This is a genomic window from Gordonia terrae, assembly GCF_051789125.1.
Lineage (GTDB): Bacteria > Actinomycetota > Actinomycetes > Mycobacteriales > Mycobacteriaceae > Gordonia > Gordonia terrae_A.
In genome coordinates, this window is sequence record NZ_CP196526.1 from 4,008,685 (window position 1) to 4,065,151 (window position 56,467).

Genomic DNA, 56,467 nt, shown 5'->3' on the forward strand with positions numbered 1-56,467 from the left:
CCGCCCGGTGTTCTCAACATCGTCACCTCGACCGACCATCAACTCGGCTCCCAGCTCAGCACCGACCCGCGCGTCGACCTGGTCTCGTTCACCGGCTCCACCGCGACGGGCAAGAAGGTGATGGCCGCCGCGTCCGAGTCGCTCAAGAAGGTGTTCCTGGAGCTCGGCGGCAAATCGGCCTTCATCGTCCTCGACGACGCCGACATCGGATCCGCCTGCGCGATGGCCGCCTTCAATGTCGTCACCCATGCCGGCCAGGGCTGCGCCATCACCACCCGTCTGGTGGTCCCGCGCAGCAAACTCGACGAGGCGATCACCGCGACCCGCGACGCGATGGCGGGACTACCCGCGGGCGACCCGACCGACGGCGGCACCATCTGCGGTCCGGTCATCTCCGCCCGCCAGCGGCAGCGCATCGAGTCCTACATCGAACTGGCCACCAGCGAGGGCGGCACCATCGAGATCGGTGGCGGGCGCCCCGCCGACAAGCCGGCCGGGTTCTTCGTGGAGCCGACCCTGATCTCGGGGCTGGACAACTCGGCACGCGTCGCGCAGGAGGAGATCTTCGGCCCGGTGCTCGTGATCATCCCCCACGACGGCGACGACGACGCGATCCGTATCGCCAACGACTCGCCGTACGGCCTGTCGGGCATGGTCTACGGGACCGACGAGGAGCGGATCAACAAGGTCGTCAACGGAGTACGCACCGGGACGATGGGCGTCAACGGCGGCATCTGGTACGCCGCCGACGTCCCGTTCGGCGGCTACAAACAGTCCGGCATCGGCCGGGAGATGGGTGTCGCCGGCTTCGAGGAGTACCTGGAGACCAAGGCCGTCGCGCGTCCGGCGTGACCCTTCGAGGCTCGTCGCTATCGCTCCTCACACCTCAGGGAGCGAATTCCACCGCTCATCGCTACCGCACCTCAAGGAGCACAAGCCACCGCATCGCTACCGCACCTCAAGGAGCACAAGCCACCGCTCATCGCTGTCGGACCTCAGGGAGCACATTCCACCGCTCCCTGAGGTGCGAGCGAAGCGAGCCACGAAGGGCCGTTACATCATCCACACAGAAAGCAGGACAATGAGTTCCAAGCGGTTCGAGAACAAGACCATCATCGTCACCGGCGCAGCCGGCGGGATCGGCGAGGCCTACGCCCGCGCGCTCGCCGCCGAGGGCGCCAACGTCGTGGTCGCCGACCTGGCCGACGAGAAGGGCAAGCAGGTCGCCGCCGACATCGGCGGGTTGTACGTCAACACCGATGTCGCCGACGAGGATTCGGCGAAGGCGCTCGCCGCGGCGACTGTCGACGCCTACGGGTCGATCGACGGACTGGTCAACAACGCCGCGATCTACGGCGGGATGAAGCTCGACTTCCTCATCACCGTGCCGTGGGATTACTACAAGAAGTTCATGAGCGTCAACCTCGACGGGGCGCTCAACGTCACCCGTGCGGTGTATCCGCACATGACCAACGGCGGCGGCGCGATCGTCAACCAGTCGTCCACCGCCGCGTGGCTCTACAGCGGCTTCTACGGCCTCGCCAAGGTCGGCGTGAACGGCCTGACCCAGCAGCTCGCGACCGAGCTCGGCGGGCAGAACATCCGCGTCAACGCGATCGCCCCGGGGCCCATCGACACCGAGGCCACCCGCACGACGACGCCGAAGGAGATGGTCGCCGACATCGTGAACCGGCTGCCGCTCAAACGTTTCGGCACGCCCGAGGACCTGGTGGGCATGTGCCTGTTCCTGCTGTCGGACGAAGCCGGGTGGATCACCGGGCAGATCTTCAACGTCGACGGCGGCCAGGTCATCCGCTCATGAGCGAATCGGCCGACCTGCAGCCGGGTCCCGTCCGTCTGGGATATGTCGGGCTCGGCAACATCGGCGGGCCGATGGCCGGCAGCCTGGCCGCCTGGGCCGGCGGGCTGACGGTCTTCGACCTGTCCGCCGACGCCATCGCGAAGGTCGTCGAGAAGGGCGCGGCCGCTGCGGATTCGCTCACCGACCTCGCCTCGACGACCGACATCATCGGCATCTGCGTGCTCGACGACGACCAGGTCCGGACCGTCGTGAGCGGGCCCGACGGACTGCTCTCGACGGCCCGCCCCGGCACCATCATCACCGTGCACTCCACCATCGGTCCGGACACGGCCGCCGATCTCGCCGAGCAGTGCGCGGCACGGGAGGTCACCCTGCTCGACGCCCCGATCTCCGGTGGCGCCATGGGAGCGGCCTCGGGACGGCTGGCGATCATGGTCGGCGGGCCCCGCGCCGCCTACGAGAAGCTCAAGGAACCGTTCGCCCTGACCGCGGACATGCTCGTACACGCAGGGCCTGAGGTCGGCGCGGGAACCCGGATGAAGCTGGCCCGCAACCTGCTCCACTTCATCTCCTTCACCGCCACCACCGAGGCGGCGCGTCTCGCCGAGGCCGCGGGCCTCGACATCACCAAGCTCGGCAAGGTCGTCCGCCATTCCGACGCCGTCACCGGCGGCGCCGGCGCGATCATGCTGCGGGAGACCACCGCTGCCGTCGACGCCGACGATCCGTGGTACGGAATCCTCACCGGCGTTCGTACACTGGGCGAGAAGGATCTGTCGCTCGCTCTCGCGCTCGGGAACGAGCTCGGCGTCGACCTGCCACTGGGGCAGATCGCACTGCGCGACCTGGCCGCCGGTCTCGGCGTCCCTCACCCGCAAGGAGAATCCGCATGACCCGATCCAACATCTCCGACGACGCGCCCGGCGAGGTGCGCAAGCGTGCCCTCGAGAAGATGTCGGAGGTCTACGGCTGGGACGTCAGCGACGGTCCCGGCGACTATTTCGCCCACACCGCCGATCAGGTGTTCGGGAACGTCTGGGCCCGTGAGGGTCTGACCAATCGGGACCGCAGGCTGATCCTGCTCGGCGCACTGGCGGCGAGCAACAACATCGATGTCGCCGAGATCCAGGCCGGGGCCGCGCTCGGCAACGGCGAGCTCACGCCGGAGCAGCTCGAGGAGATCAGCCTCTTCCTCTGCTACTACGTCGGATGGCCGCAGGGCACCAAGATGCACTTCATGTTCGGTGAGGTGATCAAGAAGTTCCGGAAGAACAAGTGATGACGACCATCGGATTCCGGCCGCTTCATGGTGGCAACGGTTGCTCGCTGCTGAGCGCCTCGCCGTTGCCCGACCTGGCCGCGGCCGGATACACCGAGGCCGAGTACGCCGCGTCGGGCACCGCCGAGAAGCTCGTCGGCGACTCGCTCGCTCCTCCCGCGGACTTCACCACCCGGATCGTCGTGCGCCGGCCCGGTGAGGCGTCGTCGTTCAGCGGTTGCGTCGTCGTCGAGTGGCTCAACGTCAGCAGCGGCAGCGACGCCGCACCCGAGTACTCCTACCTCGCCGCCGAGATCGTGCGGGCGGGACACGCCTGGGTGGGTGTCTCGGCGCAGTACGTCGGGGTCGAGGGGGGTGCGGGTTCGGTCGGTGTGGCAACCGGTGACCCGCAGAGCCTCGCCGCCAAGGACCCGGAACGCTATGCCGGGCTGCACCATCCCGGTGACGCGTACTGCTACGACATCTTCAGCTCGATGGGCCGTGCCGTACGCGTGACGTCGGCATCGGACCATCCGTTGTCCGGGCTCGACGTGCGCACCGTACTGGCTGTCGGCGAGTCGCAGTCGGCAATGGCCCTCACCACCTACGTCAACACGGTGGGCGCGGTGGCGGGCATCTTCGACGGCTACCTCATCCACAGTCGCGCCGCGGCGGGGCTCCCCGCAGGCGAGGTGCGCACCGGAATCGACGTGTCGGTCGTCTTCGGGTGCGAACCGACGACCCTGCGCACCGATCTCGACTCGCCGATCTTCGTGGTACAGACCGAGACCGAGGTGTTGACCAACTTCCGGTATCACGTGGTGCGCCAGCCCGACACGGACCGCCTCCGGGTGTGGGAGATCGCGGGTGCCTCGCACGCCGATCTCCATCAGATCGGCGATTTCGAGGAGTTCCTCGGCTGCCCCGATCCGGTCAACCGCGGTCAGCAGCGGTTCGTTCTGCGTGCCGCACTCCGGCATCTGCAGTCCTGGGTCGCCGGTGGCGATCCGCCCCCGGTCGCAGAACCACTCGTCCTGCGGACCGTCGACGGTGCCGAGCCCGCTTTCGACCTCGACGACATCGGGAATGTCCGCGGCGGCGTCCGCACGCCGTGTGTCGACGCCCCCACCCAGGTGTTGAGCGGTGTTGTCGCGAAGCCGATCTCACGCATCTGCCTGCTTTTCGGTTCGACCACACCCGTTGCTGGTGACACGCTCGCCGCGAGATACGGGACACGCGAGGAATACGAGAAGATCTACCGGGACGCATGCGATGCCGCGATCGCGGCCGGGTTCGTCGTCGGCGAGGACCGCGACGAACTCCTCGCCGACGCCAACCCGGAGCTCATTCCCGGCTGACCCGCAGTCGATTCCGGCCACGGCCATTCGTCCGCGGTCACAGCCCGCCGGCCACAAGTGCCCCAAGGCGCCGATTGGCGCTCTCCGAATCAGCCTGAATCCAATGGTGCCGGCAGTGTCGCGACCGAAGTAGCGTCCCAGAAGTCCTGCCCAGCCCCTCTTCCAGGCGGATTTCATGACACTCGAACTCTCGGCGCCTCCCGGTGCCTCCGCCGGTCCGACCGTGCCCGGTGCCACGGCGACCGTCCCGGTCGGTGCGGAACCCGCACGTGCGGCACGGCGCCCGCGCCGGTGGCCGGTCTCGCGCCACACGCTGACGCGGACCCTGCGTCAGTCCATCGGCCTGGTCCTCGTTGTCGCCATCTGGCAGCTCGGCGCGCGCGGATGGCTCGGCGCCACCACACCGGCGCCCACCGAAGTCGTCTCGGCGGGTTGGGAACTCATCCGGACCGGCGAGATCTGGACCCACCTGGCCGCGTCCGGACGACGCGTCGCCATCGGACTGGCGGTCGGGATCGCGATCGGCGCGATCCTGGGCGCCGCGGCAGGCCTGTTCAAGGTCGCCGAGGACCTGGTCAACGCGCCGGTCCAGGTGCTGCGCATGATGCCGGCGGTCGCGCTCGTCCCGGTTTTCATCATCTGGTTCGGCATCGGCGACTCCTTCAAGATCGCGCTCATCATCGTGGCCCCGATCTTCCCCATCTACCTGAACTTCCTCGCCGGCATCCGCGGGGTGGACCAGAAGCTCATCGAAGCGGCCGAATCGCTGGAACTGACCCGATTCGAGCTCGTCCGGTACGTGGTGCTGCCCGGCGCGCTCCCCCAGATCTTCGTCGGCCTCCGTCAGGCCCTGGGCATCGGCTGGCTCGTGCTCGTCGTCGCGGAGATGCAGACGACCCCGGTCGGACTGGGCTTCCTCATGAACGACGCCAAGGAATACCTCCGCACCGACCAGATCTTCCTCGTCCTCGTCATCTACGCGATCCTGGGACTGATCACCGATGTCGCGGTGCGGATGCTCGAGCGACGTTTCCTGTCGTGGCGCAACGGATTCGAAGGCAGGTGACGATGTCCACGACAGACGCCAGCGGGGTCCGGGTCACCGGTGCCTCACGCGAGTTCGACGGCCGACTGGTACTCGACAACGTCGACCTCACCATCCGCCGGGGCGAGTTCGTCGCCCTCCTCGGCGCCAGCGGTTCCGGCAAGAGCACACTGTTGCGCGGAATCGGCGGCCTCGATCGAGGATTCACCGGAACGATCGAGGCACCCGACGCGAAGGCGATCGTGTTCCAGGAGCACCGGCTCATGCCGTGGATGTCGGTGTGGCGCAACGTCGCGCTGGGTCTGCGAGGCGGCGACACGCAGGCGCGCGCACTGCAGGCGCTCGACGAGGTCGGGCTCGCGGGCAAGTCCGGCGCGTGGCCGTCGACACTGTCCGGGGGCGAGGCCCAGCGCACCGCCCTGGCGCGTGCGCTCGTCCGGCAACCCGACCTCCTCCTGCTCGACGAACCCTTCGGCGCCCTCGACGCGCTCACCCGGATCAATGCGCAGAAACTCGTCGCCCGCCTCTGGGAAGCCCATCGACCGGCCACACTTCTCGTGACCCATGACGTCGAGGAGGCCCTTCTCCTCGCCGATCGCGCTCTCATCCTCCGGTCGGGACACATCGCCGAAGAGATCGTCGTCGACCTGCCCCGACCCCGCCGGGTCACCGACCCGGCCTTCATCGCCCTCCGCTCGCAGTTGCTCGCCGGACTCGGGGTCGGCGACAACGAATCAGCCGATCCCGCAACGGAAACCCAGGAGTTCACCCATGTCTGATGCCTTGACCCTGTCCACCGATGTGTTGGTGATCGGCGGAGGACCGGCGGCCACGTGGGCCGCGATCCACGCACGTGACACCGGGGCCGAGGTGATCCTCGTCGACAAGGGCTACTGCGGCGCATCGGGCACCACCGCGCCCGCCGGAACCGGCGTCTGGTACGTCGCGCCCGACCCCGAACAACGCTCGGCCGCCAAGGCCAGCCGCGAGGCACTCGGTGGTCATCTGGCCGATCACGCCTGGATGGACCGGGTTCTCGACCAGACCTATGCCAACATGCACCGCCTCGGCACGGAAGGACGCTACCCGTTCCCCGTCGACGAGCAGACCGGCCAACCGATCCGCACCGGCGTCCAGGGACCCGAGTACATGCGGCGCATGCGGGCCTGGGTCCAGCGTCGTGGTGTCCGGATCCTCGACCACTCACCTGTTCTGGAGCTGCTCACCGATGCCGACGGCGCGGTGCGGGGCGCCGCCGGGTATCAGCGGCAGGCTGACCGCGACTATCGGATCGCGGCGGGCGCGGTGGTACTCGCCACCGGCGGATGTGCGTTCCTGTCGAAGGCCCTGGGCACCAATGTGGACACCGGCGACGGTGCCCTGATGGCCGCGGAGGTGGGGGCCTCGTTCTCGGGGATGGAGTTCGCCAACGCCTACGCGATCGTGCCCAAGGGTTCCACGGTCACCAAGACGGCCTACTACGGCTACGCCACCTTCTTCCACGCCGACGGCCGTGTGGTGGAGGGCGCCGGATCGACGAAGGGCCGGTCGGTGATCGCTCGGACCCTCCTCCACGAAAAGGTTTTTGCGCAGCTCGATCGCGCCGACGAGACCGTCGCGGCACAGATGCGACTGGGCCAGCCCAACTTCTTCCTCCAGTTCGATCGCCGCGGCATCAACCCGTTCACCGAGCGTTTCGAGGTCGACCTCCTCGCCGAGGGAACGGTACGGGGGACCGGCGGGATCGACGTCGTCGACGATGACTGCTGGACCGGCATCCCGGGGCTGTACGCCGCGGGTGACGCATCGACCAGGGAACGCATATGCGGCGGTTTCACCGGCGGTGGCAGCCACAATTCGGCGTGGGCGATGTCGTCCGGCAGCTTCGCCGGTGCGGCCGCCGCTCGTGCGGCCCGCGACGCCGGGGGCGCCGACATCGCGCGGCGACTCACCGGAGCCGGGACCGTCGGCCTGGGCACCGGATCGGCATCGGTCACCCCGGACGAGATCGTCGCCGCGGCACAGCACGAACTGATCCCGTTCGAGAAGAACTATCTGCGGCACGGCGATCGGATGACCCCGGCGTTGCACGCCCTGGACGCGATCTGGGACACCGTCACCGGCCCGGGGTACGGCGCGCGCACACCTGCGGGGCGTATCCGCGCACGCGAGGCCGCGGCCATCACCGCGGTGGGACGCTGGATCTATCGTTCCGCCCTCGCGCGCACCGAGACCCGCGGCATGAGCAAACGCGCCGACCACCCCGAACTCGATCCCGCACTGCAGACCCACGTCCGCACCGGCGGTCTCGACGATGTGTGGGTGTCGCTGCCGCGCACCACGACCCACGTCGATGATCCCGTATCACAGCACTTCGCGACCCGGATCCCGGCATGATCGAACTCGTCGTCGCATCGGCGTGCATCGCCTGCGACAAATGCGTGCACGCCTGTCCGACCAACGTGTTCGACACCGGCCCCGACGGGATTCCGGTGATCGCTCGGCAGTCGGACTGTCAGACATGTTTCATGTGCGAGGCGTACTGCCCCACCGACGCCCTGTATGTGAGTCCGGAGTCCTCACCGGTCGACGACGAGGCGGCACTGCCGGTGTCGCTCATCGGGAGCTACCGGGAGCGCCTCGGCTGGGGCAAGGGCCGCGCGCCCGGAACCCTCACCGCGGTGGGACCACCCATCCCGCACGGTCCTCCCCCGCCACGCCTGGCCGACCGAATCGCCGAACACGCCGCCGACTGACGAGCACCCACCATCGTCCGACCTCCATCGAGAAGCAGAGAAACCATGGTCACCACCCACCCATTCCGCTCGTCCGTGCGTCGGGTCCGACGCACGATCGCGCTACTGGCGGCCTGCGCCGCAGTCCTGGCGGTCGCAGCGTGCGGATCCGACAACACCTCGTCGGCACAGCGCGATGTCATCGACACCCTCCGCATCGGCGTCATCGGCTCCTCCAACGTCATATCCGGTCCGGTCGGGTTCGCGCACAGTCGAGGTGAACTCCTGGAGGCCTTCGCCCCACTCGGCGTCAACAAGGTCGAGATCTTCAGCTTCCCGAACGGGCCCGACCTGAACCAGGCACTCATCGGTGGTCGCCTGGACGTCGCGAACTACGGCGACACCCCCGCGCTCGTCGCCCGCGGCTCGGGCCTTCAAACGCGGCTCCTCACCATCAACCAGTTCAACAACGACGCGGGCGTCGTCGCCAAGGACCCGTCGATCAAGACCCTGGCCGACCTCGCGGGCAAGAAGATCGGCGTGCCCAAGGGGTCCTACATCGACCGATATCTGCAGGGCGCACTGGCCGAACAAGGCATCTCGGCGACGCTGATCCACCTGTATCCGGCCGATCAGGAGGGTCCGCTCAACTCGGGCGAGATCGACGGCGCGGCACTGCCTGGCGTCATCCCGTCGGTGGCACTGCAGACGTTCGAGGGCAAGGGTTTCCACCTGGTGGACTCGGTCTACCGGGACCATCCGGGTCTGGCCGGCACGAGCGTGACCGTGAGCAGTGAGCAGTTCCTTCAGAAGAACCCGGAGTTCGCGTCGACCTGGCGGCAGCTGCACGCCGCGTCCGTCCGGTACGCCAAGGCGCACTGGGATGACTACCTGGCCTTCGAGCTCGGGAACTCCAGGGCGCCCGAGGCGGCGGTCCGTGCCGCCGCGAACCCCCAGGGGTTCTCCGAGGAGCCGTTCCCGGCCCCGGCGCTCGAACTGCTCACCGGCACCAAGGCCTTCCTCGTCGAGCAGGGCAGCATCAAGAGCGACTTCGAGTTGGACAGCTGGTTGCAGCGTCCCGCTGCCGGGGCGAATCCGTGACCGGGCCACGTTTCGGTGTGTGGACCAACGTCTACGGGACCTGGGCGTCGGCTCATCACCCCGACGACCCGGTCGACGCGTCCTGGGATCGTAACCTGCAGTTGGTCACGCGCGCCGAACAACTCGGCTACCACAGCACCCTCATCGCGCAGCACGTGATCAATCCCTTTGCCCAGGAATGGGATCAGCTCGAGGCGTGGACCTCGGCCGCGGCGCTGGCGGCATCCACGTCGACGATCGAGCTGATCGCCGCGATCAAACCGCTGCTGTTCCATCCGGTGGTCCTGGCGAAGCAGGCGGCCAACATCGAGGAGATCTCCGGCGGCCGACTGTCGTTGAACGTCGTCAACGCCTGGTTTCGTCCGGAACTCGAAAAGGCCGGGATCGGGTTCCCCGAGCACGACGACCGCTACGGGTACGGTTCGGAGTGGCTGGACATCGTCCGCAGACTGCTCAGCGGGGAGAAGGTGTCCCACGAGGGACGCTACTTCACCATCGACGATTACCAGATCAGTCCCACCGGTCGGTTCCGCGAGCGACCGCAGATCTACGTCGGCGGCGAGTCGGAGCCCGCTCGTGATCTGGTGGCGGCGCAGGGCGACGTGTGGTTCATCAACGGACAACCGATCGACCGGGTACGGGAACTGATCGCCGCCGTCGGCGAACGCCCACGGACGGGACCGCCGGTGCGGTTCGGACTCTCCGCGTTCGTGATCGCGCGTGAGGACGACGAGGCCGCCCGGCGCGAGCTCGACTACCACTGGAAGCTGAACGAACTCGACCAGCCCAGCCTGGAGAACATCGTGGGCGGCGCCGACGAGAAGGCCGTGATGTTCCAGACGTTCGCACGGTACCCGGCCATCGGCACGAACGGTGGTACAGCGGCGGGGCTCGTCGGTTCCTACGATCAAGTGGCCGACCGGATCGCGGACTTTCACCGGGTCGGCATCGAGACGTTCATGCTGCAGTTCCAACCCTTCGAGGCAGAGATGGAACGCTTTGCCGCTGAGGTGATCCCGCGCGTGCATGAGCGGCTCGGAGTCGCCGCGCCGGTCTGAGGTCTCCTCCGGAGGGCCCGAGGCCCGCCTCGAGAGGTCAGATCGTCGCCCGGCGGGGTTGCGAATCTCGACCGGGTGACGGCGGTGCCTCACTCAAGAACTCGTCTGTCGCCTGCCGTATCCCGTTCGAGATGGCATGCCCCACATGACTTCCGGAGTACCAGTGGACGCGACCGCCCCAGTGCCGGTGTAGTTGTTGCGCCGCCGACACCGAGGTCACCCGGTCGTTGAGGGCGGCCACCACCATGCGACGGTCCGGGACCGCGATCGGCTCGACAGAGAGCGGGTTGATCACCGAACCCACCGCGCGGACAGCGTCGCTGCGCATCAGCGATGCGAGGTACTTCCCCTTGGAACCGCCGCGTTCCATGTGGTGAGCGAGGGTCGCGTGCATCTCCAGCATCGGGACCACGGCGAGTACCGAGCTGATCCGCGGATCCATGGAGGCGACCATCGCCGCGATGGGTCCACCCAGAGACGTTCCCGCGATGGCGATGTCGGCAGGATCCTGGTCCTCGATCCACGAGATGAGCGAACGGATCTCGGCGATCGCACGAATGGTGATGACCGTGTTCACCAGCGGATCGAAACCGGGGTAGGCCACCTGTTTCACCCGCCGGGAACCGTGCGCCGGCAGAACCGGGAAGACCACGTCGTACCCGAGCTTGTTGTAGAGGTGCGCGGCACGGAAGGCGTAGAGATCGTCCGCGCGTCCCTGCGCGGCACCGTGGACCCAGATGAGCCACCGGCGTCCCGGCCTGCGGCGCGACAGCACCCGGACCGACGCGATCCCGTCGGCGTAGGGATCGGCCGCGGCCACCGAGTCGGGCACCGGCGCGCTCACCGAGTAGTCGATGTGGTCGAATGAGGTCGTCCCGAACAGTTTTCGGTCGCGCGAGAGGATCTTCGGCGGGCCGGGATCTCGATGGATGCCCGCCGGACCCAACCGGGCCAGCTCACCACCGACCTCTGCGCATCGGTTCACCGCCTGCTCCACCGACTCGATGGGCGGGATGTCGCGGATCACTGAATTGACCGCGATGAACAACTCGTCGACAGCGGTCTCGCCCACCATCCGGGGCCCGAAGTCGGCGGGCGGTATGCCTGCCGTCGGGTCACCGCGTCCGGCGGCGCGTGAACTGCCGACTGCCCGCGGGAGCACTCCCGCGAACAGTCCGATGCGGGCGGCGCCCGACTCCCAGTCGATCAACTGGCCTCCTGTGCCATCTCACCGATACCCAGCGCGTCGCTCGTCTCCTCCACGGCGTCGGCGACCCGCTGGAGGAACCGACTCGGGTCGGGCATCGATTCGGGTGTCGCGATCAGCCCCATGCTGAGTGTGCCTGCGTAGCTGTAGGTCGTGAGGTTCACGTCGGCGGGGGCGATCGCCAGGGCGAACGAGATCCACTCGACGACCTCGATGTCACCGACCCACCGTCTCGTACGCGGACCCGGCATGTTCGCTGTGGTGATGTTGTTCATCACGAGAGGGACGCGGTGGGCGGCCAGACCCCGGAAGACCGGGCCCAGGCGGCCGGTGTAGGTGGCGAGCTTGTCGGTGAGTTCGAATCCTACGTCGCGTCGGCTCTGTACGGTGGCGGCGCAGCTCTCGCCGGTCGCGATCACGCGTTCGACGGGGTCGGCGAGGTCCGAGCGCAGATAGGCCATGGCAGTGGCGATCTCGTTGCCGTGAACCCGTGTGGAGGCCAGATCCTTGCACACGCCGAAGATGGTGACCGCCGTGCCGGGGTCCTCACCGCGCGCGATGAGCTCCTCACGGACCGCGCCCGCGATCACGCCGTGCAGCGCGCCGTTCACGGTGGTGCCCGCGGCGAGCGCGATGCGCTGGACCGCCGCAAGGGAGATCTGACCGGAGGCGCAGACCCGCTCGTCACCGCTGCGTGCATTGAAGCTGGTGCGGCGCACCGTCAATGGTTTGGGGATCAGGTCGGCGTTGTCCGCGTTGCGCTTCGCGGCGAACGCTCGGGTGAGGGCAGAGGCCACCGACGGGAGGCCGCGGATCATGCGCCATGAGTCCGCGCGGGCGGCGCGCACGAGATCGGCGGCGTCGTGGGAGCTGCAGGCGTCCGGGATCGGGGCGGGGCGGACCTGCTGACCGGGATCGGCCGTCGCCGCCATGAAGGTGTTGAGCGCGGCGAGACCGTCGGCGACCGCGTGGTGTACGCGCACCACGACGGCCTGGCGCCCGTCGGCGAGGCCGTGCACCAGGGTGAGCCCCCACAGCGGACGGCTGCGGTCGAGCTGACGGACCGCGAGATCGGAGAGGACGTCGTCGAGATCGGCACGGCTCCCCGGAGCGGCGACCCACGTCTCATCCAGGTGCAGGTTCACATCGTAGTCGGCGTCGCGCACCCAGAACGGCCGTGCCGCGTGCCCACGGGTCCACTCGAGCCGTTGTGTCGCCCGCGGGAACATGCCGAGGTAACCCGGCAACGTCTCGGCGATCTCGGTGAGCGTGAGCGGACGACCCCGCCGGGTGGTGTCGAGGACGGCCACCTTGAGGGTGTGCATCGGCGTGGACGGTGACTCCATGTTCAGCATGAGCGCGTCGGGACCGGTCATCCGCTCGACATCTGGACCGGCAGCATCCGGCTGTCGGAGAGAACGCATGGCTCAGCCCACCTTTCGCTGCTCGTCGGCCGGTTGGAGTTCGCGCTTGAGGATCTTGCCGGTGGCGTTGCGCGGCAGTTCGGTGAGGAAGTGGACCTCGCGGGGGACCTTGAACCCGGCCAGCTGTTCGCGGACGTGCTGCCGGATCTGATCGGCCTGGATCTGGTGGGAATCGGCCGACGCCCGCCGGGCACGCACCACGTAGGCGTCAAGCCGCTGCCCGAACTTCTCGTCGTCCATCCCGACGACGGCGACCTCGGCAACGCCGTCCAGGCCGGCGATCACCTGCTCCACCTCGAGCGGGTACACGTTCTCGCCACCGGACACGATCATCTCGTCATCGCGACCGACGACGAAGAGGAGTCCGTTCTCGTCGAGCCGGCCGACATCGCCCGACACCATGTGACCGTCGCTGAAGGCTTTGGTGTCCGAGCTGGTGTACCCGTCGAAGCCCGAGTTGTTCGCAACCACGATGCGGCCGATCTCGCCGACCGGCAGTGGGCGGTCGTCGTCGTCGAGGATGCGGACGCTGGTGCCGGTGAGTGGACGCCCCGCGGTCTCCGGGGCGAGACGCAGGTCGCCGGGGGTCGCGGTGCTGATCAATCCGGCTTCGGTGGCGTTGTAGCTGTTGTAGACCACGTCACCGAAGCGGTCGAGGAACGCGACGAGGGCGTCGGTGCGCATCCGCGATCCGCTGGCCGTGACGAATCGCAGGCTCGGCGTCGGGTGGGCGTCGAGCACCTCGTCCGGCAGATCCATGATCCGTTCGAGCATGACCGGAACAACGGCGAGTCCGGTGGCTCCGTGGTCGCGTACCAGTTGAAGGGTGGCCTGGGGGTCGAAGCGACGACGCATCACCATCGTGCATGTCATGGTCGCGGCGATCGCAACCTGGCCGAATCCCCACGCGTGGAAGATCGGTGCCGCGATGACCGTGGATTGGCCTGCGCGCCAGGGGATGCGATCGAGCATGGCGGCGAGCGAGGCGATGTCGGTGCTACCCCCGCGGCGAGCCCCCTTCGGGGTGCCGGTGGTGCCCGAGGTGAGCAGCACGATGCGGCCCGCACGTTCCGGACGCCTAGGACGTGAACCCTTGTTCGCGGCGATCAGCGCCTCGATCGTTGCTTCCGGCTCCGAGACGCCCTCCGTCCACGCATGCAACCGACGCATTCTCGGAAGCCGTTGCGTCGCAGTCTCAATCACCGTGTCGAACTCGTCGTCGGCGATCAGGACGTCTGCTTGTTCGCGTTCCAGCACATCGGCGAGCTGAGGTCCGGCGAAGCCGGTGTTCAGCAGCACGGCATCCGCGCCCAGCCTCGACGTCGCGCACAGCGCCTCGACGAGTCCGCGATGGTTCCGGCACAGGATGGCGACCGTGCCGACGCGTTGACCGGGTAGGTCGCGGAGCCCCACAGCGAGCGCGTCACAGCGGGCGTCGAGTTCGGCCCAGGTCAGCTGACCGGCCTCGTCGACGATCGCAAGTCCGTGGGGATCCCGGGCCGCTGCCAGACCGATCCCGCTCACCGGGGACGGTCCACCATGCCGACGCAGGTTGAGTCCCATGCGGATGTAGCGGTCGACTCGCAGTGAACCGAGAAAGCCGCTTCGGACGAGGGTGCGAACGAGCCACTTCTGGGTGGTGACGCGATCGCGGAGTTGCGTGATCATCGTCGTCTCCTCGTTGGTGTGGATGGAGTTCGGGTCTGGGTCAGCCGAGTACCGGGAACCGGCGTTCGCGGGCAAGGCCGTCGAGAGCGTGCTGCATACGCTTGCGGACCATCTGGTCCACCTCGTCGTGCTCGGGGTTGTTGCCGAACTCGGCGGTGATGTCGATCGGATCGAGAACCTCGGTGACCAGCTTCGACGGCAGCGGGATGTTCGGCGGGAGGTGCGCGGTGAGACCGAATGGGAAGCCGAACGCGAACGGTGCGGTGTCGGTGCGGATCAGCTTGTCGAGACGGAGGAACTTCGCGAGGCCGTCACCGCGGTTCAGGAAGAGTTGGGTCTCCTGCCCCCCGATGGTGACGATCGGGACGATCGGCACACCGGCTTCGAGAGCGGTGCGGATGTAGCCCGTGCGCCCGTGGAAATCGATGGTCGCACTCTGGCTCGTCGGGCGGAGCGCCTCCCATTCGCCGCCCGGGAACACGATCGTCGCAGCGCCCGCCCGAAGTGCGGCGACGGCGTTCTTGGGATGGGCCGGTAGAAATCCGACCTTGCCGAAGATCTGCTTGCCCGAGCCGGTGAAGATGAGGTCGTGGGCGAGGGTGTACAGCGGCCGGTCGGCGCCGAACTCGTCGGCGAAGGCGACGCTGATGACGGGTACGTCGAATGCCATCAGGCCACCCGAGTGGTTCGACACCAGCAGCGCGCCGCCGTCGGGCACCTTGTCCATGCCCCGGACCTCGGAGCGGAAATAAGTCTTGGCCACGAGTTTCAGTACGGGAAGTATCCGCTTCACCCAGGTCTCGTCGCGGGCGGTGAGGTCGAAGGTCTCGGCGCTCATCGGTTCCATCTCCTGTGGATTGCTTGTGCGAGTCGATCGGATCACCGCGAGTGTCGGCTGTTCGAGAAAGCCGCCGACCGGCGTCGATGTCCTCCGAATCGCAGAATGAGAACACGTTCTAGTGGTTAAATTAGAACACGTTCTAATTCGAGTCGCCAGGGATCGTTACCTATCCCACAACTGACTGATCGGTAGCATATGGAGTTCATTCTCGAAGACATCTCCGAAGACGAGGTCGCTCGCCGTCGCGGCGTCTACACACCGCTCACGGACACCGTCCGCGATCTCGTCGACGCCGTGATCCGCACCGAGGTACCCGAGGAGGACCTCGAGCAGGCGAGACGCCGGATCGCCGACGTCGTCGCGGATCTGCGGAGCCGCCAGATGGACGGCCCCTTCGGGGTGCGCCACACCCGCGAGAACACCGGTATGGCCTGGGGAAACGCGGTCATCGGGGTGCGCAACGCACTGGCACCGCCGCTCGACGTCGTCCATGTCGCCGACGGCGTCCGCAGCGAGTTCACCCTCGGCGCGGCGTACGAGGGACCACCGGGCCGGGTGCACGGAGGCGTGTGCGCGATGGTTCTCGACCACGTGCTGGGTAACGCGGCGAGCACGGAAGGCCCCTGCTACACCGGCACCCTCACCGTGCGGTTTCTGCGGCCGACGCCGCTGGGGGCGCTCGTCGCGCAGGCGTGGGTGACCGAACGGGACGGACGCAAACGGATCGTGCACGGAACCCTGTCCGACGCCGACGGGGTGACCTGCGAGGCGGAGGGCGTGTTCATCGTGCCCCGCGCCGCCGTCGATGTCCCGTCGGTCCGCTGGTCGGCGGGCTGACATGCGCGCCGCCGTGACGGGCGCGTCCGGATTCGTCGTCGCCGAGGTCCCCGACCCCGCCCCCGGGCCCGGCGAACTCGTCCTGCGGGTGGCCGCCAACGGTATCTGCGGGTCCGACCTCTCGATGGCCCCGTTCCTTCCCGCCGGGACCATCATGGGTCACGAGTTCGCAGGCGAGGTCGTCGCCGTCGGTCCCGAGGACCCGGCAGTCGAACATTCCTTCCGACCGGGCGACACCGCCGCCGCGATGCCGGTGATCGGTTGCCACCGGTGTCGCGCCTGCCTGACCGGGGACATCGCGCGGTGCTCGTCGGCACGCACCCTCGGTCTGGGCGTGCTGCCCGGTGCCCTGGCCGAGTTCGTCGTCGTCGGCGCACATGAGAGCGTGCGGCTCGACGATGTCGACACCGCTGACGGCGCACTCGTCGAACCTCTCGCCGTCGGACTGCACGCGGTCACGCGGGCCGCGGTGCGCCCCGCGGATCGAGCGCTGGTCCTGGGGGCGGGTCCGGTCGGCCTCGCGGTGCTGCACTGGCTGTCGCGAGGTGTCGCGACCGAGGTCGTGTGCTCGGATCCGTCCCCGGGACGGCGTGCCGCCGCCCTCGACCTCGGGGCGTCCTCGGTGTGTACCCCCGACGACCTGGCCGGTGAGGTCGGTCCGGGTTTCGACGTGGTCTTCGAGTGTGTCGGCAAACCCGGGATGATCGCCGCCGCTCTGGATGCGGTCGCATCCGCCGGACGCATCGTGGTCGCGGGTGTCTGCCTGGGCGACGACACGTTCATGCCGGTGGCGGGCGTGGTCAAGGAGACGACGATGCATTTCGTGTCGTATTACACGAGAGACGAATTCGTCACGGCGGCAGCGGAGTTGCGCAAGGGATCGATCAGATCGTCCGCACTGGTCAGTGAGATCGTCGGTTTCGGCGATGCCGACCGGGTGTTCGCCGAGCTGTCGGCCCCCAACGACCACCGCAAGGTGTTGATCTCGCCGACCGTCACCTCCGTCGACTGAGTGGCGGTCGCATGAGCGTCCGCTCCCGGCGTACGGTCACAACGTGAACAGCGACGTTCCCGGGATACCGATCCCGTCCAGCCCCGAACCGGTCAGCCCTGAACCGGTCAGCCCTGAACCGTTCAGCACAGATGAGACGCAGCGGGTGCGCGCGATCTGGTCCGGTCTCGACCTGCCCGGCATCGTCGACGTCCACACCCACTTCATGCCACGTCCGGTCATGGACAAGGTGTGGGCCTACTTCGACGCTGTCGGTCCCCTCGTGGGCCGGGAGTGGCCGATCACCTATCGGGCGGACGAGGACGTACGGGTCGCGACTATGCGCGAGTTCGGGATTCGCGCCTATTCGTCGCTGGTGTATCCGCACAAGCCGAACATGGCCGAGTGGTTGAACGGCTGGGCCCACGACTTCGCCGCGCACCACGACGACTGCCTGCACACCGCGACCTTCTACCCGGAGGAGTCGGCGCACACCTACGTCTCGCGCGCGATCCAGGCGGGGACTCAGGTCTTCAAGTGCCACATCCAGGTCGGCGACTTCTCCCCGACCGATTCGCTGCTGGACGGCGTGTGGTCGCAGATCGCCGATTCGCAGGTACCGGTGATCATCCATTGCGGGTCCGGCCCCGCACCGGGGACGTTCACCGGACCCGAACCCATCCGTGAGCTGCTGCACCGGTTCCCGTCGCTCCCGTTGATCGTCGCGCACATGGGCATGCCCGAGTACACGGCGTTTCTCGATCTGGCCCTGGAGTATCCCAACGTCCGCCTCGACACGACGATGGCGTTCACCGATTTCGCCGAGGAGTCGGCGCCGTTTCCGGTCGACCATCTCGCGCGCCTCGCCGATGCGGGCGAGAAGGTCCTCTTCGGCAGCGACTTCCCGAACATCCCGTACGGGTACACGCATGCGCTCGAGGCGGTCGTCCGCCTCGACCTCGGTGATGACTGGCTCCGGAATGTCTTCTACCGCAACGGCGCGCGGCTGTTCGGACTCGACCGAGGATGACCGACCAGGTCTAGAGGACCTGGGACAGGAACGCCCTCAGCCGATCCGACGACGCGTCGTCGAAGATCTGATCGGGCGCACCGGTTTCCACGACGGCGCCGCGATCCATGAAGAGAACGCTGTCGGAGACGTTGCGCGCGAAACCCATCTCGTGGGTGACGACGACCATCGTCATGCCTTCGGTGGCGAGGTCGGCCATCAGTGCGAGGACACCCTTGACGAGCTCGGGATCGAGCGCGGACGTGGCCTCGTCGAAGAACATGACCTCCGGTGTCATGGCGAGCGCACGTGCGATGGCGACGCGCTGCTGCTGGCCACCCGACAGTCGTGCGGGGCGCACGTCGGCCTTGTTGGTCAGCCCAACGATCTCGAGCTGCCGCAGCGCGACCTCCCGCGCTTCGTCTTTGCTCAGCCCCTTCAGCTTTCGCGGACCGAGCGCGACGTTGTCGACCACGGTCTTGTGCGGGAAGAGGTTGAAGTGCTGGAACACCATGCCGATCCGACGGCGGAGTTCGTCCGGGTTGTCCTTCAGGACCGACCGGCCGTCGAGCAGGATGTCGCCCTGATCGGGTTCGTGTAGTCGGTTGAGTACACGCAGCAGCGTCGACTTGCCCGACCCGGAGGGGCCGATGACGGTGGTGGTCGTGCCGGCGTCGACAGCGATGTCGACGCCGCGCAAGACGTGATGCGTTCCGAAGGACAGGTGCAGGCCGGTTCCGGTGAGCGACACCGCGGACCGCGTGGTCGTCGTCCGGGGTGACCGCGAGCCAGACGGGGACGGATCAGCCGGGGACGGGTCGGACTTGTGGAGATCGGGCACGGGCCTATCCCTTCTCGACGACGGTCGCGGGCAGCGGATCGTCCGCGACGTCGGTGGGCCGACCGGTGCGGAGGCGGCGGTCGATGTAGTTGACGAGGTGTGTCAGCGGGATCGTCAGGATCAGGTACATGATGCCCGCCGCGACCAGTGGTGAGAGGTTGCCGGTCTGGGCGTTGAGGTCGCGGCCCACGGCGAACAGCTCGCGCTGACTCGCCAGCAACCCGAGGAAGTACACGAGCGAACTGTCCTTGATGAGACTGATGAACTGATTCATCAGTGCCGGCAACACGCGGCGCACACCCTGCGGCACGACCACCAGGCGCATGGACTGTCGGTAGCTGAAGCCGATCGCGCGGGACGCCTCGAGCTGCCCGTCGTCGACGCTCTGGATGCCCGACCGGAAGATCTCGCCGATGTAGGCCGCGGCCAGGAGGGCCAGGGCCACCGCGCCGAGCCAGTAAGGGTTGTTGCCGGTGATGCCCTTGACCACCGGGCCGACGCCGAGCCCGACGATCAGGATGACGACCACGGCCGGCAGACCGCGGAAGATGTCGGTGTAGACCCGCGCGGGCCACCGCAGCCAGCGCGACCGGGAGATCCCGCAGATCGCCAGGATCATGCCGAGGATGGTGCCGAGCACGCCGGACACCAGCGAGAGGATGAGGGTGTTGACCAGACCCGTCTTGATGAGCTCGGGGAAGGACTCCTTGTAGAGGTCCCAGTTGAAGAAGGTGTCGCCGAGCTGCTGAAGCGTGCTCTTGGGTGCGGTGCTCTCGGCCGGGCCGGCGTTCTCGGCGTTGGCGGCCGCGATCGCGGCGATGTCGGGGAGCTCGGGTGTGGGAGCGGCCTTGCTGCCCGGCTTCCAGCCTTCCGGCAGTTCACGCGGCACCCAGTCGGTGTAGAGCTTCGCGTACGTGCCGTCGGCGATGATGGCGTCGAGTCCGGAGTTGAGCGCGGCGGTGAGGTTCGGCTTGTTCTTGCCGACCGCCCAGGCGACGAAGTTGTTGACGCTGAAGGTGTTCTCGACGATCGCGGTGCCGTCACCCTCTCGGACAGCGCCCTCGGCCTGCTGCGACGGTGCGACCCAGGCGTCGACCTGACCGCTCTTGAGGTTGGCGTAGGCGGTGGCGTAGTCCGGGAACTTCACCGGGTCGAGTCCGAGTGTGTTGACGACGTAGTCGTCCTGGACGGTGCCCTGGACGACGGCGATGCGCGTGGACGCCGACAGATCACCGAAGCTCTTGATGGAGCCGCTGGTCGGCGCGACGAGCGAGAAGTAGCCGAAGTCGTAGCCGTTGGTGAAGTCGACCGTCTTACGGCGGTCGTCGGTGGTGGTGATCGACGACGACCCTACGTCGAAACGATTGTTCGCGACCTGCGAGAGCAGACCCGCGAACTCGGTGCCGTTGAACTCGATCTGCAGGCCCAGCTTGGCGGCGATGGCCTTGAGGAGCTCGTTGTCGAAGCCGGTGAAGTCGCCTGCACCGTTCACGCAGATGCTGGGCCCGGCGTCGGACAGCGTGCCGACCGACAGCTTTCCGGGTGCGAGCAGCTCCAGCGCGCCGACGTCGATGTCGTCGATCGGGGTCGTGGTCGGGGTGGTGTACCGATCCTCACCCCCCTGCTCGGCAGCGGCGAGATTGACCGGGGCCGCCGAGGCCGAGGCGAGGCCGGCGGGTGCGCAGCTGTCGGCAGGAGCGGCCTGCGCCCGGGGCGCCGGGCCGCCGAGAATCGTCAACAGACCGACGATGGCGGCCGTCAGAACCAGCGCGACGAATCGAACGGCACGCGGCGCGGCCGCGCGGCCGCGGAGAGAACGGTGGTTGGACACCACTCGGACCCTATCGGGCAGCCCAGGGGCCGTCCCAATTTTTTCGCTCGCCGGTGGGCCTAACCCCGGTGACCAGGCCTTTTCTCCGCGAGCTGAGATGTCGCAGTTGTGGCAGCGCGGTCGGGGTCGTCACCGGCCGGATCGTCGAGAGTTCCCGGGGCGCAGCCGGGCTCGTCGCGAATCATCCACGATTCACGAGGGAAGACATTTCGCGGTTTATGGCCGATGAATTCTCTGACGTGCTATCAATGATACAGGGAAACGAGAAATGTAACATTCATTCTTCACCGCGTTCTGAATGGCCCTAGATCACGGCCCGACGGCGTGTTTTCTTGCGCCCCGACGCTGCTGACGTGCACCGACGCCGCAGCATGCGACTCCATTTTCCGAACAGAAAGAAAGCAGGAATCCTCATGCTCTCTGCAATTTTCTATGCCATCGAAGCGTTCGACAATCTGCTCTGGGACTTCGCGGAGACGATTGTCACCGGAAGCGACGAGGCAGCGGGGTCGTAGCAGCACCCCGCAACGGGTTCAGCAGTAGGTATCGCCTGGCGACACCTACTGCTGAACGTTGTGATCGTGCGGGACCGGCGGGACGTCGCGCCGGCTCAACCCCGTGCTGCGATGCGGGCCTGGACCTCGGGCCGACGAAGTGGGGGCACCGTCTTCGGCGGCTGACGACGCTCCGGCAGCACGTCGAGAAGGGTGCGCGTCGCGGCGGTGACCGCGGTGACCGCCGCCTCGAACGCCTCGACGTTCGCCGCTGACGGGTGGCGGACCCCGCTCACCTTGCGCACGTACTGCCTTGCCGCGGCCTCGATCTCGTCCCCCGTCGCAGGCGGTTCCAGTCCACGCAGTTCGGTGATGTTGCGGCACATGACGGATCCCTTCGGTCGGATGCTGGCGAGGGTCGCCGCCGGGTCGAACTCAGGTGGGTACCTCAGTCACCGATCTTGACGACCGCTTTGCCCAGGATCCGCCCTTCGGCCAGATCGGTCAACGCCTCGGGCAGCTGATCGAGGGTGTAGGTCACATTCACCTGAGGAGACATGCCATCCGCGATCATCTGGGTCAGCTCCTCGTGCAGCGTCGCGGGGAGGTTCAGCTCCGGATGGGTGCGCACGTACTCGCCCCACGCGGCGCCGACGACCGCGATGTTGCGGAACAGGACACGGTTGAGTTTGACGGTCGGGATCCCGCCCGCCGCGAAGCCCACCACCACGTAGCGGCCGTCGGGCGCAACCTGGCGCAACGCCTCGTCGAACACCTCGCCGCCGGACGGATCGATCATCACGTCGACACCCTTGGGGAAGATCTCCTTGAGAGCGGTTCCCCAGCCCTCCTCGAGCTGCACGATCTCGTCGGCCCCCGCGCTGCGCAGCAGTTCTTCGGCACCCTTGCGGTGGACGATCGCGACGACCTTCGCGCCGAGCGCCTTGGCGACCATGATCGAGGCGGTACCGACACCACCGGCAGCGCCGAGCACTCCCACGACCTCACCCTTCTGGAGGTGGGCGCGGGTCTTCAACGCGAAAAGGGCCGTCTGGTAGTTGATGCCCATCGCCGAGCCCTGCTCGAAGCTCAGCCCCTCCGGCAGCGGGAGCAGCTGTTCGGGCGCGGCCGCGACCTGCTCGGCGAAGCCACCCACGATCGACGCGACGAGGACCTTGTCCCCGACCTTCACCGTCGACCCCTCGGGCGCCGACCGCACCACACCGGCCACCTCGGTTCCAGGGGTGAACGGTGTCGGCACGCGCAGCTGGTACTTGCCCTGGCTCATCAGCACATCGGGGAAGCACACGCCACAGGACTTGACGTCGACGACGACCTGGCCGTCGGCGGGCGTGGGGTCGGGGACCTCGGTCAACTCGAGTCCGGTGGGTCCTGTCTCTGCAGTGAGTACCTGAGCTTTCATACGGCTCACCCTACGCGGCGGCGCTCACAGACCCGATAGGATCTGGTGCCATGTCACACCCCACGGCCCAGCTGCCGAGTGCACCGTCCCCCGAACGCCTCAGAGTCGCCGAGGAGACCCCCGGCTTCATGCCACTCGACGAGGCACAGACGCTTTTCGAGATCGCCGGAGAGTATCTGTCCCAACCGGATTCGACGAAGGTCGGGGTCGAGATCGGTACCTACTGCGGCAAGTCCACGGTATTTCTGGGTTCCGCCGGCGAGGCGCACGGCGCCGTCATCGTGACCGTCGATCACCATCGTGGTTCGGAAGAGCACCAGCCCGGGTGGGAGTACCACGACGAATCTCTCGTCGATGCGCACACCGGCACGCTCGACACCTCGGCACGCTTCCGCCGCACCATGTTCGACGCCGGGCTCGACCAGACCGTGGTGGGGGTGCTGGCACCGTCGACGGTAGCGGCGAAGGTCTGGGGCAAGCCCGCCGATTTCGTGTTCATCGACGGCGGCCACAGCATGGAGGCCGCACAGAACGACCTCGACGGTTGGGCGCCGTGGGTGCGCATCGGTGGCGCCCTGCTCATCCACGACGTCTTCCCCGACCCGGCCGACGGCGGACGCCCCCCGTACGAGATCTACTGTCAGGCACTGGAAACCGGGCAGTTCACCGAGGTCAGGGTCGAGGGATCGTTGCGGGTCCTGCGCCGCGATTCGGGTGAGGTCGGCGCGCCGCTGACCCCCAAGGTCTGACGCCGGGCCGCCAGGTGCGGGCGCTAGCCCTCTGCGGCCAGCGCCCGCACCTTGCCCAGCACGTCGGGATACCGCTTGAGGTGTGCGCCGCCGTTGACGTCGAAGGCCGCGCCGGTGATCCACCGGGCCTTGTCGGAGGCGAGAAATGTGATGGCGTCGGCGATCTCGGACGTCTCTCCGCTACGACCCAGCGGCGTGTTGTCGAGGTAGTCCTCGGTCAGACCGGGGACAAAACCTATCCCCTCGGTCAGCGGCGTCATCACCAGCCCCGGTGACACCGCGTTGACCCGGACGCCACGCTCGGCGAGTTCGAGGGCGGCGACCTCGACGAGCATCAACACACCGGCTTTCGAGGCGCAGTACGCACCCATCCCCGCGCCGGGTTGCCGACCGTTGAGCGATGCGACACAGGTGATCGATCCACCGTCGACGATCCGCCGTCCGGCGTGTTTGATGACCAGGAACGTGCCGGTGAGACAGATGTCGACGGTGTGGCGCCACGCGCTCAACTCGAGCTCGGTGAGCGCGCCGGGGTCAGACAGTCCGGCGCAGTTCACCACGGTGTCGAACTCACCCAGATCGTCGAAAACCGTTGCGACAGACTCCTCGTCGGTGACATCGAGGTATACCGCGCGCACCGCGTCGCCGCGTTCGGCGGCGACCGCCGCTGCGCGTGCGGCGTCGACGTCGGCGACGACCACCTCCGCGCCCGCTGCGGTCAGCGCCTCGACGGTGGCGAGCCCGATCCCGGAAGCTCCGCCGACGACGATCGCACGGCTCATCGGTGCCCGGCCTCCGCGGCGCGGGTCTCGGCAGCCAGATGCCGTGTCAGGAAGCTGATCTCGTGTGACACGCACGGCTCGAACCACTCGTTGCCCTGAAAGACGTCGAAGTGATCGCACGGGTAGTGCCGCACCTCTGCGCGTGCCTTGAACGCCGTTTTGGAGGCAGCGTGAGGCGGTGCGACGGAATCGAAGTCAGCGATCTGGAACAGCACCGGGGCGTGAACCCGGTGCGCGTACTTGTCCGCGCGGAAGCCCCCGATCTCGAGGCCGACCGAAGCGTCGACCTCATTGCGCCATGATGGTCCGGCGATGGCCTGGTAGCTCTCCTGATAACCGGGAGCCGTCAGCGCGGCGCCGGTGTCGCCGGGCTCGCCCACGACACGCATCATCTTCGGAGCGCGACCGAGGCGTCGCGACACCGCACTGGCCACCGCTGTCGCAGTCGACTTGGCGATCGCCGCTCCGCCGTTCTGCGCGTATGCGACCCGGCCCGCGGCCGGCCCGTTCACGAAGGGGATCACGGCGATCACCGCGGCGACGTCATCTCGATCCGCGGCCACGGTCAGTGCGTGACCACCGGACTGCGAGACACCCCACAGGATGATCCGACCGGGATCGACACCCGACTGCTCCTTCGCTGCTGCGATCGCCGCGCGGTAGTCGTCGGCCTGCCGCTCCAGCGAGATCTGCTGCCGGGGTTCACCTCCCGACAATCCGAAGCCGCGGTAGTCGAATGCCAGCACCGCCAGGCCGGCATCGGCGAAGCGCTGGGCATAGGGGGCCAGACCGGAGTCCTTGGTCCCGGCGAAGCCGTGCGCCATCACGACGACGGGACGTGTGCCGTCGACCTCGAAGGGCGACGACGCCGTGCCCGGGAAGAACCAGGCGTCGCATTCGGCATCCGACGAGGAGAAGCGAACGGTGTTCGCGCCGGTCGGTGTGCTCATGCCGGGGTCCCCTTCGCTGCTCGCTGCGCTCGGACCTCGGCGAGCGCCGTGGGTGCCGCCGCGACCAGTTCGGAGGCGACGCCCGCCCAGTCGGTCGGCCCCTGCTGCTTCGCCCGGCGGAGACCCGCCGGGATCTCCTTGGTCCGCATGTTGTGTTCGTAGAGATAGTGGTCGAGCTGCTGGGTGTGCCGCGGGCGGTCGAGCATGTGGCCGGTGTAGTAGTGCATGTCGGCCTCGATCGTCTGCTTCATCTCCGGCACCGACGGCAACCGGTAGTGGCCGGTGGCATACGCGCCGATCAGGCGGGCCTGACATTCGACGAACGGGAACAGCGTCGGGACCGCCTGGGCGAAGCCGGCGAAGACGAGGTCGTCGATCCCCGGGTAGAACATCCGCTTGTAGAGGTCGATGCGATTGTCGGGGGCGCTGATGAACTCGGGGTCGAAGAACGGGAACGTGATGTTGTATCCCGTTGCATAGATGATGATGTCGAAATCATCGGAGGTGCCGTCGTCGAAGTGGACCGTCGAGCCGTCGAACCGGTTGATGTTGGGTTTGGGGATGACGTCACCGGAGCCGAGGCGGAGCGGCAATTCGACGGACTGCGTCGGATGGGCCTCGAAGAACTTGTGATTGGGCGTCGGTAGTCCGTAATCCTCGGGGCGTCCTGCCGTCACCGGCTGCATGACCTGTACGAACTTCCGCTGCCACGACGTGGGCAGGTACGGCGTCGACCGGTAGTACTTGTCGGCCGGCTTGCCGCCGAAGTACTTCGGGACGATCCATGCACCCGACCGCGTGGACAGTGTCAACTTGTTGTCCAGCGCCTTCGACGACAACTCCACGGCGATGTCGGCCGCGCTGTTGCCGAGTCCGACGACCAGGATGCGCTTGCCCATGAAGTCATGTGGGGTGCGCGGGTCGATGTAGTGGTGGGCGTGCATCTGGATGCCGTCGAACTCGCCCGGGAAGTCCGGCCACCGGGGGTCCCAGTGGTGCCCGTTGGCGACGACGAGCAGATCGAACCGACGCCGCTCGCCGTGTTGGGTCTGCAACTCCCAGCCGCCGCCGTCGAGTCGGGTCGCGTGCTCGATCCCGTTGGTGAACTCAATCGACGAGTAGAGGTCGAAGGCCTCCGCGTACGAGTCGAGGTAGGCCTTCACCTGGGTGTGGTGCGGGAAGTCCGGATACTCGTCGGGCATCGGGAAGTCCCGGAACGACAGCTGGTGCTTGGAGGTGTCGATGTGCAACGAGCGGTACGCACTGCTGTGCCCGTTGGGGTTGCCGAACGCCCAGTTGCCGCCCACCCGGTCGGAACTCTCGAAACATGTGTACGGAACGCCGTAGTCGGTGAGCATCTTGCCTGCGGTCAGGCCGCTGATGCCGGCCCCGATGATCGCGGTGGTTGGTAAAGGCACACTGCCCCCTCGTCGGACACGTCGTGGTTCGGTCGGTTGTTCGGCCATGTGCGTTCTCGGCCGTGCGTGTAGACACAATCCCATTTGTGTCTACACGATGGGACGTATCGTGTACACAGAATCCGCGAACTGTCTATGAGGTCGTCGTCCGTTCGCCGGAAGCCCGACGAGTACCCAACAGTGCGCGCAGACCGTGACCGCAGGAGTGTCCGTGACCGAAGCCCCGACCACCACGGTGCAGGACCGCCTGCTCGACGCGACGGAGAAGCTGCTCGCCGACAAGGGGATTCGCGCGACGACGATGCAACAGGTGGCCGAGACGGCCGGGGTGTCGCGCGCTTGGCTCTATCGGCACTATCCGGACAAACCGTCCATGATCGGTGCCACCATCGTGCGACTCACCGAATCCTTCTGGCGCGACGCTCGCGCGGAACTCGACGGCATCGACGACTTCGCGGGGCGGCTCACCGCCGGCGTACGGATCGGCCGCGGCGCCTACGACGACCCCGGAACCCTGCTCATGCGACTTCGCACCGAGGAGCCGACCGAGTTCGCCGAATGCGCCGGGGTGGGTGTCGTCAAGCTCGTCCCCGACCTCGCCGCTTTCTGGTTCCCGTTCGTCGAGCACGCCGCACATCGGGGCGAGATCCATCCCGGACACGACCTGCGCGAGGTCTCCGAATGGGTTGCCCGCGTGCTGATCAGCCTGGGCACCTCCCCGGGCGAGACCATCGACATCGACGACGCGTCCCAGGTCCGACGACACCTGGAGACCTTCATCCTCCCCGGGTTCCGGACCGATCCACGACATTGACCGCGCCGGAGTCCCGACCGCCTCTGGTCTGAGTGATGCCGATCACCTAGACTGGTGTCCAGTCAACCGTCCGGTCATGTCTCGGACGGCCGAACGACGCCGTCGGAGGGCCTCATGGATTTCGGGATCGTGCAGTTCACCAGTGATCGCGGGTTGAAGCCGCATGTCCTCGCCCCACTCATCGAGGACGCGGGGTTCGCTTCCTACTACGTCCCCGAACACGGGCACATCCCCACCAGGCGCGACGCGGCACACCCGCGCACCGGTGACGAGACCCTGCCCGACGAGCGGTACATGCGCACGCTCGACCCGTGGACATCGCTCGCCGCCGCCGCGGCGGTCACCGAACGCATCCGCCTCGCCACGGCCGTCGCCCTTCCGGTGCAGTCGGATCCGATCACGCTGGCCAAGACCATCGCGACCCTGGATCACCTCTCGAACGGACGGGTGACGCTCGGCGTCGGCTTCGGCTGGAACCTCGACGAACTCGCCGACCACAACGTGCCGCCGAAGCGCCGGCGCACCATGCTGCGCGAGTACCTCGAGGCGATGAAGGCGCTGTGGTCGGAGGAAGAAGCCGAATACGACGGCGAATTCGTCCGATTCGGCCCCAGCTGGGCGTGGCCCAAGTCGACACAGTCGCACATCCCGGTCCAGGTGGGCGCCGCGGGCAATGAGAAGAACTTCAAGTGGATCGCGCGCAGTGCCGACGGGTGGATCACCACACCGGGCGAAGAGGACATCGAGGGTTCGGTGTCGCTTCTCAAGCAGATCTGGGCCGACGCCGGCCGAGACGGAGATCCCGAGATCGTCGTCCTCGACTTCCGGCCGGTCCCGGAGAAGCTGGAGAAGTGGCGCGACATCGGTGTCAGCACAGTGTTGTACGGCTTGCCCGACGACTCGGTCGAGCGCGCGAGCGGGTACCTCGCCAAACTCGCGGGCAAGCTGGGCATCACCCCGGCTGTCGTGTAGGGCACGCCTGGCAGGCGTGCCCGCGTCACGATCCGATGCACATCCCTTCTGCTAGCCTGGTTGCGTTCTGACACGGGGTGCTCCGCGACCGCGGGGCTGAGATGAGACCCGAGAACCTGTCCAGGTAATGCTGGCGAAGGGATGTCATGTCTTTGCGTACGCCTATGTCCGATGTCGATCGCTTCACCGATCAGCTGTGGGACGCGACGACGAGCCTGCGGGCAGCGATCGACGATCTCGAATTCCTGCACCGCCTCGGGGACGGCTCACTGCCCCTCGAGGTGTTCCGCACCTACCTGGAGCAGGACTCGCTGTACCTGGCCGGGTACTCGAAAGCCCTCGCGATCCTGGCGTCGAAGGCGCCCGATCCGCAGACCGCGGCATTCTGGGCGAACTCGTCGGCAACCGCAGCCACCGTCGAGGTCACCCTGCACGGCGACCTCCTCGGGGGCGGCCAGTTGCCGCCGCGGCAGGGTGAGCCCGAGCCGTCGACCGCGTGCCTGGCATATGTGTCCTACCTGATCGCCACCGCCGCGACCGAGTCGTACGCGGTCGGCGCGGCCGCGGCGCTTCCCTGCTTCTGGATCTATGCCGATGTCGGCCGCGGACTCGCGGCGAGTGCCGCCGAGGTCCTCGCCGCCGACCCGAACCACCCGTATGCACAGTGGGTGACCACCTACGACGCCCCGGAGTTCCAGGAATCCGCCGCGAGGGCAAGGGAATTGGTGGACGCGGCAGCGGCGTCTGCCGGCGAGCAGGAGCGGGCTGCGATGTCTGCGGCGTTCACCGTCGCCACCCGGTATGAGCTCATGTTCTGGGACACCGCCCTGAACCCCTACGCTTGGCCCGCCGCATGACCGACCGCGCGCGCCGCATCCTGGCCTGTCTCGTCGTCACGGTCGCCGTGCTGTCGACAGCCACCGCATGCGGGTCGGACACCGCCTCCGACGACACCATCCGGTTCGCGCTCGACTGGACACCGAACACCAACCACACGGGCCTGTTCGTGGCGCAACAGCGAGGGTACTTCGCCGAAGCCGGCCTGGACGTCGAGATACTGCCCTACAACAACACGGCCGTCGACACCGTCGTGGATGCGGGCAACGCCCAGTTCGGGATCAGCACCCACAATTCCTCCACCTTCTCCCGGTCCTCCGGCGCACACACGATCTCGGTGCTCGCACCTCTCCAGCGATGGGCGACGGGCATCGGGGTTCGAGCCGACCGCGCCGACATCGCGAGCCCGAAAGATCTCGCCGGCAAGACCTATGCCGGGTTCGGCGATCCCGGCGAGAAAGAGACCCTCGAGCAGGTGATCCGGAACGACGGCGGCACAGGGGATTTCACCTCGGTCACCCTCGGCACGTCCGCGTACGAGGCCGTCTACTCCGGCCAGGCGGACTTCACCGTCTCGTATCTCGCCTGGGAGGGCATCGAGGCCGAGCACCACGGAACACCGATGAAGTACTTCCACTACACGGACTTCGGTTTCCCCGAGGCCTACGCGATCGTCGTCGACGCCAACGAGGACTGGCTGGCCGAGAACCCGGAACGTGCGACGAAGTTCGTACAGGCGCTGCAACGCGGATATCAGGCCGCCGCCGACGACCCGGAGGCAGCCGCCCGCGATCTCATCGCAGCCAATCCCGGTGCGTTCAACGACGAAGAACTGGTTGTCGAGAGCCAACGCATGCTCGCCGCTCAATACATGAAGGACGCGAACGGCAAGGTCGGCCGGCAGACGCTCGAGCAATGGTCGGGCAACTCCGGGTTCCTCTATCGCAGTGGGCTTCTCACGGGCCCGGATGGGGCGCCGCTGCCGACCGAACCGGATTGGTCGACCTACTTCACCAATGACTACCTCGACGCGTCCGGCTAGCATCGGCCTCCGGCGGGCCGCGCCCACGATCGTGGCGGCGGCGATACTCGTCGCGGCCTGGCAGGTCTACGTCGACCTCAGCGGGATCCGGCCCCAACTGCTGCCGTCGCCGTCCCGTGTCGCCGAGCAGGGGTGGGCGCACCGGGACGAGATCGGGGTGCACGCCGGGGCGACCCTCCAGGTCACGCTGATCGGTTTCGCGGTGTCACTGGTCCTGGCGTGGGTGCTGGCGATCATCGTCGACTTCTCCCCCACCCTGCGGCGGGCCTTTGTGCCCTTGTTCGTCGCGTCCCAGACGTTGCCGATCATCGCGATCGCTCCGCTGATGATCATCTGGTTCGGCTTCGGCGTGCTGCCGAAGGTGCTGGTCATCGCCCTCGTCACCTTCTTCCCGATGGCGATCGGGCTCATCGAGGGGTTCGCGGCCGCCGATCGCGAGGCCGGCGCACTCATGCGGAGCATGGGTGCCACCCGCCTGCAGATCTTCCGCTACGTACGGCTGCCCTCCGCGTTACCCCGGTTCTTCACCGCGCTGCGGATCGGCATCACCTACGCGGTGGTCGGCGCCGTGTTCGCCGAGTACGTCGGCGCCAGTGAGGGACTCGGCATCTACATGAGCCTCCAGAAGAACTCGTTCCGCACCGACCTCGTCCTCGCGGCAGTCCTGGTGACGGCCCTCATCAGCGTCTCGCTGTACCTGCTGACGTTCGCGATCGAACGGGTCGTCGTGCCGTGGACTCGCGCCGGGAACGCCGAGCCGTCATGACCGATCACGCTCGCCGACTCGTCGTGGACCGGTTGACGAAATCCTTCCCCCGATCCGGCCGCGAGAAACGGCCGCGCCACGTCCTCGACGCGGTCTCGTTCACGGCGGAGCCCGGCGAGTTCGTCTCCGTCATCGGACCGAGCGGATGCGGCAAGAGCACCATCTTCAGCATGCTCGCCGGGCTCGATGTGCCCGACTCCGGCAGCGTCACCGTCGGCGCCGACGCCGCGGTCGCCGGACACTGTGCGTACATGCCGCAGAAGGATCTGCTGTTTCCCTGGCGCACGATCCTCGACAACACGATCCTCGGCCTCCAGGTGCAGGGCGTGCCTGCCGCCGATGCCCGACGCCGGGCCGCAGAGCTCTTCCCCACCTTCGGGCTGTCCGGGTTCGAGGACGCGCGGCCGTCTCAGCTGTCCGGAGGGATGCGTCAGCGGGCCGCCCTGCTCCGCACGGTCGTGCAGAACCGCGATCTGCTGCTGCTCGACGAACCGTTCGGCGCCCTCGACTCGTTGACCCGCACGGAGATGCAGTCGTGGCTGCAGTCGGTGTGGCAGCGGTACCGGTGGACGGTGCTGATGATCACCCACGACATCCGCGAGGCCATCTATCTCTCCGACCGGGTGATCGTGCTGTCCGCCCGCCCGGCGACCGTCGTCCGACAGGCGCGCATCGAGCTCCCGAGGCCACGAGAGCTCGCAGTCCTCACCTCACCGGAATTCGTTGCGCTCGAGGAGGATCTGCGAGTCGTGCTGCACCGCGAAGCCCGCCGAGCCCTTGCCGAGCAGACCGAATCGAGCGCGGCGATCGGGAAATGACCGCCCGCCGCCGGGTCATCGATCAGGGCGTCGGTGCGACGAGCCGCTGACGCACATCACGGAAGATCCCGTTCGCGACGCTCGTCCGGCTGACCGCATCGGCCGCGAGGACGACGGCGGCCGATGTCCAGCAGCTCTTCTCGACCGGCCAGCGTTTACCGTCGGCGAAAACCAACCCGGTCCAATATGATCCGTCCGGATCACGGAGATGCTGGATCGAGGCGATCAGCTCGATGGCGTCGGCGGTGTCGCCGAGGGCGTCCAGAGCGAGTGCCAGCTCACAGGTCTCGGCACCGGTCACCCAGGGCCGATGATCCACGCATCGGACACCCTTGCCGGGGACGACGAACTGCTCCCAGCGGCGAGCGATGAGTTCCTGACCCTCCCGACCCCGCACGGCGCCACCGAGGATCGGGTAGTACCAGTCCATCGAATGCTCCGACGGCGGAGTGAAGGTCTGCCACTCCTCGCGCCCGACGTCGGACCGGATGGCGTCGCCGAGCAGGCTGTGTGCGGTGATCCAGTCCTCGTCGGGCTGGTCCATCTCGCCGGCGATGCGGATCGCACAGTCGAGAGCCTGGAAGATGCTGGCGTTGCCGGTGATCAGGGCCTCGCCGAACATGGCCCCGGTGCGGTGGTCACCGCCCCAGCGAAACGCCCCGTCCTCCCGCTGGAAGCGCAGCACACAGTCGATGGCCGACCAGACGACCGGCCACATCTTCTGCAGGAACGCGTCGTCACCGGTGATGAGGTAGTGGTGCCAGACCCCGACCGCGATGTAGGCGCAGAAGTTGCTGTCGGTTCCGGCATCCTCAACCTTGCCGCAGACGGTTCGGATCGGCCAGGAGCCGTCGTCTCGCTGCTTACGGCGCGACCAGTCGTAGGCGGCCTCGGCCTCGGCGTGAAAACCCGTGACCGACAGCGCCATCGCCGATTCGATGTGGTCCCACGGATCGGTCTGCCCGCCAGGGAACCAGGGCAGAGCCCCGGAGTCCTCCTGCATGCCGACGATGGCGGCGCCGGTGGCGCGCATCTGCTCGGCCGTGACCACGCCGGGGACGGCGGGAACATCGGTCATGATGCTCCCGCCGTGAGAAGTACCGTCATGAAGTCGCGGCGGTCTCGGGCTTACGCAGGTACAGGGCCACCGACTTGCCGATGAACGGGTTGAGCACCTGCTCACCGACGCGGGTCAGCCACGGCTTGCTCATCATGTCCCAGACGAGCAGCTGGTGATAACCCTTCACCAGGACGTTGTCGTTGTTCTCCACGCCCACAGCACATTTCAGCCACCAGTACGGCGCGTGCAGGGCATGCGCGTGGTCGGTGCCGGTGACCTCGAGGCCGGCACTCTTCAGCTTCCCGGCCAGCTCGGAGGCCTTGTAGATGCGGACATGCCCGCCCTCGACCTCGTGGTACTCGTCCGACAGCGCCCAGCACACCTTCTCCGGCCAGTACCGGGGCACGGTCACCGCAGCCACGCCACCCGGCTTCAGGACGCGGGCCATCTCGCTGATCGCACCTTCGTCGGTGGGGATGTGCTCGAGGATCTCGCTCATCAACACGACGTCGAAGCTGTTGTCCGAGTACGGGAGTCGCAGTGCATCGCCGACCTCGGCACGGGCTTTCGCCGACGCCGGGACGTGACCCTCGGCCATCATCGCGTCGAACATCTCGCCGACATCGGACATGTCGCTCTCGGACATGTCGAAGGCGATGACCTCGGCGCCGCGCCGGAACATCTCGAACGAGTGCCTGCCCTGCCCCGCCCCGATGTCGATCGCCTTGGTGCCCGGTCCCACGCCCAGCCGGTCGAAATCAACTGTGAGCACTCGATGTCCCTTCTGTTGCCCGCCGGTGTCCGGCGAGCACGGTTTCATAGTGAGCCGCCGTCTTCGCGGCCACCGCTGCCCAGCTGTAGTTCTCCTCGGCTCGACGACGACCTCCGTCGCCGAGACGGGCCCGCAGCTCCGCGTCGTCGAGGAGACGGCCGATCGCCTGCGCGAGGCGCCCGGAATCTCTCGGCGGCACCAGCAGTGCCGCTTCCTCGGACGTTCCGACGACCTCCGGGATCGCGCCGGCGCGCGTCGCGACCAGCGGTGTACCACAGCTCATCGCCTCGACCGCCGGGAGCGAGAAGCCCTCGTACAACGACGGCACACATGCCACCTCGGCCGAGGCGAGGAGACCGGCGATCTCGGTGTCTTCCAGACCCGACACCACCGAGACCCGATCCGAGATCGCGAGATCCTCGATCATCTTGGCGGACGGGCCGTTCGGGTCCAATTTGGACACCAGTACCAATTCGACGTCGCGCTCGGCGGACAGTTTCGCGACCGCCTCCAGCAGGTACGAGACACCCTTCAGCGGAGCGTCGGCGCTGGCGACGCAGACGATCCGGCCCGGCACACGCGTGGCGGCCGGCGTGAAGATCTCGGTGTCCACACCGAGCGGGATGGTGGTGATCCTGCCCGACGGGATGTCGAACGCCTTGCGGATGTCGACCTCGCTGCTGCGGGACACGGTGAGCAGCTCGGGAATCCGACGCGACACCCGGCCCTGCATGCGGAGGAACGAATGCCACCGCCAGGCCGTGATCTTGCGCCATCCCTTCGCCGCGCGCACCGCCAGCGTGCGGTCACGGGTGATGGGATGGTGGATCGTGGCGATCAGCGGGAAACCCGCCCGCTGGATGTCGAGCAGTCCGTAACCGAGACACTGATTGTCGTGGACGATGTCGAAGTCGTCGCGACGCTCCTTGAGGAGGCGGGCCACCCGGAGGCTGAAGGTGAGCGGTTCGCCGAAGCTCGCCGTCCACATCGAGCCCACCTCGAGGAGGTCGATCCAGTCGCGGTACTCGCCCGGGCGGGGCGTGCGGAACGGATCCGGCTCGTCGTAGAGGCCCAGGCTCGGCACCTTGGTGACGGTGACGCCGGCGTCGATCGCCACCTGGTCGAGCTCGGGGTACGGCTGCCCCGAGAAGATCTCGACACTGTGGCCGAGAAGGGCGAGTTCGCGGGACAGGTGACGGACGTAGACGCCTTGTCCTCCGCAGTGGGGCTTGCTGCGGTAGGACAGCAGAGCGATCCGCATCACTGCGCTCCGGCGGTGGCTGCCGCCTCGAACTCGGAGACACTGACGAACTTGGCGCGGACCCGGCCCGCGGCCTTGCCCGCGGCCTTCTCCGCCGCGTCGATGGCCTTCCACCCGCCCAGATCGATGCGGTTGGCTCCGCGGTCGGCGACGAGTGCGGCGACGTCGTCCCGCGACGTCGACGGATCGTCGAATGCGGCGGCGACGAAGTCGGCGATGACCGCCTGCGCGGTCTCCTGTCCACAGATGCGGTTCATACCGATACCCCCGGTCGCCCCACGTTTGATCCACCCGGTGACGTACAGACCGGGCATCACGTCGCCGTCGGCGGCGTCCTTGACCCGTCCCTCGGAGTTGGGGACCACGCCGTGCCCCTCGTCGAACGGCAGGTCGGTGACGGGCACACCCCGGTACCCGATGGCCCGCAGGACCAGACCGGTGTCGAGGTCGAAACGGTTTTCGGTGGGCGTCACCGCGACTTTCCCGGTCGCGTCGGCGTAGGCATTGCGCACGCAGGTAAGGGTAGCCACTTCCCCGTCACCGGCAATCTCGACCGGCGAGGTGAGGAACCGGAACACGATCCGCTTGTTGCCCGGCGTCGTTGGACGTTCCGCGAACTCCCGGGCCAGACGGATTTTCGTGGCGATCGTGGAGTCGAGTGTGTCGTCGGAGAGCGCCGCCTCGGTTCCGGGGTCCAGCACGAGCTCGTCGGGGTCGAGGATCACGTCGACACCCTCGACATCGCCGAGTGCCAGGAACTCGCTGTTGGTGTACGCCGCCTGGGCGATCCCGCGGCGTCCCAGCAGGACGACCTCGGAGATGTTCGACTCACGCAGCATGGCGAGCGCGTGGTCGGCGATGTCGGTCTTGGCCAGCTCGTCGGGATCGGTCACCAGGATGCGGGCCACGTCGAGGGCCACGTTGCCGTTGCCGACCACGACGGCCCGTTCACCGGACAGGTCGACGTCGAGGTCGGCGAAGTCGGGGTGACCGTTGTACCAGGCGACGAACTGGGTGGCGGCCACCGAGTTGCGCAGGTCCTCGCCGTCGATGCCGAGACGTTTGTCGGTGGCGGCGCCCACCGCGTAGATCACCGCGTGATAGCGCGCGACCAGCTCGTCGTGGCTGATGTGCTTACCCACCTCGACGTTGAGGTGATAGGTGAAGTTCTTCTTGGCCGCGACCGACGCGAACGTCTTCTCGACGCCCTTGGTGGCGCTGTGGTCGGGCGCGACGCCGGCACGGACGAGTCCGTACGGGGTGGGCAACCGGTCGAACATGTCGACCTTGATGCTGGGCTTGCGGACGAGTTCCTCGGCGGCGTAGAAGGCCGCCGGCCCCGCTCCGACGATCGCCACGTGCAGATCCTTGTCGGGCAGCGGCGGCGCCTTGCGCGGCGGGACGAGCCCGCCTTCGACGTCGTGGTCCTTGTAGTAGTCCGCATTGATCTGCAGATAGGGCTCGTCACGTGCCGTCAGCTGATCGTCGGGGACGATCGCCTCCACCGGGCACTCGTCGATACAGGCGCCACAGTCGATGCACGTCTCCGGATCGATGTAGAGGGCTTCTGCCGTCAGGAACTCCGGCTCGTCGGGCGTCGGGTGGATGCAGTTCACCGGACACACGCTCACGCAACTGGCATCGTTGCAACATGGGCGGGTAATCACATGCGCCATCTGCTGTTTCCTCGTAATCCAACACGTAGAACGTGTTCTATTTTTCCGGTTGACTGTATCTTAACTGCAAAGATACCTGCGGCCTATCGAAGGGACCCGAGTGAGCCAGGTTACGCCAGGAGTGTCAGCTGGATCACTGTCGGATCGCAAGCCGGGATCCGCGTTCTACGAAGTCGGCTATCGCGTCCGCACCGGCGACGTGGACCAGGACATGCGCGTCCGGCTCGATGCGGTCGCGCGCTATCTCCAGGACGTCGCCAACGACAACATCGAGGCCACCGAGTTCCACGCGACGGACCCGTTCTGGATCGTTCGGCGCACCATCATCGACGTCATCGAACCCATCACGTGGCCCGCGGCGGTGACCGCGCAACGCTGGTGCGGGGCGTTGTCCACCCGCTGGACCAACATGCGCGTCCGGCTCACGGCCGAACACGAGATCAACCGGTTCAACCCCGAGCCGCGGCCACCCGGGCTGATCGAGACCGAGGCGTTCTGGATCAACGTCAACGAGAAGGGCGTGCCGTCGAGATTGTCCGATGAGGCGTTCGCGATGCTCTCGGCGATGACCGACGAGCACCGGCTGCGCTGGCGATCGATGAACCCGGAGAAGGCCCCTGATCCCGGCGAGATCACGATGCCGGACCGCGAGCACGTCCTGCGCATCACCGATTTCGATCCGTTCAAGCATCTCAACAACGCCGCGTACCTCGAGGCGATCGAGGACGAGCTCGTCGAACACCCCGATCTGGTCGACGGACCACACCGCGTGGTCATCGAGTACCTACGGCCCATCGTGCCGGGCACCAGGCTGGTGATGCGGCGTGTGCGGGAGGACGACCGGCTGACCGTGTGGCTGCTGATGCCGGGCACAGGCGACGAGCTCGTCGTCGCGGCGAGCGTCGTCGTCGGACCCCTGCCCGCCTGAGCGGGTCTACTGACCGCCCTGCAGCAGGAGTTCCATCAGCTTGATGGGAGCGGCGCACGGGTCTCCCTGCGGGGCGCTGCGCGGCTCGACGAACCAGGTGAACGTCCCCCGGCTCGGGGCGCGCGCCGTGACCCCGCAGACCCCGGGACGGTCGGGGCTGCGCTGGGTGAACGCCGACTGACTGGCGACCTTGATGTTCTCGGTCTGGAAACCGAGTTTCTTGGCCGTCTCCTTCTCCGCGTTGACGTTGCCCCACTCGAACCAGTTGAACGTCACGCTGACCGTGTCGGCGGCCCCCGAGACCAGCCAACGGCAGATCGCCCCGGTGAAGGAACGTTCGGCGAACCCACCTCCGGCGACGACGTCGGCGATCATGGCGTCGGGCAGCACGTCGCATTCGAGCAGCAGCTTGTCGAACTGGTCGGTGTCGATGTCGCTGGTTCCGGACCGATCCGCACCTCCCAGGGGCAACGGCTCGCCCTCGACCGTGCGCGCGCAGCCGGCGAGCGCGATGAGGCCCAGCAGCACAGCGGCCAGCATCACCAGGCCGCGCCTCATGATGCGCGCTCGATCGACAGGGTGGACAGTTCTCGGGCGGCGTCGCAGATCTCCTGGATGGGCCGCGGCGTCGCGGCGTCGCCGCGGATCGACCATTCGAAGAAGTCGGCGCCGAACCCGATGCCGATCTCACAGATCTGTCCCGACTGGGTGTAACCGATGAAGCCCTGATGACCGTCGATCTCGATGTTCTCGGTGACGTCCCGCGACAACTTCACGTTGGCCTCTTCACGACCGATCGGCGATCCGCGGTACCAGTTGAAGGAGGCGACCGCGCCCGTCCGCGACCCGGTGGTGTCCCATTCGCAGACCGAGGTGTTGTTGACCGTCTCGGTCAGCCCGCCGAAGCCGGTGATCCGGACGACGTCCTCCAGGGACACGCCGCCGCACTTGCCGAAGAAGGGGCCCGAACCCGCCTGGGCGGGCGCTTCCGGGGTGTTGGGCCGGTTGGGATCGGTGGACGGTTCGTCCGGAGAACACGCACCCACGACAAGCGCCACGGCGGCGAGCACGACGACGAGAAAGCTGCCGTCGCGAAGACGATCCAGTTGTCGCCGTTCGCGTTTGGTGGGTCGGCCCGCGCCTCGGTCGCGACGGGGCTGACTCGCCAGGATCTCCCTGGGAGGAGGCGGCGGGGAGCGGTCGACGAAACACTCGGCAGCCATCGGCGCCGACACCCGCTTGCTGATGGTCCTGGTGACCTCGACGATGCGTTCCCGCCCGGACAGACGGACCCGGATCTCGTCCCCGGGCACCACGGGCTGCGCGGGCTTGGCGGTCACGCCGTTCACGCGGACGTGCCCACCGCGGCACGCGGCACCCGCCGCGGACCGCGTCTTGGTGAGACGGATCGCCCAGATGTATGCGTCGACGCGTGTGGACACTCAGTCACCCGGCCGATCGTCGCTCGATTCGGGGGTCGGGGTGTACGTGCGGTCTCCACCCGGTTCAGCGACCATGACACCCGCTCCCTCCACCGCGTCGCATGCCGGCAACCGTCGCCGGCCGCCGCTCGTTGGGCCCCACTGTAGCCGCGTCGGTCCGGAGGACAGCGGCACACGACCGGCCCGCATCCGACCGGCGCGCCATCTCAGCGCCTGCGCGTCAGCAGGTACACGCCTCCACCGACTGCGAGGATCGCGAACAGGACCGCGAGGAACGTCTGATCGAGCAGCAGGAGCACCGCGAACACCGCGATACCCGGGGACACCGCGACCAGGCTCATCACCGGGTGCTGACGGACGACCTCCGACACTGCTCTGCTCTTGTCCCGATCGATCGCCATACCGGCCTCCCGTGTTCGACTGCCCCGGCGGATGGATGACACCCGAGGTCGTGCGTCCAGGGTAGTCCCGGCGCGGCGACCGCGAGGTGGGTCGCGACCCCCCGATTCGGCCGGAGAGTGGACGACGCCCCGGCACGGCTCGTGGCCAGTGCCGGGGCGCCGGTCTGGGGCGGCGCCGGAGTCAGGCCGCCGCGGCGGAGGAGTCGCTCGAATCCCCACCGGCGGAGCCGGAATCGGAGCCCGCGCCGGCATCGGAGCCGGCGGACGACGCAGCATCCGTGTCCGCGCCGCCGCTGTCCGGATCGTTGCTGTACGGATCGTCGCTGTCCGGACCGTCGCCGTCTGAACCGTCGCTGTCTGCACCCGCGCCGGAGTCCGTGCTCTGGTCGCCGTCTGCGTCGCCGCCCGAGTCGACGTCTCCGCCCGCTGCCTCCTCGGAGTCGGGGGTCTCGGCCGGCAGGCGATGCTTCCCGAGGTAGCTGTCCTCTTCGGCGCGGTGCTTGCCGACGTAGCTCTCCGCGGTGTCGGCACCGATGTCACCGGAGTCCGCGGACGCGCCGGTTGCAGGCAGTTCGTCGGCGGACGCATCGGTTGCGGCAACAGCTCTGCCGGACAGTCGGTTCGGCATCCCGGTGTCGATCGGTCGGGTCGCGGGCAGCCCGAACGGCAGCTCGTACCCGGGGATCCGCAGGACCGGGATGATCTCCCCGGTGTCGAGTTGCCCGAGCTCGACGACGGGCAGGCCCAGCCGGTTCGGTCGGAGCTCACCGTTGACCTCGACCAGCGGTCGGAAGGTGACCTTCGAACCCAGCCAGTCGACGGTGATCGGACCGGTGAACCCGTAGTCACTCGTCAGCCGGAGGAAGTTGCCGCTGAACAGGTCGTGATCCCCGCCGATACTCAGGCGGGCGAAGTCCTTGGACAGCGACATCCAGTCGCTGTCGAAGTCGAGACCGGAGCCGCCCAGGATGCCGGCGAGCAGACCCTCGAGGACCTCGGCGCCGAGTCCGCCGAGGACCCCGCCCGGGTCGGCGATCAGTGCTGTCGGGTCGGTGACCGCGAACTGCAGCTCGCCATTGGGTTGCTGCCAGCGGAAGTCGAAGGTGCCCAGGACATTCGCGCAAGCTCCCACGCCGTCGGCATAGGCGCCGGTGAGCCCGCCGTAACAGCCGACGCCCGTGACGCCGGGGACGGTTCCGATCTTCTCGCCGAGCACCGTGACATCGAGCGGGCCGGTGTTCCACGCGTGGGCCATCCCGATCAGCGCGAACGACCTGGCCGTCCGCCCGTCACTCGCACCCGCGGTCGCGATGCTCAGCGGCAGATACGACGTCGCACTCGCGTCGCCGTCGCGGTACGCCAGAGCGAACTGGAAGCCGTTCCCGGCGACCGTCGCCGAACCCTCGGTCGCGGGGCCGTCGGTCATCGTCGGCGGCAGGTCGATGCCGAGCCAGCGGATGATGTCCCCCAGAACCGATCCGGACAAGCCGTCGAACACCTGCTTGACCGGGTCGTAGACGGCCACGGGCACGACCTCGATGCGGTCGGGCAGTACGACGGCGAGTCCGATGCCGCCGAACTCGGTGCTCGACCGGGAGCAGTCGGCCCCGTCCCGGACACCTCCGGACATGCAGCTCTGGATGCGCCACTGCTCGGCGATGTCCGCGAGCGCGCCGTTCCCGATCGTGGTGACCAGGCCCCCGAGCGGGTTGCCACTGTCGAAACCCTTCGACCACTCCCGCAGTTCTTCGATCTCGGAGGGAATGCCCGGCAGCAGCGCCGCATCGGCCACCGCCGGCTCCGCCACCTGTCCCGCTCCGATGGCCGCGACCGTGGCCAGGGCAGCGGCACCGGCGACCGCGCGTTGCGTGCGTCGCTGCTTGCGATCTGCGCGTCGCGCAACCTTGTCCGATCGCTGAATACCGTTGCGCCCCACCCTGGTCATGCGTCCGACTCCCTCTGCCCGCCCCACCGAGATGAGTCAGTCAATCATCACGGGCGGCGGATTGGTAGCCGAACGAAAGGTATGGCACGAAAAGAACTCCGGGACAGGCGTCCAGGTCCGGGGTCACCTACCAGCGGTCGCGGTCGAGGCTGTCGCCATCGGCTCCGGCATCGGCCGCGCACCCGAACCCGACGACCCACCTGGCGGGTCCGGTCTCACCCGCGGCCAGCTCGACCTTGCCCAGCATCATCGGCTGCGGCAGCGCGGCCAGGAATTCGCCGAGGGCCGACGACGGCAAGGTCCAGATCTCACCGCGGATCGCCCGCCCCGCAGCCGGATCCCGGATCAGGCCGGGCTTGGGGGGTGTGGTGTCCAGGGCCACCAGCCGGTACGCCGCGGTGGTCGTGACCTCACCCGCCCATCGCGCCCCGCGGTCGCTCAGTTCGTGTGTCAGCGGCCCACCGCGCATGTGTGCGCCGAAGACCGCCAGCTCGATCGCGTCATCCGGCTCGACCCACGAAGCCGCCGCATCGGTTGTCCGAGGAAGCGACCGGCGATGTCGGCGAGGACAGCGTCATGGTGGCCGCGTCCGAGGAACGTGACACCGAATCGGGACTCGGTGCCGTCGGCCTCGGCGACGGTGCCGGCCGGGACCGCGATCGCGCACAGGTCGAACAGATTGCAGAAATTCGTGTACGTCCCCATCGCCGAGTTCACGCCGACCGGATCGGCCGCGACCTCGGCGATCGTGGGGTGCATCGGCGCGGTGGGGACCAGCAGTGCCGTCGCATCCCCCCACTGGCCCATCGCCTCGTCGCGCAGACCGGCCAGGCGGCGACGGGCACGCAACAGGTCGACGGCGGAGAAACGCCCGGCCGCGCCGATGATCCCGGCGACCGTGGGATCCACACCGTCGGCGACGGGGTCGGTCACCGAGGCGAGGTACTCCCCGACCGCGTCGGAACGTTCGGCGACGAGGGCATCGTCGTACAGGAGCCTGGCGGCCTCGAGGAACGGCGCCAGATCGATGGTCTTGACCATGAATCCGGATGCCTCGGCACGGAGTATCGCGTCGGCGAAAGCCGCACGCCACCGCTCGTCGAGACCGGGAAGCTCGGCGGGCACTGCCACGATGGGACGTTCCGGCGCCGCATACGGGGTCGACGCGGGGAACGGGCGGGGCCCGACCGCTGCCTTCATCGCCGCCATCGCCCGGTTCGCGAGCGCGGGGTCGTCGGCGAAGATGGTCACCACGTCGTAACTGGCACAGGCCGGGACGACGCCGTCGGTGGAGATCACGCCGACCGTCGGCTTGACGCCGACGAGGCCTTGCAGTGCCGCGGGCACCCGCCCTGATCCCGCAGTGTCGGTACCGATGGCGATGTCGGCGAACCCGAGCGCGACGGCGACCGCGGACCCCGAGCTGGAACCGCCCGAGATGCGATCCGGCCTGCGCGAATCACGCACCGCGCCATACGGACTGCGCGTGCCCACCAGGCCGGTGGCGAACTGGTCGAGGTTGGTCTTGCCGATGACCACCGCGCCGGCCGCACGCAGGGCCGCCACCGAAGCGGCGTCGGCATCCGGAGAATAGGCGTACCCGGGACATGCTGCGGTGGTGGGCATCCCGGCGACGTCGACGTTGTCCTTCACGGCCAGGAGGACCCCGGCCAGCGGACCATCCGCGTCGAGGGAGCGCCGATGATCGGCCTCGACGTCGGCTTGCGGTCGCAGCGTGAGGAAGACCTCGGGCCGATCGGCGATGCGCCGGTAGATGTCGTCGATCCTGCTCATGCCACCCGCTCCTCATCCGCCGCGGCGTCGGCGGCCCTGTCCGTACTCGGCGCGTCCTCGACGTGCGTTGTCTTGAGCGCGAATTCACCCTGTTGCGACCACCGGCGCCGCTCTTCCGCCCGGGCGGCCTCCATCGTCCGGCGCCGGCCGGCGATGTCGTCGGCGTTGTCGTCCAGGAAGGTCTGGTGTTCGGCCAGGGAGAACACCCCGTCGGTGATCTCGGTGCTGTCACCTCGTCCCCGGGCGACGTCGGCACGCATGTCCATGAGCTCCTCGGCGCTGACCGGGTACCACTGGATGCGGTCGAAAAAGCGGAGCAGCCACGGGTGCTCGGGATCGAAACCCGGAGCGGGCAGCGGGTGCCGGTGGTTCCAGACCTGCGTCGTGCGCCCGACGAACTGGTAACCCCCCGGACCCTCCATGCCGTAGATGCAGAGGTAGGCGCCGCCGATGCCGACGGCGTTCTCCGGCGTCCAGGTGCGGGCGGGGTTGTACTTCGTCGTGACCAGCCGGTGCCGGGGGTCGAGCGGAACAGCCACCGGCGCACCGAGATACACATCCCCAAGACCCAGGACGAGGTAACTCGCGTCGAACACCGTCCGATAGACGTCGTCGACGGAGTCGAGGCCGTTCATCCGGCGGATGAATTCGATGTTCCACGGGCACCAGGGGGCGTCGGATCGCACTCCGAGCATGTACCGCTCGATGGCCTCGCGCGTGGCCGGGTCGTCCCACGAGAGGGGCAGGCGCACCGTGCGACTGGGCACCACGAGGTCCTCGGCAGCAGGCAACTGGCTCTCGAGTTCGGTCAGCCACTGCTGCATCTTCGCCTGGGACCAGACGTCCGGGTCGGCCTTGACCTGCAGAGAGCGAATTCCCGGCGTGAGATCGATGAGCCCGCGGGGCTTCTCGGCCGCGATGCGTTCACTCAGTGCGTGCACCCGGGCGCGCAGGGCCAGGTCGAGATGCATCTCTCCGTATTCGACCAGGATGTTGTCATCACCGGACCGGCGGTAGGTGACCGCCGTGGAGCCGTCGGCGGTCGTCGTGCTGCCGAGGATTCCGTTGTCGGGGTCGCCGCCGGACGACAGCACGTCGACGAAGCTCGCCCGCCGCCCGAGCCCCGTCTGGGCAGGTGATGCGGCGCGGTCGCCGCGCACGGCGACGAACCGGATGGTGTCGCCGGGTTTGAGCTGCCCGAGCTTCCACCGCTGGGCCGTCGTGACGGTCACCGGGCACACGAAACCGCCCAGACTCGGACCGTCGGGACCGAGGAGAATCGGTGTGTCACCGGTGAAGTCGAGTGCGCCCACCGAATAGGCGGTGTCGTGGATGTTCGACGGGTGCAGGCCGGCCTCGCCGCCGTCCTCGCGCGCCCAGCGAGGCTGGGGCCCGATGAGTCGGATGCCGGTGCGGTCGGAGTTGAAGTGGACCTCGTAGTCGGCGGAGAACAGGTCCGCGATGTCCTCCTCGGTGAAGAACTCGGGCGCCCCGTGCGGCCCGACGGTCACACCCAGCTGCCAGGTGTTGGTGAATGCCGGTTGCTCGTCGCCCAGAATCCGTCGGGGCGCCGAGCTCGGATCCCCGAGCAGCGCGAGCCGGTCGCCGGCCGCGAGCGCCCGTCCGTCCAGACCACCGAAGCGGCCCATCGTGAAGGTCGATCGACTGCCCAGATGGTCTTCGGCGTCCAGGCCGCCGGCCACCGCGATGTAGGCGCGCATACCCAGCGAGCCGACGCTGCCGACGTCGAGGACGTCACCGGCCGCCAATCGGAGCGGAACCCATTGCGGCACAGTTGTTCCGTTGACGGTGACGGCCACCGGTGCGCCCGTCACCGCGACCACGACCGCGTCGTCGAACCGCAACGACGGTCCCATCAGGGTGATCTCGAGTCCGGCAGCGGTCTCCGGGTTCCCGACGGCCAGGTTGGCGAGCCGAAACGACAGGTCGTCCATGGGGCCGGACGGCGGGACGCCGACCTTCCAGTACCCGACGCGGCCGGGCCAGTCCTGGATGGTCGTGAGCGGACCGGACCGCAGAACGGTCACCGATCCCGCGGTGGAGGCAGACATGATGTGGGATTCCTCGTCAGGAGACAGTGCGTGGGCGTGGAGGACAACCTGGGTCAGGACGGACGTGTCACGATGACCCGGACTGCGGTGGGATCGAATCCGTTGCAGGGGTTGTTGATCTGCGGACAGTTGGAGATGAGCACGAGCGTGTCGGTCTCGGCGCGCAACGCCAGGCGCTTGCCCGGCGCGGACAGGCCGTCGACGATGCCGAGCGAACCGTCTGGATCGACCGGGACGTTCATGAAGAAGTTCACGTTCCCGACCAGGTCGGCCTTGCCGAGTCCGTGCCGACTGCCCTCGATGAGGAAGTTCTCGACGCACGCGTGCTGATGCTTGGTGTGGTGGCCGTAGCGCAGCGTGTTCGACTCCTGTGAGCACGCGCCACCGAGCGTGTCGTGGTTGCCGACCTCGTCGGCGACGATCGTCATCAACGGGGACCAGTCGTGGTCGCGGATGACGCTCCCCGTCGTGAGGAAGATGTTGCCCTGTGCCGCGATCGTCGACTGTGCCGAGTATCGCCGCGACACATCGTCGGCCGCGTAGAACAGGGTGTCGACGGCTTGGTTGCCGTACAGGTCGACGATGGTGAGCACATCGCCGGCGGCGACGACACCCGACCATGGTCCCCGGTCACCCACGAGGGCGTCGAGAACGACATCGCCCGGGACGAGCGCGAGGTCGGCGGCCGGGGTCGAGGCGGCATCGGTGGTGGTGTGTGCGGTTGTCACTGTGGTGTCCTCTCAGCGGTCCGGCTCAGAAATGAGCTGCGGCCCAGACGTCTTCGGAATTGGCGACGGCACGCTGATATTCGGGGTCGCGCGCGCCGGCATCGGCGACGAGGGTCTCGAGCTCGCGCGGTGCCCGCCACGCCAGCACCTCCAGCGACGTGGTGCCGAAGGTCGGAGACGGGTCGAGCGGATGGGCGGTGTTGGCGACCGCGACGATGCACGGCAGGTGCAGGACGAGGTCCACCGCGGTGCCCGGGCCCGCAGAGCCGGTCGAGCGCAGCGAACCGTCGGCGTCGACGGTCACCCCGTGGAAGAACGACAGCGACGGCGCGACGTCCGACGGGCTCAGTCCGTGCTTGGCGGCGGCGAGGGTGAACAGTTCGCGACCGGCCGGGCTGGCCGAATGCACCGCGCCGGCTCCATATCTCGAGGTGTTCGACGCCAGGGTCGTGGTGCCGCAGAGGGCGTCGTGGTGTCCCGAGCCGTCCGCGACGACGGTCGCCAGGACCCGGCCCTGATCGCTGAGCAGCGGATGCCCGGCACCCAGGTACGCCTGCCACGGCACCTTGACGGTGTCGGCCACGTTGAGCCGCTCCCAGGGGGCGTCGGCACGCCACAGCATCAGGTGTGCGCACGCCGCGCCGGCGACGTCGTGGAGCCGGACCCGCGTGCCCCGTGCGAGCACCTTGCTGGTGTACCGACCGCCGGGCACGGTCTCGGCCCAGGTGAGGTTCGCGGCATCGACGTCGGCGGGCGGGTTCGGCCATCGCGTCGCCGGGACCACCGGCATGCTGTCGGTGATCACCCCGGCCTGCGCCCGGGCGTGTGCGCGCGCCCCGGAGGTGGTCCCGGTGCCGGGAACGGTGCTCGTGGTCATGAGAGTTCCTTTGTCGTAGAGGGTGTTCGGGGGCGACCCGGCTCAGCGGGACAGGGTGGCACTCACCGGACGGGGGTGCTCCTTGCCGCGCGGATAGCAGGCGACGCCCACCAGGACGGTGACGACGATGCAGATCGGCCCAGCCCAGCGCAGCACGGGCATCTCGCCCGAGGGATCGAAGACCTCGGCCCGCGGCCACGCCAGATTGATCACCATGAGCGCGCCGTAGAGGACGGCGAGAGCGTTGACGACGATCCCGAACCGGCCCAGGCTGAACAGTTTCCGGCCGCCGGCGTCGACTCCGCCCGCATGCGGCCAGCCCTGGAACCTGCGGTAGAGCATCGGACCGGTGACGGCGAGGTACGCGAGGTAGATCAGGATGATGCACACGCTGGCGAGGGTCGCGAAGATCGCCGAGTTGCCGATGTTGACCAGCAGGATGCCGATGCACAGCAGACCGATGAGGATCGACGGGATGATCGGGGTGCCCGTCCGACTGTTGACGTGGGACAGCTGCGCGGAGAACGGGAGCCGGCCGTCACGTGCCATCGAGAACATCAGTCGCGAACACGCGGTCGTGATGGCGAGGGTGCAGATGAAGATGGCCACCGCGACGTCGGCCAGCAGGACCTTGCCCCAGAAGCTGCCGAGCACCGAGTCGAGGACGTAGGGCAGGCCGCCGGTCGCGAGCTGTTCGTCGAGAGTGGGTGCGGCCATGAGGGTGCCGAGGAGCATCAGCCCGCCGCCGATGGCCGACACCGTGAGAGCCATGCGGATGGTGCGCGGGGCGACGCGTCGGGGATCGCGGGTCTCCTCGGCCAGCTCACCGGCCGAGCCGAAACCGACCATGACGTAGGCGGCCATCAGACCGGACACGATGAACGCCCAGATGTAGCCGGGCTGCTGACCGGGAACGCCGGTCTCGAAGACCACGTCGGGACCGCGCTGGGCGTGGGTGAACAGGGCCAGGATGACCGCGACGACGCCGACGAGCTCGCAGACCACACCGATGCTGTTGACCCGGCTCATCCAGGTGACGCCGACACAGTTGATCGCGGTGACGATGACGACCAGGATCGAGCCGAGCAGAACCGCGTTGGCGGCGCCGCTGGTTGTGGTGAGGGTCGGGTCGTCGCCGATGATCTGAAAGCCCAGCCAGATCGACGGCAGGACCACCTGCAGGGCGATCGCGGCCGCGGCGGCCGTGACGATCTGGGCGATCATCATGAACCAGCCGCCGAACCAGCCGACCACCTCGCCGCCCATGCGCCGCGACCACTGGTAGATCGCGCCCGAGATCGGGTACCGCGCAGCGATTTCGGCGAAACAGAGGGCGACGAGGAACTGACCTGCGTACACGATCGGCCAGGTCCAGAAGAACGCCGGCCCGCCGAAGCCGAACCCCAGTCCGAAGAGCTGGAAGATGGTGGTCAGAATGGACACGAAGGAGAAGCCCGCGGCGAACGATGCGAACTTGCCGAGTGAGCGGTGGAGCTGCTGGTCGTAACCGAGCTCGGAGAGATCCGAGGCATCGCGGTCCGGGGTTCCGGACCCGATGCCCGGCGGCGGTGTCGTCGTCACGGGAGCCACTTCGGGGGTGGAGGTCATGGCGCGGTCTTCCTTTCCGAAAGCTCCACGTTGAGCGCTGTTTCCTGTCACCTGATAGGTAAGCCCCCGCTCATTTCTATCGCTTGACAGGTTTGTTCCGGTCACGCAAACTCCGGTTACGGCCCTGTTACGCGCCTGGCTTTTCGTTCTCGGTCGCCTCGTCGGGACGCCGTAACGCTCGAGGCGTCGGCTACTGTCGGGAAATCGATTGACCCACAGGAGGACACATGGCGACCGGCTCGAGCACGGCGTCGGCCCCCGCCGGCCGCGGCCGCCCACGCCTGGTTCCCGCCCGTCGCCGCGGGGAGACAGCACGCGAGGAGATCCTCGACGCGGCCGCGGAATTGTTCACCCGGCACGGTTACACGGGCACGTCGACGCGCATGATCGCCGAGGCCGTCGGCATCCGGCAGGCCTCGATGTACCACTACTTCGGGACGAAGGACGACATCCTCGCGACCCTGCTGGAGACCACCGTCGTCGCGTCGCTCGACCATGCCCGACGCCTGCTCGATGACGAGGGCCCCGCACTGCCGAGGCTGCTCGAGCTCGCCCGGTTCGACGTCGACCAGCTCGCCCGATCGCGATGGAATCTCGGCGCCCTGTACCTGCTACCCGAGGTCGGCGATCAGCGATTCGTCGAATTCCGCACGGCCAGGCAAGAATTGGCAGGCGCGTACGCCTCTCTCGCCGCGGCCGCCCTCGACGACGCGGCCGACAAGCGCACACTGCTGCCCTTCCGGCTCGTCGAATCGGTGATCATGATGCGCGCCGACGAGCAGCGCGGCGAGCTCGGCGAACACGGTGCCGTCGGACTCACGGACACCGTCGTCGGCGCGATCGAGATGCTGATCGAGCACCGGCCGCGCCGGAGCTGAGGTGCGGCCGGGGCTTCACCCCTCGCCCACCGGACGGCTCCGGGCCAGTCGGGCAGCCGCGGTGGCCGTGCCACCGCCGACCGGACAGCTCCCCACGGCGCGCGCCAGGCCCCATGGAGGCATGCCACTCGCGATCGTCTCGTGTTCACCGATCACATAGGTCTCGTGCCAGATCCCCACCGAGTCGGTGTCGGCCCAACTGCGAGTGAACCGGCGCCAGGCAGGTAGGTGGGGTGCGTCGGCATCGGCGGCGAACCTCCGGAGGTCCTCGGCGCTACGCCAATACGAGACCACCATCAACGAGCGGCCGAGGTACAGGTGGGCGTCGAGCATGCCGGCATCCGGATCGCGGCGGAGATGACGCAGCATCCTCGGCATCGCCACCAGCACCGACAGCCAGGCCCGGACACGCAGGGGCCTGGTCACCCGCATCCCGATCAGGAACAGAGTCGTACCGTCAGCCGGCGTGACGCTGGTCGTTCGAGCAGCGACGGTTCGTGACATGGGACCCTCCGAGTAGTTTTGTAACGTCGTTACAAAACAATGTTATGGAACCATGGTCGACATGGCAAGACCTCGCGTCCACACAGACGGCCTCCGCGATGCGCTCCTCGGCGAGGCGATCGAGATCGTCGCCCGACAGGGAATCGGCGAGCTGTCGGTCCGCGAAGTGGCCCGCGCCGCAGGGACCTCCACCACCGCGGTCTACACCCTCTTCGGCAACAAAGCAGGCCTTGCGCGAGCGGTCCTGGTGCATGCGTTCGACTCGTTCGCAGACGCGCAGAGGACCGTCGCGGCGCCGTCGAACGACGCCGCCGGGCTCGCCGAGTTGGGCGTCGCATATGTCGGCTGGGCGCTGGAGAACCCGCGGCTCTATGCGCTGATGTTCGGCGATGCTCTCGTCGGCATCACGCGCACACCCGAGACACACGACGCCGCCACGCGGGCGATCACCCCGCTGCGCGAGGGGGTGCGGACCGCGATCGAGTCCGGCACCTTCCGGGCCGCCGACGTGGACACCGTCGTCGCATCGTTGTGGGCGCAGGTCCACGGGATGGCCACCCTGTTGCTGACAGGGAACTACCCCGCCGACGCCGACCCGGTCGCGGCGGCCGAAGCGATCATCGAGGGGTGGCGGTCCGTCCGCGCCTGACCGACACGGGACCAAGCGCCCGTTAGGGTATCCGTATGGCAGGGCGCAGCATGGATTTCGACCCCATCGCCGAGGCACGGGAGAACTGGACCCAGGCCGGGTGGGGCGAGGTCGCCGACGGCATGGTCGCGGTGACGTCGGTGATGCGCGCCCACCAGATCCTGCTGGCCCGCGTCGAGGCCGCGCTGCGCCCCTTCGACCTGAGCTTCTCGCGCTTCGAACTCCTTCGGCTGCTGGCCTTCTCACGACAGGGGTCGCTGCCCATCACCAAGGCGAGCGACCGTCTCCAGGTGCACGTCACCAGCGTCACGCACGCCATCCGTCGCCTCGAGGAAGGCGGCCTGGTCCGCCGGGTCCCCCACCCCACCGATGGGCGCACCACCCTCGTCGAGATCACCGACCTCGGCCGCGACACCGTCGCCCGCGCCACCGAGACCCTCAACGACGAGGTCTTCTCCGACGTCGGCATGTCCGACGCCGAGATGACCGGGCTCGTCGGCGCCATCCAGTCACTACGCAAGCACAACGGCGATTTCTGATCGGTATGACTTTGTAGTCGGTTTCCGGACCTGATGTCATACAGGTCTCTCGCGCCGTCGCCGATGGGAACCGCGTTCCCGTCGTCAGCGTCGAAGCATCATGGACATCACCGAATTGACAGTTCGCCGCGACGGCATCTTCTCAGCCCGAGAAGCTCGTGAGTGCGGCGTGGACTCGTCGACGATCCGCCGCAGAGTGGCAGCCGGGGAGTGGACCGCGGTGGCCCGCGGTGTGTATCTGGTCACCGGGCATGCCCGAGCGGCGTGTGCCCAGGCCCGGATCGCGGTGCTGTCGGTGCATGCCGATGCGGTTCTGGGTGGCGCAGCGGCCGCCTGGTGGCTCGGACTCCACGACACCGAGCCCCGAAAGCACGTCGTCTTCACGGGAACCCGGGGCAAGGCACGACGATCGTCGGCAACAGCGGTGGTTCGGTACCGGCACCTGCACGACGAGGACATCGCGGTGCACCGAGGACTTCGGACCACCGCGCCTGCCATCACCGTCTCGACGCATCGTTGGAGTTGGGGATCAGCGTCATCGACTCCGCCCTGTTGACGAAGCGGGTGACCGTCGACGCGCTCCTGGTTGCCCGCGCCCGCTATCCCCGACGCCATGGCGCTCCGCGTGTTGCCTCGTATCTGCGGCTACTCGGGGACGGGGCTCGTTCGGAAGCCGAGCGGATGACGGTCCGACTGTTCACCGCGGGCGGGCTCACCGGATGGGTGGCGAACATGCCTGTCCACGGCTACGTCATCGACTTCGCGTTTCCAGACGTGAAGGTGGCCGTCGAGATCGACGGCTTCGCGTTCCACCGGGACACGCAGACCTTCCAGCGGGACCGGGTGAAGAGAAATCTCCTGACCGCGAAAGGGTGGACGGTCCTCAACTTCACCTGGGCAGACCTCGTCGAGCGCCCGGCAGGGGTCGCTGCGAACGTCCGAGCTGCGCTCGAGCGAGCAGCCGCTTGAACCCTATGACGTTGCGTCCGGAATACGGACACAACGTCATACGGATCTGAGGGGAGCGTCGAACCTAGTGCAGCGAGGTGATGATCGCGCTGAAGTCCAGGTCGGCGTGCTGTTCGGCGAAGTTGCGGTAGAGCTGTGCCGCGTGGGTGCCGAGCGGGGCCCGGGACCCGGTGCTGGCGACGGCATCCATCGCCAGGCCGAGGTCCTTGTTCATCAGCGCTGTCGCGAATCCCGGCTTGAAGTCGTTGTTCGCCGGCGATGTCGGGACCGGACCCGGGACCGGGCAGTTGGTCTGCACGGCCCAGCAGTTGCCGGTGGCGCCGGTGATCACGTCGTAGAGCGCCTGATCGTCGAGACCCAGCTTCTGGGCGAGGACGAAGGCCTCGCCCACCGCGATCTGCTGGACCGCGAGGACCATGTTGTTGCAGACCTTCGCGGCCTGCCCGGCGCCCGCGGCACCGCAGTGGATGATCTTGCCCGCCATGGGGTCCAGGGTTCCGCGTGCGGCCGAGAACGCCTCATCCTCGCCGCCGACCATGAACGCCAGCGTGCCCGCGACCGCGCCCTTGACGCCGCCCGACACGGGCGCGTCGAGCTGTGCGAAGCCGTGCTCGACAGCGCGCCGGTGGATCTCCCGCGCGTCGTCGACGGAGATCGTCGACGAGTCGATGAAGAGCGCGCCGGTGGGTGTCGCCGGCAGGATGTCGTCGTACAGCTTCTTCACGATGGCACCGCTCGGCAGCATCGTGATCACGACCTCCGCGGCGGCGACCGCCTCGATCGCGGCGGGGAACGTCTCGATGCCGTTGTCCTGGGCGGTCTTCACGGCCTCGGGCACCGGGTCGAAGCCGTGCACGGTGTGGCCGGCCTTGACCAGGTTGGCGGCCATCGGGCCGCCCATGTTGCCGAGGCCGAGGAAGGCGATCGTCGTCATTGTCTCTGCTTCCTACGAAAGTGGTTGTGGAGAGCGGGTTCAGCTGTCCCGGTAACGGGTCGCGATCGAGCGGCCGAGCACGACGCGCATGATCTCGTTGGTCCCTTCCAGGATGCGGTGCACACGGAGGTCGCGGACGATTTTCTCGATTCCGTACTCGGTGAGATACCCGTACCCGCCGTGCAGCTGCAGCGCCTGGTCGGCGACCTCGTAACACGTGTCGGTGACGAACCGCTTGGCCATCGCACACTGCTCGACCTTGTCGGGCGCATCGTCGTCGAGCGCGGTCGCCGCCTGCCACAGCATCAACCGCGACGCCTGCAACGACGTGGCCATGTCGGCGAGGGTGAACCGGATGGTGGGTTCGTCGATGAGCGCGTTCCCGAAGGCGCGGCGACTCGCCACATAGGCGGCCGCCTTGTCGAAGGCCGCCTGCGCACCGCCGAGCGACGACGCCGCGATGTTGATGCGACCGCCGTTCAGCCCGTTCATCGCGATGCCGAAGCCGATGCCCTCGGTGCCGCCGAGGAGATTGGCCGCGGGCACGCGCACCTCGTCGAGGATGACCTGGGCGGTGGGCTGGGCGTGCCAGCCCATCTTGTGCTCCTGTGCACCGAAACTCAGTCCCGCCGAATCCTTTTCCACGAGGAACGTGGAGATCCCCTTGGGTCCGGCCTCGCCGGTGCGGGCCATGATGACGTAGAGGTCCGACGATCCGGCACCGGAGATGAACTGCTTCACCCCGGTGAGCAAGTACTCGTCACCGGACCGCTCGGCACGCGTCGCGAGCGCGGCCGCATCGGAGCCGGCACCCGGCTCGGTCAGGCAGTAACTCGCGACCGTCTCCATGGTCGCCAGTCGCGGCACCCATGTGGACCGCTGCTCGTCGGTGCCGTACTTGTCGACCATCCACGTGCACATGTTGTGGATGGACAGGAACGACGCTACGGCCGGATCGGCGTAGGCCAGCTGCTCGAAGATCCGCACACCGTCGAGACGGCGGAGGCCGCTGCCGCCGGCATCCTCGGAACAGTAGATGGCGCCCATCCCCAGCTCCGACGCCTCGCGCAGCTCCTCGACCGGGAAGTGGTTGGACGCGTCCCATTCCAGCGCGAACGGCGCCAGCTTCTTGGCCGCGAAACCCGCCGCGGTCTCGACGATGACGCGGTCGTCACCATCGAGCCGGGCGATCGCGGCCTCGGCGAAGGTCGTCAACGCCGATCAGTCCATCGTCGGGATGACGAACTCGGCGCCGTCCTTGATGCCGGACGGCCAGCGCGTGGTGACCGTCTTGGTCTTGGTGTAGAACTGGATCGACGCCGGTCCGTGCTGGTTGAGATCGCCGAAGCCCGAGCGCTTCCAGCCGCCGAAGGTGTAGTACGCCACCGGAACCGGGATGGGCACGTTCACGCCGACCATGCCGACGTCGACGCGAGCGGTGAAGTCGCGGGCGGCGTCGCCGTCCTGGGTGAAGATCGCGACACCGTTGCCGTACTGGTGATCCGACGCCAGCGCGAGGGCCTCTTCGTAGTCGCCGGCGCGCACGATCGACAGGACCGGACCGAAGATCTCCTCGGTGTAGATGGTCATGTCCTTGGTGACGTGGTCGAACAGGGTCGGGCCGATGAAGAAGCCCTTCGAGATGTCCTCGTCGCCGAAGCTCTGCTCGTTGTTGGCGCGGTCGCGACCGTCGATGACGATCTCGGCGCCCTCTTCGGCACCCTTCTCGATGAATCCGCGCACGCGCTCGAGGGCAGCGGCGGTGACCAGTGGCCCGTAGTCGGCCTTGGGGTCGAGGCTGTGGCCGACACGCAGCGCGTTCACCCGGTCGATCAGCTTGGCGCGCAGGCGGTCTGCGGTCTGCTCGCCGACCGGAACCGCGACGCTGATCGCCATGCAACGCTCGCCGGCGCTGCCGTAACCGGCGCCGATCAGTGCGTCGACGACCTGGTCGAGGTTGGCGTCGGGCATGATGATCGCGTGGTTCTTGGCGCCACCGAAGCACTGCGAGCGCTTCCCGTGGGCCGCGGCGGTCGAGTAGATGTACTGCGCGATGTCGGAGCTGCCGACGAAGCCGAGGGCTTTCACATCGGGGTGGGTCAGCAGCGCGTCGACGGCTTCCTTGTCGCCGTGGACGACCTGGAACACACCGTCGGGAAGTCCTGCCTCGGTGAACAATTCGGCCAGGCGGACCGGCACGGACGGATCGCGCTCACTCGGCTTGAGGATGAAGGCGTTGCCACACGCCAGGGCGGGGCCGGCCTTCCACAGCGGAATCATCGCCGGGAAGTTGAAGGGCGTGATGCCCGCGACCACACCGAGCGGCTGCCGGATGGAGTGCACGTCGATACCGCCGCCGGCACCTTCGGTGAACTCACCCTTGATCAGGTGCGGGATACCGATCGCGAACTCGATGACCTCGACACCGCGCTGGATGTCGCCGAGTGCGTCGGCGTGGGTCTTGCCGTGCTCGAGCGACAGCGTCGTCGCCAGTTCGTCGGCGTTCTTGTTCACCAGGTCGACGAACCGCATCATCACGCGGGCGCGGCGCTGGGGGTTCCAGGCGGCCCATTCCTTCTGCGCGGCCGAGGCGGTCGCGATCGCGGCCGAGACCTCGTCGGTGGATGCGAGCGGGACCTGGGCCGCCACGGCGCCGGTGCTCGGATTGAAGACGTCGGCGAAGCGGCCGCCCTCGGCGGGAACGCGCTTGCCGTTCAGGTAGTGCGGAATCGAGGGAACAGCGGGTGCGGACACGGAGATCACCTTTGGCTTCGTCGGGTTATGGCCTCTGTCACCACATAGTAGGACATCCAAGTATTTCTTCCAACCCCCCGCCACCAGCGATTTCGTCACGAAGGGCGGGTTAGGCTACCCTCGCTTAGCGAAAACGCCGACGTCGAGAGGAGTTCACATGTCGGTCGTCATCCTCTACGGAACCGAAACCGGAAACGGTGAGCTCGTCGCCGATGCCATCGCCGATGCGCTGGCCGCCGACCACGACCCGTCGATCTATGACATGAGCGAGTTCGCGGTCGAGGACCTCGACCCCGCGGACTTCCTGGTCATCGTCTGCTCGACGTATGGCGAGGGCGAACTCCCGACCGGTGCCGAACCGTTCGCCGACGAGCTCGAGAGCGTCGACCCGGATCTGACCGGAGTCCGGTTCGCCGTCTTCGGACTCGGCGACTCGATCTACGACACGTTCAACCGCGGCGGCGAGATCATGGCCGAGATGCTGACCAAACGCGGTGCGGTCCAGGTCGGCGAGCACGCCCGCCACGACAACTCGTCGCCGATCAAGCCTGCCAAGCAGGCCGCCGAGTGGGCGGAGAACCTGGC

53 protein-coding genes, 2 pseudogenes and 1 riboswitch (2 of these 56 running past the window's edge) are annotated in these 56,467 nt (G+C 67.8%); of the genes and pseudogenes, 27 read left to right on the forward strand and 28 right to left on the reverse strand.

All coding sequences use genetic code 11. From position 1 onward, the window contains the following. The 11 genes from ACSUZC_RS18070 to ACSUZC_RS18120 form a co-directional block, all read left to right on the forward strand. Positions 1-852, forward strand: the 3' portion of a protein-coding gene (locus tag ACSUZC_RS18070) for an aldehyde dehydrogenase (protein WP_439029847.1). The gene continues 615 nt to the left of window position 1, outside the view; only the last 852 of its 1,467 coding nucleotides appear in the window; its start codon lies off the left edge, out of view; it ends in the stop codon at positions 850-852. Between the two features lie 229 nt (positions 853-1,081). Next, a complete protein-coding gene (locus ACSUZC_RS18075) occupies positions 1,082-1,822 on the forward strand; it encodes an SDR family oxidoreductase (RefSeq protein WP_439029848.1) in 741 nt (246 codons plus the stop codon). Continuing rightward, the gene (locus ACSUZC_RS18080) at positions 1,819-2,715 is read left to right on the forward strand and encodes an NAD(P)-dependent oxidoreductase (protein WP_439029849.1); all 897 of its coding nucleotides are present in this window, start codon (positions 1,819-1,821) and stop codon (positions 2,713-2,715) included. The genes ACSUZC_RS18075 and ACSUZC_RS18080 overlap by 4 nt, the downstream gene beginning before the upstream one ends. Then, positions 2,712-3,101, forward strand: a complete 390-nt coding sequence (locus tag ACSUZC_RS18085) for a carboxymuconolactone decarboxylase family protein (RefSeq protein WP_439029850.1) — start codon at positions 2,712-2,714, stop codon at positions 3,099-3,101. Before ACSUZC_RS18080 ends, ACSUZC_RS18085 begins: the two co-directional genes overlap by 4 nt. Then, positions 3,101-4,438: an alpha/beta hydrolase domain-containing protein gene (locus tag ACSUZC_RS18090; protein WP_439029851.1), complete on the forward strand. Its 1,338-nt coding sequence runs from the start codon at positions 3,101-3,103 to the stop codon at positions 4,436-4,438. Before ACSUZC_RS18085 ends, ACSUZC_RS18090 begins: the two co-directional genes overlap by 1 nt. Before the next feature lie 175 nt (positions 4,439-4,613). After that, on the forward strand, positions 4,614-5,504 hold the full coding sequence (locus ACSUZC_RS18095) for an ABC transporter permease (RefSeq protein WP_439029852.1): 891 nt from the start codon (positions 4,614-4,616) through the stop codon (positions 5,502-5,504). 2 nt (positions 5,505-5,506) lie between these two features. Beyond that, positions 5,507-6,262, forward strand: coding sequence for an ABC transporter ATP-binding protein (locus ACSUZC_RS18100; RefSeq protein ID WP_439029853.1), 756 nt, complete (start codon positions 5,507-5,509; stop codon positions 6,260-6,262). Beyond that, positions 6,255-7,880, forward strand: a complete 1,626-nt coding sequence (locus ACSUZC_RS18105) for an FAD-binding protein (RefSeq protein ID WP_439029854.1) — start codon at positions 6,255-6,257, stop codon at positions 7,878-7,880. Before ACSUZC_RS18100 ends, ACSUZC_RS18105 begins: the two co-directional genes overlap by 8 nt. Then, positions 7,877-8,239, forward strand: coding sequence for a 4Fe-4S dicluster domain-containing protein (locus ACSUZC_RS18110; protein ID WP_439029855.1), 363 nt, complete (start codon positions 7,877-7,879; stop codon positions 8,237-8,239). The genes ACSUZC_RS18105 and ACSUZC_RS18110 overlap by 4 nt, the downstream gene beginning before the upstream one ends. A 45-nt stretch (positions 8,240-8,284) precedes the next feature. After that, positions 8,285-9,319: an ABC transporter substrate-binding protein gene (locus ACSUZC_RS18115; RefSeq protein ID WP_439029856.1), complete on the forward strand. Its 1,035-nt coding sequence runs from the start codon at positions 8,285-8,287 to the stop codon at positions 9,317-9,319. After that, entirely contained in the window at positions 9,316-10,377 is a 1,062-nt protein-coding gene (locus ACSUZC_RS18120) for an LLM class flavin-dependent oxidoreductase (protein ID WP_439029857.1), read from the forward strand. The genes ACSUZC_RS18115 and ACSUZC_RS18120 overlap by 4 nt, the downstream gene beginning before the upstream one ends. 37 nt (positions 10,378-10,414) lie before the next feature. On the opposite strand, the gene ACSUZC_RS18125 is transcribed toward ACSUZC_RS18120, so the two are convergent. The 4 genes from ACSUZC_RS18125 to ACSUZC_RS18140 are packed head-to-tail and all read right to left on the reverse strand — an operon-like array spanning position 10,415 to position 15,514. Then, a complete protein-coding gene (locus ACSUZC_RS18125) occupies positions 10,415-11,587 on the reverse strand; it encodes an alpha/beta hydrolase family protein (protein WP_439029858.1) in 1,173 nt (390 codons plus the stop codon). Continuing rightward, complete coding sequence (locus tag ACSUZC_RS18130) at positions 11,584-13,008, reverse strand: wax ester/triacylglycerol synthase domain-containing protein (protein WP_439029859.1); 1,425 nt, start codon at positions 13,006-13,008, stop codon at positions 11,584-11,586. The genes ACSUZC_RS18125 and ACSUZC_RS18130 overlap by 4 nt, the downstream gene beginning before the upstream one ends. Before the next feature lie 3 nt (positions 13,009-13,011). Continuing rightward, a complete protein-coding gene (locus tag ACSUZC_RS18135; RefSeq protein WP_439029860.1) occupies positions 13,012-14,676 on the reverse strand; it encodes an AMP-binding protein in 1,665 nt (554 codons plus the stop codon). Positions 14,677-14,716: 40 nt separating this feature from the next. Then, positions 14,717-15,514, reverse strand: a complete 798-nt coding sequence (locus tag ACSUZC_RS18140) for a 1-acyl-sn-glycerol-3-phosphate acyltransferase (protein ID WP_238421392.1) — start codon at positions 15,512-15,514, stop codon at positions 14,717-14,719. A gap of 198 nt (positions 15,515-15,712) precedes the next feature. Here ACSUZC_RS18140 and ACSUZC_RS18145 point away from each other — a divergent pair, with 198 nt between their 5' ends. The 3 genes from ACSUZC_RS18145 to ACSUZC_RS18155 all read left to right on the forward strand — a co-directional run bounded on the left by ACSUZC_RS18145 (position 15,713) and on the right by ACSUZC_RS18155 (position 18,375). Further along, on the forward strand, positions 15,713-16,354 hold the full coding sequence (locus ACSUZC_RS18145) for a PaaI family thioesterase (protein ID WP_439029861.1): 642 nt from the start codon (positions 15,713-15,715) through the stop codon (positions 16,352-16,354). 1 nt (position 16,355) lies between these two features. Beyond that, on the forward strand, positions 16,356-17,366 hold the full coding sequence (locus tag ACSUZC_RS18150; RefSeq protein WP_439029862.1) for an alcohol dehydrogenase catalytic domain-containing protein: 1,011 nt from the start codon (positions 16,356-16,358) through the stop codon (positions 17,364-17,366). A 70-nt stretch (positions 17,367-17,436) separates the two neighbouring features. Next, positions 17,437-18,375, forward strand: a complete 939-nt coding sequence (locus tag ACSUZC_RS18155; RefSeq protein WP_439033171.1) for an amidohydrolase family protein — start codon at positions 17,437-17,439, stop codon at positions 18,373-18,375. Between the two features lie 10 nt (positions 18,376-18,385). On the opposite strand, the gene ACSUZC_RS18160 is transcribed toward ACSUZC_RS18155, so the two are convergent. The 4 genes from ACSUZC_RS18160 to ACSUZC_RS18175 form a co-directional block, all read right to left on the reverse strand. Then, a complete protein-coding gene (locus ACSUZC_RS18160; protein WP_439033172.1) occupies positions 18,386-19,105 on the reverse strand; it encodes an amino acid ABC transporter ATP-binding protein in 720 nt (239 codons plus the stop codon). A 94-nt stretch (positions 19,106-19,199) separates the two neighbouring features. Next, complete coding sequence (locus tag ACSUZC_RS18165) at positions 19,200-21,026, reverse strand: ABC transporter substrate-binding protein/permease (RefSeq protein WP_439029863.1); 1,827 nt, start codon at positions 21,024-21,026, stop codon at positions 19,200-19,202. A 610-nt stretch (positions 21,027-21,636) separates the two neighbouring features. Continuing rightward, a complete protein-coding gene (locus tag ACSUZC_RS18170; RefSeq protein WP_064570998.1) occupies positions 21,637-21,906 on the reverse strand; it encodes a DUF2277 domain-containing protein in 270 nt (89 codons plus the stop codon). 62 nt (positions 21,907-21,968) lie between these two features. Next, entirely contained in the window at positions 21,969-22,943 is a 975-nt protein-coding gene (locus tag ACSUZC_RS18175; RefSeq protein WP_439029864.1) for an NADPH:quinone oxidoreductase family protein, read from the reverse strand. Positions 22,944-22,993: 50 nt separating this feature from the next. Between ACSUZC_RS18175 and ACSUZC_RS18180 the strand changes: the two genes are divergently transcribed. Further along, positions 22,994-23,692, forward strand: a complete 699-nt coding sequence (locus ACSUZC_RS18180) for a class I SAM-dependent methyltransferase (protein ID WP_439029865.1) — start codon at positions 22,994-22,996, stop codon at positions 23,690-23,692. A 23-nt stretch (positions 23,693-23,715) separates the two neighbouring features. Here ACSUZC_RS18180 and ACSUZC_RS18185 read toward each other — a convergent pair whose 3' ends face one another. The 3 genes from ACSUZC_RS18185 to ACSUZC_RS18195 are packed head-to-tail and all read right to left on the reverse strand — an operon-like array spanning position 23,716 to position 26,842. After that, complete coding sequence (locus ACSUZC_RS18185; protein WP_439029866.1) at positions 23,716-24,474, reverse strand: SDR family NAD(P)-dependent oxidoreductase; 759 nt, start codon at positions 24,472-24,474, stop codon at positions 23,716-23,718. Beyond that, positions 24,471-25,424 carry an alpha/beta hydrolase gene (locus ACSUZC_RS18190; RefSeq protein ID WP_439029867.1) on the reverse strand — a complete coding sequence of 318 codons (954 nt, stop codon included), beginning with the start codon at positions 25,422-25,424 and terminating at the stop codon, positions 24,471-24,473. Before ACSUZC_RS18190 ends, ACSUZC_RS18185 begins: the two co-directional genes overlap by 4 nt. After that, positions 25,421-26,842, reverse strand: coding sequence for a flavin-containing monooxygenase (locus ACSUZC_RS18195; RefSeq protein WP_439029868.1), 1,422 nt, complete (start codon positions 26,840-26,842; stop codon positions 25,421-25,423). Before ACSUZC_RS18195 ends, ACSUZC_RS18190 begins: the two co-directional genes overlap by 4 nt. A 211-nt stretch (positions 26,843-27,053) precedes the next feature. Here ACSUZC_RS18195 and ACSUZC_RS18200 point away from each other — a divergent pair, with 211 nt between their 5' ends. The 6 genes from ACSUZC_RS18200 (at position 27,054) to ACSUZC_RS18225 (ending at position 32,091) form a co-directional block, all read left to right on the forward strand. Then, positions 27,054-27,656, forward strand: coding sequence for a TetR/AcrR family transcriptional regulator (locus ACSUZC_RS18200; RefSeq protein ID WP_439029869.1), 603 nt, complete (start codon positions 27,054-27,056; stop codon positions 27,654-27,656). A 114-nt stretch (positions 27,657-27,770) separates the two neighbouring features. Continuing rightward, complete coding sequence (locus ACSUZC_RS18205; RefSeq protein ID WP_439033173.1) at positions 27,771-28,628, forward strand: LLM class F420-dependent oxidoreductase; 858 nt, start codon at positions 27,771-27,773, stop codon at positions 28,626-28,628. A 63-nt stretch (positions 28,629-28,691) separates the two neighbouring features. After that, positions 28,692-28,787: riboswitch (TPP riboswitch) on the forward strand. Further along, positions 28,775-29,485, forward strand: coding sequence for a TenA family protein (locus ACSUZC_RS18210; RefSeq protein ID WP_439029870.1), 711 nt, complete (start codon positions 28,775-28,777; stop codon positions 29,483-29,485). It overlaps the preceding riboswitch by 13 nt. After that, the gene (locus ACSUZC_RS18215; RefSeq protein WP_439029871.1) at positions 29,482-30,507 is read left to right on the forward strand and encodes an ABC transporter substrate-binding protein; all 1,026 of its coding nucleotides are present in this window, start codon (positions 29,482-29,484) and stop codon (positions 30,505-30,507) included. The genes ACSUZC_RS18210 and ACSUZC_RS18215 overlap by 4 nt, the downstream gene beginning before the upstream one ends. Continuing rightward, positions 30,482-31,273: an ABC transporter permease gene (locus ACSUZC_RS18220; RefSeq protein ID WP_439029872.1), complete on the forward strand. Its 792-nt coding sequence runs from the start codon at positions 30,482-30,484 to the stop codon at positions 31,271-31,273. The genes ACSUZC_RS18215 and ACSUZC_RS18220 overlap by 26 nt, the downstream gene beginning before the upstream one ends. Continuing rightward, positions 31,270-32,091 carry an ABC transporter ATP-binding protein gene (locus ACSUZC_RS18225; RefSeq protein ID WP_439029873.1) on the forward strand — a complete coding sequence of 274 codons (822 nt, stop codon included), beginning with the start codon at positions 31,270-31,272 and terminating at the stop codon, positions 32,089-32,091. The genes ACSUZC_RS18220 and ACSUZC_RS18225 overlap by 4 nt, the downstream gene beginning before the upstream one ends. Before the next feature lie 22 nt (positions 32,092-32,113). On the opposite strand, the gene ACSUZC_RS18230 is transcribed toward ACSUZC_RS18225, so the two are convergent. From ACSUZC_RS18230 to ACSUZC_RS18245, 4 genes are read right to left on the reverse strand one after another with little or no spacing between them, the layout of a single operon-like run. Continuing rightward, complete coding sequence (locus ACSUZC_RS18230) at positions 32,114-33,169, reverse strand: hypothetical protein (protein WP_064571006.1); 1,056 nt, start codon at positions 33,167-33,169, stop codon at positions 32,114-32,116. Between the two features lie 25 nt (positions 33,170-33,194). Next, on the reverse strand, positions 33,195-33,923 hold the full coding sequence (locus ACSUZC_RS18235; protein ID WP_064571007.1) for a class I SAM-dependent methyltransferase: 729 nt from the start codon (positions 33,921-33,923) through the stop codon (positions 33,195-33,197). After that, positions 33,910-35,184, reverse strand: coding sequence for a glycosyltransferase family 4 protein (locus tag ACSUZC_RS18240; RefSeq protein WP_439029874.1), 1,275 nt, complete (start codon positions 35,182-35,184; stop codon positions 33,910-33,912). The genes ACSUZC_RS18235 and ACSUZC_RS18240 overlap by 14 nt, the downstream gene beginning before the upstream one ends. Further along, positions 35,184-36,860: an FAD-dependent oxidoreductase gene (locus tag ACSUZC_RS18245; protein WP_439029875.1), complete on the reverse strand. Its 1,677-nt coding sequence runs from the start codon at positions 36,858-36,860 to the stop codon at positions 35,184-35,186. The genes ACSUZC_RS18240 and ACSUZC_RS18245 overlap by 1 nt, the downstream gene beginning before the upstream one ends. 100 nt (positions 36,861-36,960) lie before the next feature. Between ACSUZC_RS18245 and ACSUZC_RS18250 the strand changes: the two genes are divergently transcribed. Then, a complete protein-coding gene (locus tag ACSUZC_RS18250) occupies positions 36,961-37,788 on the forward strand; it encodes an acyl-[acyl-carrier-protein] thioesterase (protein ID WP_439029876.1) in 828 nt (275 codons plus the stop codon). A gap of 6 nt (positions 37,789-37,794) precedes the next feature. On the opposite strand, the gene ACSUZC_RS18255 is transcribed toward ACSUZC_RS18250, so the two are convergent. The 9 genes and pseudogenes from ACSUZC_RS18255 to ACSUZC_RS18295 form a co-directional block, all read right to left on the reverse strand. After that, positions 37,795-38,346 (reverse strand): DUF3558 domain-containing protein, encoded by a 552-nt coding sequence (locus tag ACSUZC_RS18255; RefSeq protein WP_439029877.1) that lies wholly within the window; start codon positions 38,344-38,346, stop codon positions 37,795-37,797. Continuing rightward, positions 38,343-39,230, reverse strand: coding sequence for a DUF3558 family protein (locus ACSUZC_RS18260; protein ID WP_439029878.1), 888 nt, complete (start codon positions 39,228-39,230; stop codon positions 38,343-38,345). Before ACSUZC_RS18260 ends, ACSUZC_RS18255 begins: the two co-directional genes overlap by 4 nt. Positions 39,231-39,436: 206 nt before the next feature. Further along, positions 39,437-39,631, reverse strand: a complete 195-nt coding sequence (locus ACSUZC_RS18265; RefSeq protein WP_439029879.1) for a hypothetical protein — start codon at positions 39,629-39,631, stop codon at positions 39,437-39,439. A gap of 181 nt (positions 39,632-39,812) precedes the next feature. Next, complete coding sequence (locus tag ACSUZC_RS18270) at positions 39,813-41,576, reverse strand: hypothetical protein (protein ID WP_439029880.1); 1,764 nt, start codon at positions 41,574-41,576, stop codon at positions 39,813-39,815. A 127-nt stretch (positions 41,577-41,703) separates the two neighbouring features. Further along, a pseudogene (atzF, locus tag ACSUZC_RS18275) lies at positions 41,704-43,370 on the reverse strand (allophanate hydrolase). Then, a complete protein-coding gene (locus ACSUZC_RS18280) occupies positions 43,367-45,442 on the reverse strand; it encodes a 5-oxoprolinase/urea amidolyase family protein (RefSeq protein WP_439029881.1) in 2,076 nt (691 codons plus the stop codon). The pseudogene atzF and the gene ACSUZC_RS18280 overlap by 4 nt, the downstream one beginning before the upstream one ends. A 53-nt stretch (positions 45,443-45,495) precedes the next feature. Continuing rightward, positions 45,496-46,170: an urea amidolyase associated protein UAAP2 gene (locus tag ACSUZC_RS18285; RefSeq protein WP_439029882.1), complete on the reverse strand. Its 675-nt coding sequence runs from the start codon at positions 46,168-46,170 to the stop codon at positions 45,496-45,498. 25 nt (positions 46,171-46,195) lie between these two features. Then, complete coding sequence (locus tag ACSUZC_RS18290; protein WP_439029883.1) at positions 46,196-47,047, reverse strand: urea amidolyase associated protein UAAP1; 852 nt, start codon at positions 47,045-47,047, stop codon at positions 46,196-46,198. A 42-nt stretch (positions 47,048-47,089) separates the two neighbouring features. After that, complete coding sequence (locus tag ACSUZC_RS18295; protein ID WP_439029884.1) at positions 47,090-48,655, reverse strand: amino acid permease; 1,566 nt, start codon at positions 48,653-48,655, stop codon at positions 47,090-47,092. Between the two features lie 227 nt (positions 48,656-48,882). Here ACSUZC_RS18295 and ACSUZC_RS18300 point away from each other — a divergent pair, with 227 nt between their 5' ends. Continuing rightward, on the forward strand, positions 48,883-49,533 hold the full coding sequence (locus ACSUZC_RS18300) for a TetR/AcrR family transcriptional regulator (protein ID WP_439029885.1): 651 nt from the start codon (positions 48,883-48,885) through the stop codon (positions 49,531-49,533). A gap of 15 nt (positions 49,534-49,548) precedes the next feature. Here the strand turns inward: ACSUZC_RS18300 and ACSUZC_RS18305 are convergent, their stop codons facing one another. Then, positions 49,549-50,037 (reverse strand): DUF4188 domain-containing protein, encoded by a 489-nt coding sequence (locus ACSUZC_RS18305; RefSeq protein WP_439029886.1) that lies wholly within the window; start codon positions 50,035-50,037, stop codon positions 49,549-49,551. A 61-nt stretch (positions 50,038-50,098) separates the two neighbouring features. Here ACSUZC_RS18305 and ACSUZC_RS18310 point away from each other — a divergent pair, with 61 nt between their 5' ends. From ACSUZC_RS18310 to ACSUZC_RS18320, 3 genes and pseudogenes are all read left to right on the forward strand, one after another. Next, the gene (locus ACSUZC_RS18310) at positions 50,099-50,686 is read left to right on the forward strand and encodes a TetR/AcrR family transcriptional regulator (protein WP_439029887.1); all 588 of its coding nucleotides are present in this window, start codon (positions 50,099-50,101) and stop codon (positions 50,684-50,686) included. A 35-nt stretch (positions 50,687-50,721) separates the two neighbouring features. Further along, entirely contained in the window at positions 50,722-51,225 is a 504-nt protein-coding gene (locus ACSUZC_RS18315) for a MarR family transcriptional regulator (protein ID WP_439029888.1), read from the forward strand. 100 nt (positions 51,226-51,325) lie between these two features. Further along, positions 51,326-52,194 (forward strand): annotated as a pseudogene (locus ACSUZC_RS18320) (type IV toxin-antitoxin system AbiEi family antitoxin domain-containing protein). A gap of 64 nt (positions 52,195-52,258) precedes the next feature. On the opposite strand, the gene mmsB reads toward ACSUZC_RS18320, so the two are convergent. Genes mmsB through ACSUZC_RS18335 form a run of 3 tightly spaced genes read right to left on the reverse strand, consistent with a single transcriptional unit; the run spans position 52,259 to position 55,882 of the window. After that, a complete protein-coding gene (mmsB, locus tag ACSUZC_RS18325; protein ID WP_439029889.1) occupies positions 52,259-53,128 on the reverse strand; it encodes a 3-hydroxyisobutyrate dehydrogenase in 870 nt (289 codons plus the stop codon). 39 nt (positions 53,129-53,167) lie between these two features. Continuing rightward, positions 53,168-54,343 carry an acyl-CoA dehydrogenase family protein gene (locus ACSUZC_RS18330; protein ID WP_439029890.1) on the reverse strand — a complete coding sequence of 392 codons (1,176 nt, stop codon included), beginning with the start codon at positions 54,341-54,343 and terminating at the stop codon, positions 53,168-53,170. Between the two features lie 6 nt (positions 54,344-54,349). Continuing rightward, the gene (locus tag ACSUZC_RS18335) at positions 54,350-55,882 is read right to left on the reverse strand and encodes a CoA-acylating methylmalonate-semialdehyde dehydrogenase (RefSeq protein WP_439029891.1); all 1,533 of its coding nucleotides are present in this window, start codon (positions 55,880-55,882) and stop codon (positions 54,350-54,352) included. 157 nt (positions 55,883-56,039) lie between these two features. Here ACSUZC_RS18335 and ACSUZC_RS18340 point away from each other — a divergent pair, with 157 nt between their 5' ends. Next, a protein-coding gene (locus tag ACSUZC_RS18340; RefSeq protein WP_439029892.1) for a flavodoxin domain-containing protein crosses the window boundary here: on the forward strand, positions 56,040-56,467 show its 5' portion. The gene runs 22 nt beyond the window's last position; the window shows 428 of its 450 coding nt (coding positions 1-428); it begins with the start codon at positions 56,040-56,042; its stop codon lies off the right edge, out of view.

Bases quoted from the DNA above. Each gene is read 5' to 3' on its own strand.
- ACSUZC_RS18075 (WP_439029848.1), top strand. From the start codon at position 1,082: ATGAGTTCCAAGCGGTTCGAGAACAAGACCATCATCGTCACCGGCGCA.
- ACSUZC_RS18080 (WP_439029849.1), top strand. From the start codon at position 1,819: ATGAGCGAATCGGCCGACCTGCAGCCGGGTCCCGTCCGTCTGGGATAT.
- ACSUZC_RS18085 (WP_439029850.1), top strand. From the start codon at position 2,712: ATGACCCGATCCAACATCTCCGACGACGCGCCCGGCGAGGTGCGCAAG.
- ACSUZC_RS18090 (WP_439029851.1), top strand. From the start codon at position 3,101: ATGACGACCATCGGATTCCGGCCGCTTCATGGTGGCAACGGTTGCTCG.
- ACSUZC_RS18095 (WP_439029852.1), top strand. From the start codon at position 4,614: ATGACACTCGAACTCTCGGCGCCTCCCGGTGCCTCCGCCGGTCCGACC.
- ACSUZC_RS18100 (WP_439029853.1), top strand. From the start codon at position 5,507: ATGTCCACGACAGACGCCAGCGGGGTCCGGGTCACCGGTGCCTCACGC.
- ACSUZC_RS18105 (WP_439029854.1), top strand. From the start codon at position 6,255: ATGTCTGATGCCTTGACCCTGTCCACCGATGTGTTGGTGATCGGCGGA.
- ACSUZC_RS18110 (WP_439029855.1), top strand. From the start codon at position 7,877: ATGATCGAACTCGTCGTCGCATCGGCGTGCATCGCCTGCGACAAATGC.
- ACSUZC_RS18115 (WP_439029856.1), top strand. From the start codon at position 8,285: ATGGTCACCACCCACCCATTCCGCTCGTCCGTGCGTCGGGTCCGACGC.
- ACSUZC_RS18130 (WP_439029859.1), bottom strand. From the start codon at position 13,008: ATGCGTTCTCTCCGACAGCCGGATGCTGCCGGTCCAGATGTCGAGCGG.
- ACSUZC_RS18135 (WP_439029860.1), bottom strand. From the start codon at position 14,676: ATGATCACGCAACTCCGCGATCGCGTCACCACCCAGAAGTGGCTCGTT.
- ACSUZC_RS18140 (WP_238421392.1), bottom strand. From the start codon at position 15,514: ATGAGCGCCGAGACCTTCGACCTCACCGCCCGCGACGAGACCTGGGTG.
- ACSUZC_RS18145 (WP_439029861.1), top strand. From the start codon at position 15,713: ATGGAGTTCATTCTCGAAGACATCTCCGAAGACGAGGTCGCTCGCCGT.
- ACSUZC_RS18150 (WP_439029862.1), top strand. From the start codon at position 16,356: ATGCGCGCCGCCGTGACGGGCGCGTCCGGATTCGTCGTCGCCGAGGTC.
- ACSUZC_RS18170 (WP_064570998.1), bottom strand. From the start codon at position 21,906: ATGTGCCGCAACATCACCGAACTGCGTGGACTGGAACCGCCTGCGACG.
- ACSUZC_RS18175 (WP_439029864.1), bottom strand. From the start codon at position 22,943: ATGAAAGCTCAGGTACTCACTGCAGAGACAGGACCCACCGGACTCGAG.
- ACSUZC_RS18180 (WP_439029865.1), top strand. From the start codon at position 22,994: ATGTCACACCCCACGGCCCAGCTGCCGAGTGCACCGTCCCCCGAACGC.
- ACSUZC_RS18185 (WP_439029866.1), bottom strand. From the start codon at position 24,474: ATGAGCCGTGCGATCGTCGTCGGCGGAGCTTCCGGGATCGGGCTCGCC.
- ACSUZC_RS18190 (WP_439029867.1), bottom strand. From the start codon at position 25,424: ATGAGCACACCGACCGGCGCGAACACCGTTCGCTTCTCCTCGTCGGAT.
- ACSUZC_RS18205 (WP_439033173.1), top strand. From the start codon at position 27,771: ATGGATTTCGGGATCGTGCAGTTCACCAGTGATCGCGGGTTGAAGCCG.
- ACSUZC_RS18210 (WP_439029870.1), top strand. From the start codon at position 28,775: ATGTCTTTGCGTACGCCTATGTCCGATGTCGATCGCTTCACCGATCAG.
- ACSUZC_RS18215 (WP_439029871.1), top strand. From the start codon at position 29,482: ATGACCGACCGCGCGCGCCGCATCCTGGCCTGTCTCGTCGTCACGGTC.
- ACSUZC_RS18220 (WP_439029872.1), top strand. From the start codon at position 30,482: ATGACTACCTCGACGCGTCCGGCTAGCATCGGCCTCCGGCGGGCCGCG.
- ACSUZC_RS18225 (WP_439029873.1), top strand. From the start codon at position 31,270: ATGACCGATCACGCTCGCCGACTCGTCGTGGACCGGTTGACGAAATCC.
- ACSUZC_RS18230 (WP_064571006.1), bottom strand. From the start codon at position 33,169: ATGACCGATGTTCCCGCCGTCCCCGGCGTGGTCACGGCCGAGCAGATG.
- ACSUZC_RS18240 (WP_439029874.1), bottom strand. From the start codon at position 35,184: ATGCGGATCGCTCTGCTGTCCTACCGCAGCAAGCCCCACTGCGGAGGA.
- ACSUZC_RS18245 (WP_439029875.1), bottom strand. From the start codon at position 36,860: ATGGCGCATGTGATTACCCGCCCATGTTGCAACGATGCCAGTTGCGTG.
- ACSUZC_RS18255 (WP_439029877.1), bottom strand. From the start codon at position 38,346: ATGAGGCGCGGCCTGGTGATGCTGGCCGCTGTGCTGCTGGGCCTCATC.
- ACSUZC_RS18265 (WP_439029879.1), bottom strand. From the start codon at position 39,631: ATGGCGATCGATCGGGACAAGAGCAGAGCAGTGTCGGAGGTCGTCCGT.
- ACSUZC_RS18270 (WP_439029880.1), bottom strand. From the start codon at position 41,576: ATGACCAGGGTGGGGCGCAACGGTATTCAGCGATCGGACAAGGTTGCG.
- ACSUZC_RS18280 (WP_439029881.1), bottom strand. From the start codon at position 45,442: ATGTCTGCCTCCACCGCGGGATCGGTGACCGTTCTGCGGTCCGGTCCG.
- ACSUZC_RS18290 (WP_439029883.1), bottom strand. From the start codon at position 47,047: ATGACCACGAGCACCGTTCCCGGCACCGGGACCACCTCCGGGGCGCGC.
- ACSUZC_RS18295 (WP_439029884.1), bottom strand. From the start codon at position 48,655: ATGACCTCCACCCCCGAAGTGGCTCCCGTGACGACGACACCGCCGCCG.
- ACSUZC_RS18300 (WP_439029885.1), top strand. From the start codon at position 48,883: ATGGCGACCGGCTCGAGCACGGCGTCGGCCCCCGCCGGCCGCGGCCGC.
- ACSUZC_RS18305 (WP_439029886.1), bottom strand. From the start codon at position 50,037: ATGTCACGAACCGTCGCTGCTCGAACGACCAGCGTCACGCCGGCTGAC.
- ACSUZC_RS18310 (WP_439029887.1), top strand. From the start codon at position 50,099: ATGGCAAGACCTCGCGTCCACACAGACGGCCTCCGCGATGCGCTCCTC.
- ACSUZC_RS18315 (WP_439029888.1), top strand. From the start codon at position 50,722: ATGGCAGGGCGCAGCATGGATTTCGACCCCATCGCCGAGGCACGGGAG.
- mmsB (WP_439029889.1), bottom strand. From the start codon at position 53,128: ATGACGACGATCGCCTTCCTCGGCCTCGGCAACATGGGCGGCCCGATG.